Here is a 54934-nt window from a genome sequence, read left to right as displayed (position 1 = left end):
TGGCGGCGAACGAGAAGACAGGGTTATGCCGTCGCGGCCATACGGCCCATGTCGATGACGAAGCGGTAGCGCACGTCCGACCGCTCCATCCGTTCATAAGCTTGGTTGATCTGGTCGGGGGCGATCACTTCAATATCGCACACGATCCCGTGTTCGCCGCAGAAGTCGAGCATCTCCTGCGTCTCGCGAATCCCGCCGATCAGCGAACCGGCGATGCGCCGGCGCCGCCACAGCAAGGGCATGGCGAAGACCGGCAGTCCCTCCGTCGTCAGCCCCAGCATGACCATGGTCCCGTCGCGCGCCAGCAGATTGACGTGGCTGGCGATCTCATGCGTGGCCGAGACGGTGTTGATGATCAGGTCGAACTTTTCGGCGGCCGCCTTCATGGCGTCGGCGTCCGAATTGATCAGGAAATGCTTCGCGCCCATCCGTTCGGCGTCGGCCTTCTTGCGGTCCGAGGTCGACAGAACCGTCACCTCGGCGCCCAGGGCGGCGGCCAGTTTGACCGCCATATGGCCCAGCCCGCCCAGGCCGATCACCGCCACCTTCGACCCCGGCCCCACGCCCCAGGTCTTCAGCGGCGACCAGGTGGTCACGCCCGCGCACAGCAGGGGCGCCGCCGCGTCCAGCGGCAGACTATCGGGTATCTTCAGCACGAAGGCCTGATCCACCGTGATGCGGTCGGAATAGCCGCCCTGGGTGATGGTCTGGCCTACGCCTGCGCCCTTCGGATCGCGCGAGCCGTAGGTCTGGGTCATGCCCGGCTCGCAATACTGCTCCAGCCCCTCGCGGCAGGCTGAACAGGTCCGGCAGCTGTCGACCATGCAGCCGACGCCGACGCGGTCGCCTTGCTTGAAGCGCGTGACGTTCGCGCCGACCGCCGTCACCACCCCGGCGATCTCATGGCCCGGCACGATGGGATAGCGCGTCCCGCCCAGGTCGTTCTTCGCCACATGCAGGTCCGAGTGGCAGACGCCGCAGTATTTGATCGCGATGGCGACGTCGTCCGGCCCCGGATCGCGGCGCTCGAAGCTGTAGGGGCTCAGCGGCTGGTCGGCGGCGGTCGCGGCGAAGGCGCGGGTGGCGATGGGCATGGCGTTCAGTCCTTCAGCTTGGCGATCAGCGCCTGGGCCGCCGCCGGGTTCCGCACCTTGGCTCCCGAGATGAAGTAGGCGAAGACGTCGCCGCGCTCGGCCCAGCCGCGGGTCTGCCGCGCCACGGCGTCCAGCTCGTCCGAGGTCATGCCCGTCGGCTCGTCCTCGCGGCTGGACATCAGCCGCGCATATCTAAAGTCAGATGTTTCTTCGTCGATCTGCGGCCAGGTCGGCTCCTCATCGTCTACCGCATAGACGATGGCTGCGCCGTACTTCCGCGCCAGATCATAGAACTGTTCGGTGGCGAAGGTCGGATTGCGCACCTCCAGCGCATGCCGCAGCCGCACGCCGTCCTTCTCCTTCGGCAACAGCTTGAGGAAGCCCTCGAAGTCCTCGGGATCGAACTTCTTCGTCCCCATGAACTGCCAGTTGATCGGTCCCAGCTTGTCGCCCAGCACCGTCAGCCCCTGCGACAGGAACCGTTCGAAGCTCTCGGCGCCGTCGGATAGAATCTTTCTATTGGTGCAGTAGCGGCTGGCTTTGACCGAAAAGACGAAGCCGTCGGGCGTCTCGTCGCGCCACTTCATCCAGCTGTCGGGCTTGAAGGTCGAATAATAGGTGCCGTTGATCTCGATGGAGGTCAGCGCCCGGCTGGCGAACTCCAGCTCCCGCTTCTGGACCAGTCCCTCGGGATAGAAGACCCCCCGCCACGGCTCGAAGGTCCAGCCGCCGACGCCGATATGGATGGACCCTGTCATGGCGAAGTCTCCGTAAACGCGCGCTTCTTCATGCACCCGGAGTGGACAGGCGAGCAACCACGCTTGGCGTCAGGACACGCCGGCCGCGGCGGCGGCCATCCGGGCGGGGTTCACTATGCTGAGGCCGGCCAGAAACAGATAGAGTGCGATGTGCAGGCCGACGGTTAGCGCGAACAGCCAGGCCCGGCGGGTCAGGGCCGCGGGGATGACAAGGACCAGGTAGATGACCAGGTTGAAGCTGTAGCTGACGGCTACCTCCAGGCCGCCGCCCCTCGCCATGCTCATCCACACCGCTCCGATCAACATCATCAGGTTGGCCAGAACCAGCAGCAGCATGATCGCTCGCTTGTTGGCCCAGAAGTGGACGTCCAGATTCTGCACCGTGTCATCGGGCTCGGGGAAGATCAGGCTGGTGGCGACGAAATAGACCGTGGCTACGACCAGGCCTGCGATCAGCAGGCCATAGCTGTAGGGGGCGGTGCTGAAATTGGTCCAGGCCGCGTCCCAGAAGGTGGCGATGTCCAGGGCGACAAAGGCGGCCAGCATGGGCGTCTTCCAGCCGACGGGCACGGTCTTGCGGTGCTTGAAGGCGCGCGCGACGCCAGTAGCGATCACCGCCACCGACAGGCCTAGCACCAGGCCATAGAAGCTGAAGAAGAATTCGAATGCGCTCATGCTGTCCCCCGCCGCCTCGCTTAGGGCGTGGGCGCTTTCTCGTCCACAATGCTGGATCCCGAGGCGGTGCGGCCGTCGTGGTCCGCCTGTTTGCCGCCGCCGGACTTGATGACGCCGAAGCCGAGCGCCAGACCCAGCAGAATACCGATCGCCATGTTGTCGATCAGAGCGCCGAAAATGACGCCGATGGCGATCCCCATGGGAAATCCTATGACCACCGTCTTCTTCATCGAACATCACCTTTCGGATCGGCAAGGCCGAATAGGATTCCATGAACGCGAGGCGGCGGCTCGCGTCAAGCGGACCTGAGCTGTGGTGAAAGACGGTGGCGGGGTCTATAGCGCCAGCCTGACCGGAGTGCTGCGCGCGTGTTTGAATTGACGCCTGAGATCATCGTCCTGTTGGGCGTCGCGTCGGTGATCGCCGGCTTCATCGACGCCATCGCCGGGGGCGGGGGGCTGATCTCGCTGCCGGCCCTGCTGTCGGTGGGGCTGAACCCGGTCGCCGCCATCGCCACCAACAAGGTTCAGGGCAGCGTCGGCACGGCCAGCGCCCTGTGGAATTTCTGGCGAAAAGGTCGCGTGGATTTTCGCCTGATCCGCTGGCCGATGGCCCTGGTGGCGGTCGGGGCGGGGCTGGGGGCCTTCGCCGTCACCCTGGTCGACACGCGCTGGCTGATGATCCTGCTGCCGGTGCTGCTGGTCGGCATCGCCCTCTATTTCCTGTTCGGCCCCAAGGCGGCGGACGAGGACGCCCACGCCCGGCTGACGCCCTTGGCCTACGCCTTCGTGGCGGGCGGGATCGGCTTCTATGACGGCTTCTTCGGGCCGGGGACGGGGTCGTTCTTCGCGCTGAGCCTCGTCATGCTGCTGGGCATGGGGCTGACGCGGGCGACGGCCCACACCAAGGCGCTGAACCTGATGAGCAACGTCGTCGGCATCGTCGTCCTGGCCGTGGGCGGCCATGTGGTCTGGGCGCTGGCAGGGATCATGGCGGTGGGCCAGTTCATCGGCGGCCGCCTGGGGTCGCACGCGGCCATGCGTTTCGGGCCGCGGCTGATCCGCCCCCTGCTGGTGGTCATCTCCCTGGCCATGACCGCGCGGCTGCTGTCCGACCCCGCCAACCCGCTGCGGGCCATGATCGCCGGCTGGCTGAGCTAGACCGCGCGGCGGCCCAGCGCCCGGCGGACGGCGCCGGTCAGGGCCTCGGCCGTGACGGGCTTGGCCAGATGCAGGTCGGCGCCCGCCTGGGCGGCCTGTTCCTGATGCTCGGCCATGGCGTTGGCGCTCAGCATGATGACCGGCGCGCGCGGACGCATCGGATCGGCGTCCTCGACATCGCGCAGGGCGCGCGTGGCGCTCAGCCCGTCCATCACCGGCATCTGCATGTCCATCAGCACCAGGTCGAACCGCTCGGCGGTGAAGGCGGCCACGGCCTGCTCGCCGTTCTCGACCAGGGTCAGCTCGACGCTGTCGCCCAGGATCAGCTGCACGACCCGCTGATTGATCGGATGATCCTCGGCCAGCAGGATGCGGGGACGGACGCCGCAAGACGGTGCGTCTGACGTCGCTTCCTCGTCATAGGCCGCATCGAACTCGGCCAGGGAGGCGATGCGCGCCAGCGGCAGTTCGACCCGGAAGCGGCTGCCTTCGCCCAGGACCGACTCGGCCTCGATGCGCCCGCCCATCATCTCGGCCAGGGCATGGCAGATGGACAGGCCCAGCCCGGCCCCGCCGAAGCGCCGGGTGATGGAGGCGTCGGCCTGGCTGAACCGCTGGAACAACTGCGCCGCATGGTCAGCGCCGAAGCCGATGCCGCTGTCGCGCACCTCCAGCGTCAGCAGGGCGTCGCCGTCGCCCCTGTCCAGCAGGTCGATATGGGCTGAGACCTGGCCTTGCGCGGTGAATTTGACGGCGTTGGACAGCAGATTGCTCAGGATCTGGCGGATCCGCACCACGTCGCCGTTGAAGACGCCGCACGCGGTCTCGGCGCGCTCGAGGCGGAAGGTCAGCCCCTTCGCTTCGGCCAGGCCGCGCAGGGGAGCGATGGCCGGGATCAAGGCGTCGTCCAGATCGAAGGGACGGACTTCCAGCGTCATGCGCCCGGATTCGATGCGCGACACGTCCAGTATGTCCGTGACCAGCCGCTCCAGGGTCACGCCCGAACTGCGGACCAGCTCGACCATTTCGGCCTGCTGGGGCGACAGCGGCGTACGCGCCAGGGCGTCGATGACGCCGATGACCCCGTTCAGCGGCGTGCGGATCTCATGGCTCATATTGGCCAGGAAGTCGGACTTGGCGCGGCTGGCGGCCTCGGCCGCAGCCTTGGCCTCGACCAGGGCGCGCTCCGCAGCCACCTTGGCCGTCACGTCGCGGGCCACGGCGTAGATGCGGTCGCCGAACTTCTGCGCCCGCCATTCCAGGGTGACGTAGCGGCCGTCCTTGTGGCGATAGCGGTTGACGTGGCCCAGCACGGGATCGCCGGGGCGGCGAGTCTCGACTTCGGTCACGCTGCCCAGGGTGCCGGGCAGATCGTCGGGGTGGACCAGGGTCAGTATGGCCAGGCCGACCAGCTCCTCGGGCTGATAGCCCAGGGTCGAGGCCCAGGAGGCGCTGACCCGCACGATCCGCCCCTCCAGGTCGCGGATCACCAACAGGTCCAGGGACACGTCGAAGAAGGTCGCCAGATCGACCCCGGCGTCAGGCGGCGGCTGCGGCTGTCCCGTCGAGGAAGGGGCGGCGGCCGGAGTGAAGGGCATGGGCGGTCCTGAGGCGCGGTCCTGAAGGCAGGCTGGACCTCATCCTAGCGCCTGCCGGTTAAGGGCGCCTTGCGGCTCGCGTTTCAGGAGAGCTTCAATAGGCCATGTCGCGATAGACGCGGCTGAGATCGCCGCCCCATTCGCCGTTGTAGAGCTCCAGCAGCCGATCGGCCGAGGTCACGCCGCTGTCGGCGATGTCTTCCAGCTCGGTGATGTAGCCGCGCTCGTCCACCATGCCGCCGCTGAAGCGGGCGCGGTTCTTGAGGCCCTGTTTGGCGATGGTCACCATGTCGACGGCGATGTCGCGCACGCTGCGGCCGTTGACCTCAGCCTTGAGGCCCAGCCGCGTCACGTCGCGGCGCAGGCGTTCATGGTCCTCGATGTCCCAGTCCTTGCACAGGTCCCAGGCCGCCGCCAGCGACGGCGCGTCATACAGGATTCCGGCCCACAGGGCGGGCAGGGCGCAGATGCGGCTCCACGGCCCGCCGTCGGCGCCGCGCATCTCCAGATACTGTTTCAGCCGCACCTCGGGGAACAGGGTGGTCAGGTGGTCGGCCCAGTCCTTCGCCGTGGCGCGATCGCCCGGCAGGGCGTCCAGCTTGCCCTCCATGAAGGCGCGGAACGACTGGCCCGATAGGTCGACATAGGTCTCGCCGCGCTTGGCGAAATACATCGGGGTGTCGAGGGCGTAGTCGGCGTAGCGTTCGTAGCCGAACCCGTCCTGGAAGACGAAGTCCAGCATGCCCGTGCGGTCCGGGTCGGTGTCGGTCCAGACGTTGGCGCGCGCCGACAGGAAGCCGTTCGGCTTGCCCTCGGTGAAGGGGCTGTTGGCGAACAGGGCCGTGGCGATGGGTTGCAGCGCCAGCGAAGTCCGGAATTTCAGCACCATGTCGGCTTCGCTGTCGAAGTCGAGGTTCGCCTGGATGGTGCAGGTGCGCAGCATCATGTCTAGGCCCAGCGTGCCCTTCTTGGGCATGTAGGCGCGCATGATGTCATAGCGGCCCTTGGGCATGACGGGGATGTCCTCACGCCGCCACATCGGGTCGAAGCCCAGCCCCAGGAAGCCCAGATTCAGCTGATCCGCGACCTGCTTGACCTCCATCAGGTGCTGGCCGGTCTCGTTGCAGATGTCGTGGATGTCCTTTAGCGGCGCGCCCGACAGTTCGAACTGTCCGCCCGGCTCCAGACTGATCGAGGCGCTGAAGCCCTCGGCGTTCCTGCGCTCCAGGGCGATGACATGGCCGGCTTCTTCGACCGGCGCCCAGCCGAAGCGTTGCAGGCCCGTCAGCATCGCCAGGATGCCGTTCTCGCCCTCATAGGCGGGGCGGCGCAGGGTCGATTTGTCGAAGCCGAACTTCTCGTGCTCGGCGCCGATGCGCCACTGGTCGCGGGGCTTCTCGCCCTTCGACATGGCGTGGATCAGCTGGTCTCTGGAAAGGGGCGCCGTGTCGGACATCTGTAACCTCTGCTGTCGCGGCTAGATGGGCCAGCCGACGGCCATGCTCAAGGGGTGCGGCGGAAACTTCTAGCGATCCCAGTCGCCGACGGCCGCCTGCCACAGGGTCATGGCGGCGATGGCGGCGGTGTCGGCCCGCAGGATGCGCGGCCCCAGCGAGACGGCGGTGGTGAAGGGCAGGGACCGCAACCGCTCGCCTTCCTCGGGCGAAAACCCGCCCTCCGGCCCGATCAGTATGGCCCATTGGCCCTCGCCCGGGCCGGTCAGAGCGGACACCGCCGGCGCGCCGCCCGTCTCATCACAGAACATCAGCCGCCGCCCGTCCTCCCAGCCGTCCAGCAGGGCGTCCAGCTTCACCGGATCATCCACCACCGGCACGTCCAGGCGCCCGGTCTGCTCGGCGGCCTCCTCGGCGATGGCGTCCAGCCGGTCCAGCCGCAGGCGGTCGGCGTTGGTGCGCTGGGTCAGCACCAGCCGCACCCGCTTGGCGCCCAGTTCGGCGGCCTTCTCGACGATGGTCTCGACGCGGGCCTTCTTCACCACGGCGACGATCAGCTCCAGATCGGGGCCATAGACCTGCGGCCGGGTCTGCTCCTCGGCGCGCAGGATGACGCCCTTCTTCAGCACCTCGGCGACGCTGACGCGCCACTCGCCGTCGCGGCCGTTGAAGACCAGCAGTTCGTCGCCCGCCTTCAACCGCATCACCTGCGTCAGATAGCGCGACTGGTCGAGCGTGGGCGCCAGGGCGGCGCCGGGGGCGAGGTCGCCCTGAACGTAAAGACGGATCATGGCGTCTGCATATCGCGCTTTCATGAAGACGACCAACTTCAGCCTGACGGGAACGCGGCGAGCTTACCCCGCGTTGGCCTCTCATGTTCACAACCTTGGCCGTAGCGGCGCGCGATCGAAAACGTCTGGCCGAGATTTCCGGCGTCGCGGCCCGCTTCGGGCTTGAGGCCGTGCTGCTGCGTCTCGGCCTCGGCGGCGGCGAGGCCCATGCCGATGGGCCGGAGCCGCTGCCGCGTCGCACACGTCAGGCGCTCGAGGCGCTGGGCCCTACCTTCGTCAAGCTGGGCCAGATCCTGTCCACCCGCTCGGACCTGCTGCCCGCCGACTGGATCGTCGAGTTCGAACAGCTTCAGAGCGCCGGCCCCACCCTCGATTTCGAGGGGCTGCGGCCCGAGGTCGAGGCCGCCCTGGGCGGGCCGCCGGAACAGGTCTTCGCCCGTTTCGACACGGCGCCGCTGGCCGCCGCCTCCATCGCCCAGGTGCACCGCGCCGCCCTGCATGACGGGACCGAGGTGGTGGTCAAGATCCGCCGCCCCGGCGTGCGCCCGCGCGTCGAGGCCGACCTGCGCCTGATCGCCGAACTGGCCCGCCGCGCCGAACAGTCCAGCGCCGAGATCGCCCGCTATCGCCCGCGCGCCCTCATCGCCCAGCTGACCGAGGCCATGCTGGACGAGCTGGACTTCACCACCGAGGGCCGCAACGTCGACCGCTTCGCCGCCGACTTCGCCCGTAACCGCGATGTCGTCATCCCTGTCGTTTACTGGCAGCACACGACCGACAGCGTGCTGGTGCAGGACTATCTCGACGGCGTTCCGCCCATAGACGCCGCGCGGCTGAGGGCGGCCGGCGTCGACCCGCGCCGGCTGGCCCGCGTCGGCGCCGAGGCCGTGCTGGACATGGTGCTGGTCAACGGCCGCTTTCACGCCGATCCGCACCCCGGCAACCTGCGCGGCCTGCCCGGCGACCGGGTGGGGCTGCTGGACTTCGGCATGGTCGGGACCGTCACCCCGCGCCGCCGCGCTGAGCTGATCAGCTTCGTCCAGTCGCTGGCCGCCGGCGACGGCGCCCGCATGGCCGAGGTGCTGGCCGACTGGACCGAGGGGGCGGACGTCTCGCGCACCAGCCTGACCGCCGGGGCCGAACGGCTGATCGCCCGCCACGGTCAGGGCGCGGTCGACCTGCCCGCCATCGTCGCCGACCTGATGGGGCTGATGCGTCAGGAGCGGGTGGCGGCCCCGCCCGATCTGGTGCTGATCCTCAAGGCGCTGGTGACGATCGAGGGCGTGCTGTCGCGCGTCGATCCCGACTTCGATCTGGTCCAGACGATGAAGGGCGCCTGGAGCCGCGCCCTCTTCTCCAGCCGCAGCCCGGAGGCCCTGCGCAACCGCCTGATCGCCGCCCTGCTGGACCTGTCGGCGGCCAGCGACGACCTGCCCCGCCTGATCCGCGCCGCCTCCCGCCGCCTGACGGCCGAGCCGGTCGCCAGCCCGGCGCCGGACAAGGAAACCGCCCGGTCGATCATCTCGGCCGGGCGGTGGATCGCCGCATCGATTGTCATCTCAGGCGCCTTGATCGCGGGCGCCCTGCTGCTGCGCTGATTACAGCGTCCGCGCGATCAACAGCTTCATGATCTCGTTCGTGCCGCCGTAGATGCGCTGGACGCGGGCGTCCTTGTACAGCTGGGCGATCGGATATTCGGTCATATAGCCGTAGCCGCCGAAGAGCTGCAGCATCTCATCGATGGTCTCGCCCTGAATGTCCGTCACCCAGTATTTGGCCATGGAGGCCGTGGCGGCGTCCAGCTGGCCCTTCAGGTGCAGAGCAATGCAATGGTCGACGAAGACCTTGGCCACGGTCAGCTTGGTCTTGATCTCGGCCAGCTTGAACTGGGTGTTCTGGAAGTCGATGACGCGCTTGCCGAAGGCCTTGCGCTCCTTGACGTAGGCCAGCGTCGCCTGAAGCCCGCGCTCGGCGGCGGCGACGCCCTGAACGGCGATGTTCAGCCGCTCCTGCGGCAGCTGCTGCATCAGCTGGACGAAGCCCTGTCCCTCGGTGTCGCCAATGACGTTCTCCAGCGGCACCTTCACGTCATTGAAGAACAGCTCGGAGGTGTCGTTCGCCTCCATGCCGATCTTGTGCAGGTTGCGGCCGCGCTCAAAGCCTTCGGCCCCGTCGGTTTCGAGGCAGATCAGGCTGGTGCCCTTGGCGCCTTCGGCCGGGTCGGTCTTGGCGACGACGATGATGAAGTTGGCCAGCTGGCCGTTGGTGATGAAGGTCTTGGAGCCGTTCAGGATATAGTGGTCGCCCTGTTTGACGGCGGTGGTCTTCACCCCCTGCAGGTCGGAGCCCGCGCCCGGCTCGGTCATGGCGATAGCGCCGACCAGTTCGCCCGACTGCAGGCGCGGCAGCCAGCGCGCCTTCTGCTCGGCCGTGCCGTAGTGCCAGATGTAGGGCATGACGATGGCGTTGTGCAGGCTGATGCCGAAGTGGTCCGCGCCCTTCCAGCCCAACTGGCGCATCAGCACCACTTCGTGGCGATAGTCGCCGCCGAAACCGCCGTCCTCTTCCGGCAGCGACAGGCCCAGCAGGCCGGCCTCGCCCGCCGCGTTCCACAGGCCGCGCGGCACCGAGGACTCGGCGATCCACTGCTGGAACTTCTCTTGCGGAGCGTGCTCGTCGATCCATTTGGCGACGGAGTCGGAGAAGAGAACGATCTCCTCTTCCTTCATGAAGTCGGGTTCGGGGCTGCCTAGCACGTTCATGGATTTCCTCTCCTCCCCATCCCTGATGGGGAGGGGGACCGCGAAGCGGTGGAGGGGCTACGGCCACCGCAAGGGTTTACTGTCGAGCAACGGAAAGAGCCCCTCCGTCTCGTCGGCTTCGCCGACGATCCACCTCCCCATCAGGGATGGGGAGGAGATCGCGAGTCTTATGCTCAGAACGCCTCGGCGGGCATCTGCATCAGCACCTCGGCGCCGGACTTCAGCTTCTTCAGGTGCGCCCCGGCGTCGGGCAGGATGCGCTCGACGAAGTAGCGGCCGGTCATCAGCTTGTTGGCGTAGTAGGGATCGGCGTCCCCGGCGGCGATCTTGGCCTGCGCCGCCTTGGCCATCTGGGCCCACAGGAAGGCGTAGGCCGTCAGGCCGAAGATGTGCAGATAGTCGGTCGAGGCCGCCGCCGCATTGTCCGGGTTCGCCATGCCGTTCTGCATCAGCCACATGGTGGCCTCCTGCAGCTTCTTCTTGGCGTCGGCCAGGCCCTCGACGAAGGGCTTGATCGCCTCGTCCTCGCCGTTCTCGCCGACGAAGGCGTCGATGTCGGCGAACCAGCTCATGATGGCGCGGCCGCCGTTGGCGGGCAGCTTGCGGCCGACCAGATCCAGCGCCTGGATGCCATTGGTGCCTTCATAGATCATGGTGATCCGCGCATCGCGCAGATACTGCGAGGCGGGGAAGTGTTCGGTGTAGCCCGAACCGCCGTGGACCTGCATCGCCAGCGAGGCGACGTGGAAGCCCTTGTCGGTCAGATAGGCCTTCAGCACCGGCGTGATCAGGCCCATGTAGTCCTTGGCCTTGGTGGCGACGGCTTCGTCGGCGGCCTTCTGCAGGTCGGCCTGCAGGGCGGTCCACAGGATGAAGGCGCGGCCGCCTTCGACGAAGGCCTTGGCTTCCAGCAGCATCCGGCGCACGTCCGGGTGGACCATGATCGGGTCGGCCGGGCCGTCCGGGTTCTTCGGTCCGGTCAGGCTGCGCCCTTGCAGGCGGTCGTTGGCGAACTCGACGGCGGCCTGATAGGCGGCGTCGCCGATGGCCAGCCCTTGCAGGCCGGTGCCCAGACGGGCCTCGTTCATGACCACGAACATGTTGTTCATGCCGCGGCCTTCTTCGCCGATCAGCCAGCCCTTGGCGTTCTCATAGGCCATGACGGCGGTGGCGTTGCCGTGGATGCCCATCTTGTGCTCGAGACCGGCGCAGGCCACGCCGTTGCGCTCGCCCAGCGAACCGTCCTCATTCACCAGGAACTTCGGCACCACGAACAGGCTCAGGCCCTTGATGCCCGGAACCGCGCCTTCGACGCGGGCCAGCACCGTGTGGATGATGTTGTCGGCGAAGTCATGCTCGCCCGCCGAGATCCAGATCTTCTGGCCGGTGATCGAGTAGCTGCCGTCGCCGTTCGGCACGGCCTTGGTGCGGACCATGCCCAGGTCGGTGCCGCACTGCGGTTCCGTCAGGTTCATGGTGCCGGTCCATTCGCCCGACGCCATCTTGGGCAGATACTTCTGCTTGATCTCGTCCGAGGCGCTGGCCTCGATGCCGTGGAAGGCGCCGCTGGTCAGGCCCGGATACATGGAGAAGGCGGCGCTGGCGGCGGCGGTGAACTGACCCACCGCGCTCGACACGACCGAGGGCATCCCCTGACCGCCGAACTCGGTGCTGAAGCCCAGCGAGGGCCAGCCGGCCTCGACCATCTGGTGATAGGCTTCTTTCCAGCCCTTGGGCGTCGTCACCACGTCGCCCGTGATGTGGCAGCCTTCCTGGTCGCCGATGCGGTTGATCGGGGCGATGACCTCTTCGGCGAACTTGCCGCCTTCCTCGACGATCTGGTCGATCAGGTCGCGCGACAGGTCGGCGTCGGGAAGCTGGTTGCCGTAGTTCTCGACCTGCAGAACGTCATGCAGGACGAAGGACAGGTCGCGGACGGGCGCCTTGTAGCTCATGGGATCAGGCTCTCGCTTTGAAGGTCAGGAAGTGGTCGTCGGGATCGTTGAGGCGTTCGCTCAGCAGGCTGGCGTAGGCCTCTGCGCCCGGCAGAAGATCGGGACGGTGTTCCGTCAGCTTGGACTCCATCCAGGCGCAGGCGGCCTCGGCCGTCTCGATGGCGCCTTCGATGTCCTCGAGCTGTTGCCGCAGCGCCGCGATGCGGGCGCGATGGCGCGGCAGGGCGATGGCCATCTGATGGACATTGTGGTCCTTCTGATCATACAGATCCAGCATCTCCTGGATCTCGATCAGGGTGAAGCCGATGCGCCGGCCGCGCATGATCAGCTTCAGTCGGGCGCGGTCGCGCGGGCCATAGACGCGGGTCTGGCCCTTGCGCGACGGCGTCAGCAGGCCCTTGTCTTCATAGAAACGCAGCGCGCGCGCGGTCGCGCCGAACTCGCGGCACAGCTGCCGGATGGAGTAGGTGCGATGTTCGTCAGCAATCGGCATGACGGCTTCATAACTTGACGCGGACGTAAAGGGAAGCTTTTCGCGCGTCGGGCTACGAAGTTGTGAACGGGCGGGTTAGGGCGTCTGACGGACAATAGAAAAGGCCGCGACCGGGGACGGGTCGCGGCCTTTATATTTGCGGGCCCTCAGGGGGGAGGGGGAGAAGCGGACCCGCAAAATCTCTGGAAGGCGCGTCGGCTCAGCGGCGGCGCAACCACAGCACCGGCGCCGTGACGGCCAGCAGGAAGACGTTGGTCAGGCTCAGGCCCAGGTCCAGGCCGAAGGCGTGGACGCCCAGGGCGATCGCTTCCAGGACCAGCAGGCCCGCCGCCGCCGTCAGCAGCAGGGGGCGGCCGAACCGCCACGAGACCAGCGGCGCCAGAACCATGACGGCCAGCACGATCTCGGCGAGGCCCAAGCCGCGCACGAAGGCTTCGCTGGCCATGGCCGGCCACTGCATCAGGACGATCAGGTTCTCCATCGGCTCGGACAGCTTGGCGTAGCCGGCGGCGATGAAGAACATCGCGATCCAGCCCTGGAAGGTCCACAGCGTGATGTTCAGATAGTCAGCGCGGGCGCGCGCCTGGTGGGAGTTCAAGGTGGTCGTCGTCATGGCCGTAACCGTTATTTTGCAACAGACACAAGATCAGTTGCTAGGGTCCGATTTGCAAGCGGGCGAAACAATCTGTGATCACGGTCGGAAAACGACGTGGCGACAGCAGGGCTGAAACCACAATTCCTCGTAACCCATTGTCTGAAACCAGCCGGGATCATCCGCCTCTAAGCCTGGGCGGGCCTCGAGTCAACGCTTGATGACATCAATTGATGACTTAGAGGCTCCAGGCGGCTTTCGCCGCCTCCAGCCGGGCCAGTTTGGCCTGCAGAGGCGCCCAGTCGTCGGCCGTGTCGATGGCGCTCCACAGGGCCTCGACCTCGTCGATCAGCATCTCTTCGGGTTCGGGGGCGGCGAACATGGGATGCTCCAGCCGCTCGGGCCGATCCGGCTCATGCTCCATCAAGGCGAAGCGGAAGGCGTCGAAGGCCTCGCCCTGATAGGTCTTGCCGCGCACCCCGCCCAGCGCCCGCGCCGCCGAGCTGAAGCCGCCGAACCAGTCGAAGAAGATCGGCTCCCAGCGCAGGGCCTCCTTCTTTTCGCGCGCCAGCGCCAGGGTGGCGTCCAGCAGTCGTTGATCCGCCGCTTCGCCCAGACTCTGCACGCCCAGCCGGTTCAGGAAGGCGGCCCGCAGGTGGCGGATATAGGCCGGGCCGAAACCGTTCAGCGCCTCGGTCAGGATCGCGACCTGCGGCTCGGCGTCGGCGATCAGCTTCAGGCAGCCCGCCAACTGAGTCAGATTCCAGAACACCGCCTCGGGCTGACGGGCGAAGGCGTAGAGGCCGTTCTGGTCGAAATAGGCGGCGGTGAAGCCCGGCTCATAGTGCGGCAGGAAGCGCCACGGGCCGTAGTCGAAGCTCTCGCCCGTGACGTTCAGATTGTCGGTGTTCAGCACCCCGTGGACGAAGCCCGCCGCGATCCATTTCGCCGTCAGCGCCGCCGAGGCCTCGACCACGGCGGTGAGAAAGCCTGCCGCATCGCCCGGCGCGACCGCCGGATGGTACAGGCTGCGGGCGTGCTCCATCAGCGTTTCGATCTGGTCCTTGCGTCCATGATAGGCGGCGCGCTGGAACGTCCCGAACCGGATGTGGCTGTGCGACAGCCGCACCATGACGGCGGCGCGCGTCGGCGACGGCTCGTCGTGCCGCTCCAGGTTCTCGCCAGTCTCGATCAGCGACAGGATCCGGCAGGTCGGCACGCCCAGGCTGTCCAGCATGGCCGCCGCCAGCGCCTCGCGCATCCCGCCCTTCAGCGTCAGCCGCCCGTCCGCATGACGCGACCACGGCGTCTGGCCTGAGCCTTTTGTGCCCAGGTCGAGAAGGCGGGGGTTTTGAGTGTCCCTATCGCCTTGCTCGCGGAGCAAGGCGGCTTGAGGGGTTTCCCGCATCTGCGCGGCCAGAAACCCGCGCCCGTCGCCGATGTCGGGGTTGTAAACGCGGAACTGGTGGCCGTGATAGCGCATGGCCGTGGGGCCGGGCTGGCCGGGCAGGGGCTCGAACCGGCTGAAATGGGCCAGCCACTCGGCGTCGCTCAATGTCTCCAGCCCGACCTCGGCCGCCGCCCGGTCGTTGCGCAGGCGCAGGATCGTCTGCGGAAACTCGGCCGCCTTCACGGCGTCGCCGTAGTCGGCGCCCAGGTCGAAGAAGCGGGGTTCGGGGCGATAGGCGGGGGAGACGGGCATGGGCGGCAGATGCGCCTTCGCTGCGCATTTCGCAACCGCGAGGCCGATCGGGCCGATCAGGCTTGAACCTTCGCCGCCGATCCGTATTTTCAGCCGCAGACATCAGGTCTCGCGTGATCCCATCCTGAGGCCAGGCCGGCGCCGCCCTGCGCGCGAATCCGGTCCGGCGTCCGTCGATAACCTGACGCCACGACAGACCATCTCATTGTTTCGGAGACCTTCGTGGCCAGAAAATTCACGCTCGCCTTCCTCAAGACCGAGGCCGGTTCCGGGGCCGTCCTCGGCCTCGCCGCCGTCGCCGCCCTGATCGTCGCCAACTCGCCGTGGTCGGCCGACTATTTCGCCTGGCTCAAGAGCGTCCACGCCGTCCAGATCGGCCCGCTGCGGCTGGAGGAGACGGTGTCCGACTGGATCAAGGAAGGCCTGATGGCCGTCTTCTTCCTCGTCGTCGGCCTGGAGATCAAATACGAGATCCTCAAGGGCGAGTTGAGCAATCCCAAGAAGCTGGCCCTGCCCATCCTGGCGGCGCTCGGCGGCATGGCGATTCCGGGCCTGGTCTATCTGGGCGTGGTCGGGGCGCTGGGCGGGCCGACGCAGGGCTGGCCCATTCCCCTGGCCACCGACATCGCCTTCGCCCTGGCCGTCTTCGCCGTGGTCGGGCGCAGCCTGCCGTCCTCCCTGCGCGTCTTCCTGCTGACTTTGGCCATCGTCGACGACCTGGGCGCCATCGCCCTGATCGCCGTCCTGTTCAGTCAGGGCGTCCAGTGGGTTCCGCTGCTGGCGGCTCTGGGCGTCATCGCCCTGTTCGCCGTCCTGGGCCGTCGCCGCATGGCCGCCGCCTTCTGGGTGCTGGGCTTCGGCGCCGTCTGGTATCTGACGGTGCAGTCGGGCCTGTCCACCTCCCTGACCGCTGTGGCCTTCGCCCTGATCGTGCCGGTCGAGCCGCGCCGCGAGACCTCGCAGAGCCCGCTCAAGGACGCCATGCATGACCTGCACCCTTATGTGGCCTATCTGGTCCTGCCCCTGTTCGCCTTCGCCAAGGCGGGCGTGTCCTTCGCCGGCCTGTCGCTGGAGCAGGCCTTCGCGCCCCTGGTCATCGCCATCGCGCTCGGCCTCTTCGTCGGCAAGCAGATCGGCGTCTTCGGCGTCGCCTGGCTGGCGGTGAAGCTGGGCCTGGGCGACAAGCCGTCGGGCGCGGGCTGGATGCAGCTCTACGGCGTCAGCCTGCTGTGCGGCATCGGCTTCACCATGAGCCTGTTCATCGGCGTCCTGGCCTTCCCCGGCGCGGTGGACTCGCCCGAACAGATCGAAGTCAAGCTGGGCGTCATCGGCGGATCGGTGCTGTCGGCTGTCATGGCGGCGACGATTCTGGCGCTCGCCGAGGCCGGTCGAAAGAAAAGACGCGATGCGAAATCAGTCGCTTCGGCTACCTGATCGACGATAACATTGACCTAACGTCAGTATATTTGTCGCTTTATCGCCACAGGTGAGGCGGGCTTGGGTGAAATTATCGTTCCCTAAGTGGCCTCTCCTTGTCGGTGACTCGACCATAGACTACCCCTTTTGAATGAGAATTCGCGTCGATCAATGAACGCGGGTCATCAGGGACAGGAATCGCGCACGGCCGCGAATGCGGTCGGGCCCATAGAGTCGGGGAGCCGCCTTATGCGTTTGAACCACATCCTCCGCTGCACCGCTTCGGTCGCCGTTGTCGGCGTCGCAGCTTTCGGTCTTGTCGGCGCCGCCGCCGCTCAGGATGGACCGACGACGGTCGACGACATCATCGTCACCGCCCAGAAGCGGGAACAGAGCCTGCAGGACGTGCCGATCGTGGTGACGACCCTGTCGCAAGAGGCGCTGGACGGCGCCGGAGTCCGCGACATCAAGGATCTTCAGATCCTGACGCCGGGCATGACCGTCACCTCGACCCAGTCGGAAACCGCCACCACCGCCCGCATCCGCGGCGTCGGCACCGTTGGCGACAACCCCGGCCTGGAAAGCTCGGTCGGCGTGGTCATCGACGGCGTCTACCGTTCGCGCAACGGCGTCGGCTTCGGCGACCTGGGCGAACTCAGCCGCATCGAGGTGCTGAAGGGGCCGCAGGGCACCCTGTTCGGCAAGAACACCTCGGCGGGCGTCATCAACATCATCACCGAGGCGCCGTCCTTCACGCCGGGCTTCAGCGCCGAGGCCACCTACGGCAACTTCAACGCCTGGGGCCTGGCCGGGTCGATCACCGGCCCGATCACCGATCAGATCGCCGGCCGCCTCTACATGGCCAAGCGCGAGCGCGACGGCTTCTATGACGTCGTCACCGGCCCTGGCCCGCGTCAGGAGACGGACGACCAGAACCAGGATTTCTGGACCGCCCGCGGCCAACTGCTGATCCTGCCGTCGGACGATGTGTCGATCCGCCTGATCGCCGACTACTCCAAGCGTGACGAATACTGCTGCGTCTCGACCCAGGTCCGCACCGGCCCGACCTACGGCATCATCACGGCCATCGGCGGCCAGCAGGCGGCGCCCGCGCCGGGCTTCGGCGCTCTGCCCTTCTCGCGCAAGGCCTACGCCAACCGCGGCACCGGGCAGGAAATGGAGGACATGGGCTTCTCGGCCGAGGCCAATATCGACATCCCGTCGTGGAACGCCACCTTCACCTCGCTCAGCTCCTGGCGGAACTGGTCGGGCGTCAACGGCATGGACCTCGACTACACCACGGCCGATCTGCTGTACCGCCAGGATGACGGCGGCTACGGCTTCGAGCTTGAGAACCTGACTCAGGAGTTCCGCCTGGCGGGCGCCACCGACCGCCTGGACTGGCTGGTCGGCGCCTTCCTGACGCGCGAAAGCATCGCCCGTGAGGACAGCTATTGGTATGGCGCGGGCTACACCCCCTATATGTCGCTGCTGCTGGGGTCGCGACTGAACCTGACCAATCCGGCGGCTGTGAACTGCGTCACCGGGGCAGGCGCGACGCCGATGGGCATCGTCGGATGCCTGACCGGGGCGACCGCTCCGACGGGGCCGGGCTTCGGCGTCGGCCAGGGCGTGAAGGACCACTACAGCCAGCGGACGGAATCCATCGCCTTCTTCACCAACAACACGGTGAAGCTGACCGACAAGTTCGATGTCACCCTGGGTCTGCGTTACTCGAATGACCACAAGCGCCTGATCGGCGTTCAGGACAATGTGGGCACGAACGGCGCGGCCTGCGGCGGCGCCCTGGGCAACGCCGGCGCTATCGGCGGCGCCATCGGCATCGCTAACCCCACGCTGACGCCCGCCCAGATCCAGGCCCTGGCCTCGACCCTGGTCGGCACCATCTGCCTGCCCTGGGCCAACCCCCAGTTCGACAATCGCCGCATCTCGGAATCGAACAACGGCGGCGAATTCTCGGGCACGATCAAGGGCAGCTATCGTTTCAACGACAGCATCATGGGCTACGCCTCCTACGCCCACGGCTACAAGTCGTTCGGCTACAACATGGACCGGGTGCAGGCGGGGGTGACGCCGACGTCGTCGCTCTACTTCCCGTCCGAGACGGTCAACAGCTATGAAATCGGGCTGAAGAACACCCTGTTCAACCGCTCGGTGCTGCTGAACCTCACCTACTTCAATCAGAAGTTCGAGGATTTCCAGCTTAACACCTTCCTGGGCACGGCCTTCGTGGTCGAGTCCATCCCCGAGGTCACGACCGAGGGCGTCGACGCCGACTTCGTCTGGTTCACCCCGGTCGAGGGCCTGTCCTTCTCGGGCGGCGTAACCTACGCCGACACCAAGTACGGGAACTTCGTCGCTTCGGACCTGACCAACCCGGCCAACTTCCCGCAGCTGTCCCTGCTGCCGGGCGCCCGCGCCTCGTTCGCGCCGGAATGGTCGGCCACGGCCTCCATGGCCTTCGATCGTTCGATCGGCGCCGGGCTGAAGCTGGGCCTGAACCTGTCGGCCAAATACTCGACCGAGTTCAACACCGGCTCCGACCTGCTGCCCTATAAGATGCAGGACGCCATGACCCTGTTGAACGGCCGCATCACCCTGGGCGCGGAAGACGAGAACTGGGCGCTGGACATCTGGGGCCAGAACCTGACGGACGAGGAGTATATGCAGGTGGCCATCAACGCCCCGCTGCAGGGCGCGGCCTTCCAGACCACGGTCCAGCCGAACGGCACCTTCTACAATCCGGCGCTGGACACCCAGACCTACAACGCCTTCATGGGCCAGCCGCGCACCTACGGCGTGACCCTGCGCGTCCGCTACTGATCCAGCGGGGCGTCTGAAAATGAAAGAGGCGGGCCGGAGCGATCCGGCCCGCCTTTTGCGTTTGGGGCTGAGTTTCCCTCTCCCGGTGGGAGAGGGCTTGAGCGCACGAGAGCGCAGCGATCGTTCTTGCGCGAAAGGGTGAGGGGTTAAGATGTCAGTCGGCGTCAGCCGTGGCGCGATGGCTTTGTCTCAACCGGCGATCGCGAATCCTCACCCTTTCGCCTTAGCCAATCGCTTCGCTCTTGGAGGCTCAAGCCCTCTCCCATCGGGAGAGGGCACGCACATGGAAAAAGCCCCCGGCCATGCGGCCGGGGGCTTCATCTTTCAGCGCGACCGCCGTCTCATTCCGCCGGGGTGCGGCTCTCTCCAGCAAGCTTCCGCTGTCCGGCGAACATCCGGTTCAGCAGGCGCCGCCCGAACCCGGCGATGTCGTCGATGATGGTGAACACCGCCGGGATGTAGAGCAGCGACAGGAAGGTCGAGGAGATCAGCCCCCCGACCACGGCCACGGCCATGGGCGAGCGGAACTCCACGTCGGCGCCCCAGCCGATGGCGATGGGCACCATGCCCGCACCCATGGCGAAGGTGGTCATCAGGATCGGCCGCGCCCGCTTGTGGGCGGCGTCCATGATGGCGTCGAAACGGCTCAGCCCGCTCTTCTCGGCCATGATGATGTAGTCGACCAGCAGGATGGAGTTCTTGGCCGCGATCCCCATCAGCATCAGCACCCCGATCAGGGCCGACATGGAGAAGCTCTTGCCCGCGATCACCAGGGCGATGAAGGCGCCGCCGATGGCCAGGGGCAGGGCCGCCATGATGGTGATCGGATAGGCGAAGCTTTTGAACAGCAGGGTCAGCACGGCGTACATCAGCAGAATGCCCGACAGGAAGGCGATGCCGAAGCCCACCAGCATCTCCTGGATGAACTCGGCGTCCCCGGCGGGCACCTGGCGCACGCCCGTCGGCAGTTCCTTCACCGAGGGCAGGCGGTTGACCGCCTGGCCCGCTGCGCCGGTGGTGATGCCGTCCAGCTCGGCCGAGATGGAGGCGATGCGCGAGCGGTCCTGACGGCTGACCGTGGCCGGGCCGGCGCCGAACTCGATGTCGGCCACAGCGCTCAGCGGCACGGCGGCCCCCGAGGCGGTCGGCACGCGCAGGGTCTCCAGCACGTTCAGATCCTCGCGCGCGGCCTCGGTCAGTTGCAGGCGAATGGGGATCTGGCGATCGCCCAGATTATACTTCGGCAGATTCTGGTCGATGTCGCCGATGGTGGCGACGCGCACGGCCTGGGAGATGGCCCCCGCCGAGACGCCCAGCAGCGCGGCTTCATCCGGGCGCGGCGTGACCAGGATTTCCGGCCGGGCGATGGCGGCGGTGTTGACGATGTTGGCCAGGCCCGGCACCGCGCGCATCTCCTCCTCGACCTTGCGGGCTGCGGCTTCCAGCACGACGGGATCGTCGCCCAGGATGGAGAAGGTGTAGCTGGTGCCGTCGCCCGGTCCGCCGCCCTGCTGGGCGATGCCGGCGCGGATGCGGGCGCCGGGGATCTGCTTCAGCTCATCGACCATGACGCGAGCGAAGGCCTGCTGGCTCAGCTCGCGCTTACCCTTGGGCACCATGTCGGCGTAGATGTTGGCCTGGTTCACCGACTGTCCGCCGATGGCGGCGTAGACCGAAGTGACCTCCGGCCGGGCGTTCAGCGTCTGTGTGACCTGCTGCACCACGACGTCGGTCTGATGCAGGGTGGAGCCGGGCGGCAGTTCGATCTGGAAGGCCGCGCGGCCTTCGTCGGCGGGCGACATGAACTCGAACGACATCTTGGCCGCAACCGACAGGAAGATCGAGCCGAACAGGAAGGCGCCGCCCATCACGAAGACGATCCAGCGATGGCGCAAGCACCACTTCAGCGAGCGCAGATAGCCCGCCATCCAGAAGGGATCCTTGTCCTCATGGTGGGTGTGCTTGAGCATATAGGCCGCCATCAGCGGCGTCAGCAGACGCGCCACCACCAGCGAGAAGAAGACGCTGATGCAGGCGGCCAGGGCGAAGGCCTTGAAGAACTGGCCGATGATGCCGGGCATGAAGCCGACGGGCGCGAACACGGCGATGATGGTGCCGGTCGTCGCCACCACCGCCAGGCCGATCTCGTCGGCGGCCTCGAAGGCGGCGTCATAGGGCGGCTTGCCGTCGCGCATGTGGCGGACGATGTTCTCGATCTCCACGATGGCGTCGTCGACCAGGATGCCGATCGTCAGTGACAGGGCCAGCAGCGTCACCACATTCAGCGACTGGTCCATCGGCCCCAGGATGGCGAAGGTCGGGATCAGCGACATCGGCATGGCCGTCGCCGCGATCAGGGTCGCCCGCCAGTCGCGCAGGAAGATCCACACCACGATGACCGCCAGGACCGCGCCCAGGATCAGCGCCTCCAGCGAGGCGAGGTAGGATTCCTCGATGTATTTCACGCTCGAGGTGACCTGTTCGATGGTCAGTTCGGGGTGGGCCTCGTCGATCTTCTCGACCTCGGCGCGAACCTTTTCCGAGACCTTGACCTCGCTGGCCTCGCGCGAGCGCAGGAAGTTGAAGGTCACGGCCTCCTGGCCGTTGTAGCGGGCCAGGCGACGCGGCTCGCTCCACTTGTCGACCACCGCGCCCAGATCGCCCAGGCGCACGTTCTTGCCGTCGCCGACGGGCACCAGGGTCTCGCGCAACTGTTCGACCGAACCGGCGGCGCCCAGGGTGCGCACGGCGCGCTCGGACCCGGCGATGGTGACGCGCCCGCCCGGCAGGTTGTTGTTGACGTTGGTCAGGGCCTGGCTGACCTGGGCCGCCGTCACGCCGTAGGCGCTGAGCCGCTGCGGGTCCAGTTCGACGCGGATTTCGCGATCCACCCCGCCCGAACGGTTGACCTCGCCGACGCCGCCCAGCGCCAGCAGGGCGCGGCTCATCTCATTGTCGATGAACCAGCTGATCTGTTCGGGCGTCATCGTCTCCGAGCGCACGACATAGGTGATCAGGGCGTCGCCGGTGATGTCGATGCGCTGGACCGTCGGCTCCTGCATGTCCTGGGGCAGGCTGGCGCGCACCCCGCTCATGGCGTTACGGACGTCGTTGGTGGCGCGTTCGGTGTCGGTGCCCAGCTCGAACTCGATGGTGGTCGAGGACACCCCGTCCGAGACGTTGGAATAGATGTGGCGCACGCCCGACAGGCCGGCGATCGAATCCTCGATCACCCGCGTGACCTGCACCTCCATCTCGGTCGGGGCGGCGCCGGGGCGCGCGGCCGTGACCGCGACCAGGGGGAAGTCGATGTCGGGGTTGTTGTTGATCCGCATCCCGGCGAAGCCGGTCACGCCGCCCAGCGTCAGCAGCAGGAACAGCAGGATGATGGGGATGGGGTTCTTGATCGCCCAGGCGGAAATCTGATTCATGGCCGGGCCTTATTTCTTGGCGGGCGCTGAAGCGGGGGCGGCGGCCGGAGCCGCAGCCGGCGCGGCGGCGCGCGGCGCGGCCACCGTCACCTTGTCGCCGTCGTTCAGGAAGCCGGCGCCGGCCACCACGACGCGGGCGCCCGCGTTCAGCCCTTCGACTGAGGTCTGGTCGTCGCGCCGCGACAGCACCGTCACCGCAACGAACCGCACGGAGGAGTCGGCGTTCAGCACGAACACGCCCGACTTGTTGCTGCGATAGAGGACGGCGTCGGTCGGCACCACCGTGGCCGGGCGCGTGCCCGCCTCAATGGCGGCGCGGGCGAACATGCCGGGTTTCAGCGCGCTGCCGGGGGCCAGGCTGATGCGCGCCAGGCCCAGACGGGTCTGGGCGTTGACCTCGGGCGTGACGATGCGGACCGTGCCGGTGGTCGATCCGGCCTGGCTGGAGGTGACGGCCGCGCTCTGTCCGGCCTGGATCAGGGGCAGTTCGGTTTCCGGCACCTGGGCGTCCAGCTCCAGACGGCCGTCGCGCACCATGCGGAACAGTTCGGCCTCGGCGCTGATGATCTGGCCCTTGGTCACGCTGCGGCTGATGATCAGGCCGCTGACGGGCGCGCGGATGGTGGCCTGCGACAGGCGGGTCTGGGTCTCGGCCAGGGCGGCCTGGGCCGAGGCCAGATTGGCCGCCGAGGCGCGCTGGTTGGCCAGGGCCGTGTCCAGCGACGCCTGGCTCAGGAAGCCGCGCGTCTTCAGCTCCTGCGCGCGGGCCAAGGCGGCGTCGTCGCGGGCGACGTTGGCCTCGGCCGTCTGTACGGCCGCCTGCTGCTGGCGCACTTGGGCGCGCAACAGGACGTCGTTCATCTGCACCAGCGGCTGGCCCTGGCGGACATAGGAGCCTTCGTCGACATAGAGGGTCGTCGCCGTCAGCCCGCCGGTCTCGGCGCCGACCGGCACTTCTTCCCAGGCCGAGACGGTGCCCGAGGCGACCACGGTGCGGGGCAGGGCGACCGAGATCGCGGTCGCTGCGCTGACGGTCTGGCGCGAGGCGCCTTCCTTCTTGTCCTTTTCATCTCCGTGTCCGCCACAGGCGGCCAGGGTCAGGCTGGCGGCCAAGGCCACAGCCATGGCGGAGGTCAGTCGGGCCGGAAAGCGTCGAGAGGTCGCCACGTGCGGATATCCTGGGAGGTTGAGCGTACAGTCAGGCGCGCGCCAACCTTCTGTCCGGCGTCGCGGGCATAGCCACGCTACTTACCCGTTCGGCGATCCGCGCTCAAACGACTCATTCGCAATTACAGAGAAGTAATCTGCAACCGCAGCGAGCGTGGATCAGTCGCGGCCACGGCGATCTTGCGAGGGCAGCGCGGCGATCTCGGCCTCAGTCAATTTTTTGACAACCTCAACCCGGCAAAGACTGCGAATTCCCTGTCCAGACATCTCTATAATTGATGTGTCGCCGGTGCATATGTAGCTATTCATAGCGTGTGAGTTAAATTTAACAGGAAGATTGAAATCAGTTTCTGGGCATTGTTCTGTGGTTTTAAGTTCGAATATATCTCTATTCTGACTTCTTAAGTAAAAAGTCTTATTTGTTCCTCGAAAATTGCTGGTTTTGCTGGGTTGAAAACAATGATCATTGGGTGTGAGGTTTTCAGATTTGCCTGTTCCTGTCGTGGGGGCGCAGGAGGATAAAGAGAGCACCCCGACGGCGGCGATTAGAAGCGAGGATGTGCGTGGCATGAAGTCTCCGGTAAGTTTGCCCCTTCTTGATGAAGTTCGATGACTCTACGTTCTGTAACGATGATCGTCGAGCTTTGATTTTTGAGTGAGGGCGCGTGGTGGCGCGCCGCGCTTTAACGAGTCGTTCCCAAATACTAAAAGTATGAGCTGCAAGCGCGATGAGCGTGGTTCGAACGCGCTCAGGAGCGTTCCGGCTCAGGGGCGCTCCCGTTCCGGTAGGGCCGCCAGCTCGGCCTCGGTCAGGGCGCCGGTCATCCGCACGCTGCACGGGATGGCCGAGGGCGCGCCGCCGACGACCAAGCGGGTGTAGTCGCCGGTGCACAGGCTGCTCGCCCCGCCCATCGGCGCGAAACCGATGGCCATGGCGTCGCGCAATTCCGGGCAGGAGCCGGCGACCTCAAGCCGATAGACCGTCTTGTCCAGTTCGCGCACATAGACCTTCCGTCCGTCGGCCGAGACGCGGAAGCTGCGGACATCGCCCTGGAAGAAGCATTTGCGCGCGTTGGCGGCGGTGGCCGTGGTTCCGTCGGCGGGCGCTGCGACCGGGGCGCAGGCCGCCAGGGCGCTGACGGCGGACAGGGCGATGGCGGGGGCGAGGCGGGCGAACATGGCGTACTCCATGAAATCTCGAGCCCAGGCGGCGGCTCGTCCCAGTTCAGATAGCGCCTGACGATGAACCTTTGCTGTCAACGTCCGACGGCGCCGTCGGTTGCGGTTCATGGCGGCGCGGGCTCAGTCGTCGGGCCGCCTGGGCGGGCAGGGGCGAGGGGCGCTCCATGATGATCGCCGCCAGATGCTCGCCCAGCAGGGGGGCGACGCAGAAACCGCGCGAACCCAGACCGGTCAGGACATGAAGCCCGCTCTTCCATTTTCCGCACAGGGGCAGGCGGTCGGGCGTCGTGGCTCGCACGGCGACGCGGCGGCCGCGCGCCTCGGCGGATGTTTGACGTACGATCTCGGCAAGGCCGGGCAGGGCGTCGCCCAGGGTCGCCTGATTGCGGGCGCTGGCTGCGTCGGACGTCTCGGGCGCTGCCTCGCCCCGCTCATGGGTGGCGCCGTAGAGCACGCCTTCGCTGGTCGGCGCGACATATCCGCCCCAGGCGACGGGCAGAGGCGGCGGCGTCCCCTGGGCCCAGTCCGCCTGTCCCGCCACCGGCGACAGCGGCAGATCGGGCGCCAGTCGCGCCGATCCCCAGCCCGCCGTCAGCACCACGGCGTCCGCCTCGATCAGGACGGCGCCGTCCGCGCCCCTCACGCACCAGCTGCCCGTGGTCGCCTCCAGCTTGGCCGCGCATCCTGTGATCCGTTCGGCCCCGGCCAGCCACGGCTCCAGTATGGCGCTGGAGCGCACCGCCAGCGCCTGGCCCATCATCAGCCCGCCGCGCGTCGTGGGTTCGCCCAGGCGCTCGGCGCAGGCGGCGGGGGCCAGCCTCTGCATGGCGCCTTCGGGCCACAGGGGCTGGGCCGCGATCTTGTCGAAGCGGGCTGCGTCGCGCGGCGCCTGCTCCAGTTGCAGCACCCCCTCGGCCACGACGGCGCCGGGCAGGGCGCGATACAGGCTTCCCGCCCGCTCCAGCGCCTGGGCGTGGAACCCGGCGATGAAGGCGTCGCCCGCATCCAGCCTGGGCGTGACCAGCGAAGCCGGGAAGCCTGAAGCGCCCGCGCCCGCTTGCTCGGCTTCGATGACGGTGACGCGCGCGCCCTCGGCGATCAGGGCGCGCGCGACGGCGGCTCCGGCGATCCCGGCGCCGATCACGGCGACATGGCGGGGATGGTCTATCGGCGGCTCGCCCGCCATGCGAGCCTCCAGCCGCTCGCGCTTGCGGCCGTGGCCGGGCTTCTTCTCGACGGTGAAGCCATGCTCGGCCAGGCCGCGCCGCACGGAGCCAGCGACGGTGAAGGTGGCCAGCCGCGCGCCGGGCGCGGAGCGCGCCGCGACCAGGGCCAGGATTTCGGGCGACCACATGCCGGGGTTCAACGCGGGTGAAAACCCGTCCAGGAACCAGGCGTCGGCCGGTCCCGACCATTGCTCCAGCGCCCATTGGGCATCGCCGACGGCCAGGTCGATCGTCGCGCCCCACTGCGGCAGGTCCAGACGGTGAAAGCCCGGCGTCCCGGCGGGCCAGACGTCCAGCACCCCGGCGGCCGTCTCGGCCAGTTCGGGCCAGGCGGTCAGGGCGCGCGCGGCCTCGTCTCGCGTCAGGGGGAAGCCTTCGATGGAGAAGACCCGCAACCGCGCCCCATCCGCGCGCGTGCGCCGCCACAGATCCAGCAGCGCCACGATGTTCAGTCCGGTGCCGAAGCCCAGCTCGCCGACGGTGAAGGCGGGTCGCCCGCTCCAGGCGTCGGGCAGGCCGCAGCCTTGCAGGAAGACCGCGCGGGTCTCGGCCAGACCGTCATCCTTGGAAAAATAGACGTCGCCGAATTGACCCGAGCGGGGCGAGCCGTCTTCGGCCCACAGCAGTTGGGGCGAGACGTCGGGGGGCGGTGCGGCGGTCATGGCGGGGGTCTATCGGGCCGCGTCGCCGGGCGAAAGCCGCCCTGTCTGGAAAGCGGACATGAAAAAGGGGCCGTCCGTGAGGACGACCCCTTTCCGCATCGCGATCCGAAGACCGCGATCCAAGACGTAAGTCTTAGTGAGCGGCAGCCGGAGCAGCCGGAGCAGCGGCCGGAGCGGCAGCGGCGTCGGCAGCCGGGGCAGCGGCGTCGGCAGCCTTGACGGCTTCGCCAGCAGCTTCGCCAGCAGCGGCGGCAGCGTCGGTGGCGGCGGCGTCGGCCGTAGCAGCGGCGTCGGCAGCGGTGTCGGCGGCGGCGGTGGCGTCGGCAGCGGCGTCTTCAGCCTTGTCGGTGGCGGCGGGTTGGCAAGCGGCCAGGGCCAGAGCAGCGGCCGAAGCGGCGATCAGAGCGGTGATGCGCATAGGTTTCTTCCTTCAGAAGGTAAAAGCGAGACCATGAACCTCGCTGAGGAAGTGATAACGGCTTCGTGAGGATGAGCGCAAGCGATTTCTCACGCGTTCGTGAAGACAACTTGAGGGCGGCCGGATTCAGTCCCGAAATTCAAGGCCTGTCCGGGGGAACCGGCCGCGCCGCCGTGGGGTCCATGGGATCGGGCGGCGTCGGCTCGTTCGGGTCCGGCGGCAGGGTCGGGGGCGTGGGGGCCGGGACGGAGTCGCCTGGCGGCGGCGCCGCCGATCCGGTCGAATCGGGCGCAGGGATGGGGCTGACCGGCGGCGCCGCCGCTGCGGGGGTTGCGTCGGCGAGGGGCGCGGGCTGTTCGGGCGCCCGTTCGTTGCAGGCGGCGGCCAGCGTCAGGATCGACAGGCCGCCGAGCGCGGCCGCGAAACGGGCGGGACGGCAGGTGGGACGCACAGGCATGGGACGGCTCCAGGCGTAAGGCCGCGCACGCGGCCGTGATCCTGAGAGAACCGTCGTGAACGCTCCGTGTTCCGAAGGTCGCCGAAGGGCCCTAGGCCTCCATCGGCGCGGCGGCCAGGGCCTCTTCCATTTCGGTGAAGGACGGCTGGGCGGTCGAGGGAATGTCGCCGCGGCCGATCTCGACCGAAATCTGGGCCGCATTGCCGTGCAGGTGGGCCACCAGCACCGACTGGATGATCTTGTAGTAGGCGCCTTCCTCCTCGACGATGGCGTTCAGGCGCGAGGCGAACGGCCCGACCAGGCCATAGGCCAGGAAAACGCCCAGGAAGGTGCCGACCAGGGCGCCGCCGATCATGCCGCCCAGGACTTCCGGCGGTTCGGTGATCGAGCCCATGGTCTTGATGATGCCCAGCACGGCGGCGACGATGCCCAGGGCCGGCAGGCCGTCGGCCAGGGTCTGCAGCGCATGGGCGGGGGCCAGGGCCTCGTGGTGGTGCTTCTCCAGCTGCTTCTCCATGGCGTCCTCGATCTGGTGCGGATCCTCGAGGTTCATGGTCATCATCCGCAGGGTGTCGCAGATGAAGTCGGTGGCGAAGTGGTCCTTCAGCACCTTGGGATACTTCTGGAAGATGGCGCTCTCGGCCGGTTTTTCGATGTGGCTTTCCAGGGCGATCACGCCCTTGGACTTCATCGTCTTGGTCAGTTGGAACAGCAGGCTGAGCAGGTCCTTGTAGTCCTGCTTCTTCCACTTCGGCCCGGCGAAGCATTTGCCCAGGCCGCCCAGGGTGGCCTTGATCACCGGTAGGCTGTTGGAGATCAGGAAGGCCGCGATGCCCGCCCCGAAGATGGCCATCAGCTCATAGGGCAGCGAATAGAGGATCGTCGCCATCTTGCCGCCGTGCAGCAGGAAGCTGCCGAACACCATGGCGAACAGCATGATGATGCCGATGATCTGGAACATGAGGCGAGCAGACGTCCTGGAGCCGAAAGGGTCAGGACGCCGTTATCGGCGTTAATGCTTAAGGCCGCGTTTCGCGAATCCCGGTTCGGGACGAAAATGAACACAACCCTCTCCCTCCCCGGGACGGGGAGGGAGAGACGGCTGGCGTTTTTCTAAAGCCGCGTCGCGCCGCTCAGGATCGCTTCGCGGGCCTTGGCGGTCAGCTTCTGGTAGCCGGCCTTGCCGCCGCGCACCCAGACGGGGCCGTCGACTTTGTCGGGATCGAAGCCGTCGGCGACCAGATCGACCTTGCGATACTTGAAGGTGCCCGTGGTGTCGGCCGATTTCAGCATCCGCACGAACACCGGCCGGGCGTAGGTCGGCAGTTGCGCGTCGGCCCAGGCGGCGAAGCTGGCCGCGTCGAACTTCTCGTCCAGCACCAGGCCGACCATGCCCGCCTTGCCTTCCTGACCGGGCACCTCGACGCCATAGGCGATGACTTCCTGCACGCCCGGCGCCTCGGACAGGCGCTGCTCGACCTCGGCGGTTGAGACGTTCTCGCCCTTCCAGCGGAAGGTGTCGCCCAGACGGTCCATGAAATAGAGATAGCCCTGGCGGTCCTGACGCATCAGGTCGCCGGTGCGGAACCAGCGGTCGCCCTTCTTGAGCACGTCAGTCAGGATCTTCTTCTCTGACGCCTTCTTGTCGGCATAGCCCGAGAAGTCGTGGCGGATGTCGCTGCCGATCTGGCCGATGGCCTCGCCCGTCTCGCCGCTCATCACCAGGCGGCACAGGCCGTCGGCGCCGCGCACCGGCTCGCCCGTCTCCGGGTCCAGGGCGATCAGGCGGATGTTGATCTGCGACTTCAGGAAGCCCGGCACCCGGCCGATGGCGCCGGCCTTGCCGTCGAAGTTGAACAGGGAGACGTTGCCTTCGGTCGAGCCGTAAAACTCAAGGATGTCCTTGATGCCGAAGCGGCTCTGGAACTCGGGCCACACGTCGGGGCGCAGGCCGTTGCCGAAGGCCAGCCGCAGCTTGTGGCCCTTCTCGTCCGGGTGTTCGGGGCTGTTGACCAGATAGCGGCACAGCTCGCCGATGTAGACGAACATGGTCGCGCCTGTCGCTTTCACGTCCGGCCAGAAATGGGTGGCCGAGAAGCGTCGCCGCGTCACCATCCGCCCGCCGTTCAGCAGCACGGAGCCGACGCCGACCAGGCCCCCGGTCGAGTGATACAGCGGCAGGACGTTGAACAGGGCGTCCTTGGGCGTCGAGGCGGTGGCTCCGGCGAAGGCGCGCATATAGGTCCGCACCCGCGAATGCGGCATCCGCGCCGCCTTGGGCAGGCCGGTCGTGCCTGAGGTGAAGATGTACAGGGCCGTGTCGCGATTGGTCATGCCCTGGCGCAGCGAACGGTCGGGCCGCACCGAGGAGGCGCTGCGCACGGCGTTGTCCAGGTCGCGGCGCGCGTTGGTCTCGTTCTCTTCGCCCAGGCCATGGACCCAGATCATCAGGTTGCGATCGACCAGGCCGCGCGCGTCCTCGACCGCCTGCCAGCAGTCCTCGTCCGTCACCACGTTGAAGGCGGTCGAGATGGTCAGGCAGTGGGCCAGGGCCGCGCCGGTCAGATTGTTGTTGATCAGGGCGGTGGCCACCCCGACCTTGGAGAAGCCGAACCAGGCCGCCACGTATTCCACGCGGTTGTGCATCACCAGGGCGATGACGTCGCTGCGCTTCAGGTTCCGGCTCTTGGCCCAGTTGGCGTAGCGGTTCGCCAGGGCCTCGAACTCGCGATAGGTCAGTTTGCGGGTTTCGTCCTCGACGGCGACGTTGGGGCCGAACTTGTCGACCGCCTCCTCGATGTCGTCGCAGGCCAGGACATCGCTGTCGAGCGTGATGGGCTTGATGCGCTTCAGAAGCCTGAACAGCCCGCCAGCGAACTTGATGTCACGCCGGATGTTTGCCGCCAGTCCCATGGGTGCGCCGCCTCTTCCCGATTGCCTTTGTCATGGTTGATGAACGGCGCGGGGCGGCGGGTCAACCGGCGGCGGAGACGCAGGCGGGGCCATTCGACAAAAAGGCAAGCTTTCGCGACCTTTTCAATGACGTAAGGTCAAGTCGAAAGCCGACGCAGGGTCAACCTGATCCGGGATTGATCGGCGGGTTCACGCCTGGTCGTCTACAGATGAAATCAGGCTCGCGCCCTCATGACTGATCAGGCCGCCGTCGCATCTTATCGCGCGGCGGGCGTCACGCGCCAGACCGCGTCGCCGACGTCGTCCGCCACCAGCAGGGCGCCGCGTCCATCGACCGCCACGCCGACCGGCCGCCCCATGGCCTCGCCCTTGGTGTTGCGGAAGCCGGTCAGCACGTCCTGCGGCGGCCTGTCCGGGCGCCCGTCACGGAAGGGGACGAAGATGACCTTGTATCCAGACGGCGGGTTGCGGTTCCATGAGCCGTGCTGGCCGATGATCGCCCCGTTGCGCCACTGCGGCAGCAGCGTCCCGGCGTAGAAGGTCAGGCCCAGCGACGCCGTGTGCGATCCCAGAGCGTAGACGGGCTTGATCGCCCTGGCGACCATGTCGGGCCGGGCGGGCTGCACCCGTTCGTCGACGTTCTGGCCGTAATAGCTCCACGGCCAGCCGTAGAAGTCGCCCCGTGTGACCGAGGTCATGTAGTCGGGGACCAGATCGTCGCCCAGGGCGTCGCGCTCATTGACTGAGGTCCACAGCCGCCCGTCCTGCGGATTCCAGGCCAGGCCGACCGGGTTCCGCAGTCCCGAGGCGAAGACGCGCCGCGCCCCCGTCGCCGCGTCGATCTCCAGAATGGCGGCGCGGTCGACTTCTTCGTCCAGGCCGTTCTCGCCGATGTTGGAGTTGGAGCCGACCCCGACGTAGAGCTTCGTCCCGTCGGCCGAGGCGACCAGGCTCTTGGTCCAGTGGTGATTGCGCCCGGCGGGCAGGTCCGCGACCTTGACCGGCGCCGCGTCGATGCGCGTCTGTCCCGTCTGATAGGGGACGGCGACCACGGCGTCGGCGTTGGCGATGTACAGCCGCTCTGCGATCAGGGCCATGCCGAAGGGCGAGGTCAGCCCGCTCAGGAAGACGGTCTTCGTCTCCGCCGTTCCGTCGCCGTCGCCGTCGCGCAACAGGCTGATGCGGTCGGCGCTGGGCGTGTCGCCTGATCCGGCGCGCGACATCACTAGCCCCTCGATCCAGCCGCGCAGGCCGCCCGTCTTCTCCTTCGGCTTCGCCGGCGCCTGGGACTCGGCGACCAGCACGTCGCCGTTGGGCAGGACATAGAGCCAGCGCGGATGGTCCAGCCCTGTCGCAAAGGCGCCGACCGCCAGGCCTGCGGCCGGAACCGGCGTCTGCCCCTGCGGCCAACCGACGGCGCGGGCGATCTTGACCGTGGGAACGGTCTGGGGCCGGGGCGCGGGCAGGGCGGGGGCGGCGCCGAAGCCCGCGTCGTCAGGCAGGGCGCTGCGTGTGGCGCATGCCTCCAGGGCCAAGGCCAGGCTGAGGCTTACGCTCAGAACGGGCAGGACGGAAAGACGGGACATGGCGTCGCCCTTTCATGGCGTCAGAGGGGAAACCCGCGGGAGGGTGGTCGAGTTTCTTGTGATATTGCGAACCAATCGCAATTTGTTATGGTGGCCGCCTGTTCGTGTGAGGATCGCCATGACCGCCGCTACCGTCCCCGCTGCTTTTGATGTCGCCGCCGATCAGACGGGTCCGGTGGCGACCGTCGAAGTCCTGACCGCCCACGCCAGCCGCTATATGCAGCAACTGGGCAAGCATTGGGCGCACAAGTTCGAGACCGTCGTCACGCCCGATAACGCCCGCATCGTCCTGCCTATGGGGGTGTGCAAGATGCAGGCCCTGGCCGACCGGCTGCTGGTCAGGCTGGAAGGCGATGTCGGCGACGACATGGACCGCTTCAAGGTCGTGTTCGCAGACCACCTGTCGCGCTTCGGCCACCGCGAGACCCTGGTGTTCGGCTGGCGCTCCGACGTCTGATTTTTGTCAATCTTGTCCAAACGGCGCCCTTGAGCGGGCGGGGGCGCCTTCTTATCTGCCTCGCCCAAGCCGGGAGGGGCCTCCATGCCAGCCGTCATCACCATCCAGGGTCTGACCAAGACCTATAAGACGGGGCATCAGGCCCTGAAGCAGGTCGACCTGGAGATCGAGAAGGGCGAGATCTTCGCCCTGCTGGGGCCCAACGGGGCGGGCAAGACGACGATGATCTCCATCGTCTGCGGCATCGTCACGCCCTCGACCGGGACCATCACCGCCGACGGTCACGATATTCAGAGCGACTATCGCGCCGCCCGCACCAAGATCGGCCTGGTGCCGCAGGAGCTGACGACCGACGCCTTCGAGACCGTCTGGGCCACCGTCACCTTCAGCCGGGGCCTGTTCGGCAAGGCGCCGAACCCGGCCTATGTCGAACAGATCCTTCGCGACCTTTCCTTGTGGGACAAGAAGGACGCCAAGATCATGACCCTGTCCGGCGGGATGAAGCGCCGCGTCATGATCGCCAAGGCGCTGAGCCATGAGCCGGAAATCCTCTTCCTCGACGAGCCCACGGCGGGCGTCGATGTCGAGCTGCGCCGGGACATGTGGTCGCTGGTGCGTCGCCTGCGCGAGCGCGGCGTGACCATCATCCTGACCACCCACTACATCGAGGAAGCCGAGGAGATGGCCGACCGCGTCGGCGTCATCCTCAAGGGCGAACTCATCCTGGTCGAGAAGACCGCCGACCTGATGCAGAAGCTGGGCAAGAAAACCCTGACCCTTCAGCTTCAGGAGCCGCTGGCGGCCCTGCCGCCCGAACTGGCCGAATGGAACCTGGCGCTGCAATGCGACGGGGCCGAGCTGGAATACGTCTTCGATTCCAACGCCGAAAAGACCGGCGTGCCGTCCCTGATGCGCCGCCTGTCGGACCTGGGGATAGGCTTCAAGGATCTCAGCACCCGCCAGAGCTCGCTCGAGGACATCTTCGTCGGCCTGGTCCATCAGGATCGGGAGGCCGCGTGATGGCGTTCAACGGATATGGCGTCTGGGCCATCTATCGCTTCGAGATGGCCCGCGCCCTGCGCACCCTGTGGCAGTCGCTGGTGACGCCGGTCATCACCACGTCGCTCTATTTCGTCGTCTTCGGCGGCGCCATCGGCAGCCGCATGACCGAGGTGGACGGCGTCCCCTACGGCGCCTTCATCGTGCCGGGGCTGATCATGCTCAGCCTGTTCACCCAGTCGATCTTCAACGCCAGCTTCGGCATCTACTTCCCGAAGTTCACAGGCACGATCTACGAGCTCCTGTCCGCGCCCGTCTCGCCGCTGGAGATCGTGCTGGCCTATGTCGGGGCGGCGGCGACCAAGTCGGCGATCCTGGGCCTGATCATCCTGGCCACGGCGGCCCTCTTCGTGCCGCTCGAAATCCTGCACCCCTTCTGGATGCTGGCCTTCCTGATCCTGATCTCGACCACCTTCGCCCTGTTCGGCTTCATCATCGGGGTCTGGGCGCAGAATTTCGAGCAGCTTCAGTTCGTGCCCATGCTGATCGTCACGCCCCTGACCTTCCTGGGCGGCGCCTTCTATTCGATCGACATGCTGCCCGAGGGCTGGCGCACCGTCGCCCTGTTCAACCCGGTGGTCTATCTGATCTCGGGCTTCCGCTGGGCCTTCTATGGGGTGGGGGACGTCAGCGTTCAGATCAGCCTTGCGGCCACGCTGGCTTTCTTCTTCGGCTGCCTGGCGGTGGTGGGCTGGATCTTCAAGACCGGCTATCGTCTGAAGAACTGACGGTCACGAAAGCGCCGAACTCGGCGCTCACCGTCCTGGCCCTCTAACGCCTTTTCGACCTGATGCGCGCCCGGCCGGGCGCCGGAGACCGAATGTCCGACGCCGACGACAAGCCCCATACGCCTGATAATCCGGCGCCGGTAAAGCAGCCCGAACCCTTCCGCCGGGGCCAGATCACCTGGGGCCGCCCGCCTCAGGCCGCCTTCCATGTCGGTCCCCTGCCGCGCGACGAGGGCCTGGCGCGCCTGGCCGCCATGCCGCCGCACCCCAAGCCGACGCAGGCCAAGCCCGCCCAACCGCGCCCGCAGGCGGCCCAGCCCGCCGCCGCGCGTCTCGCCGCGCCCGCCGCCCGCCCGGCCGACGTCTTCGGCGGCTCCATGGTGCCCCGCCGCCGCCCTGCGGCGACTCCACAACCGGCCACGCCGCAACCCGCGCCGGCTCCGACGCCCGCCGCCGCGCTGACGCCGCGCCCCCAGCCGCAAGCCGCGCCCAGCGCGGCGCCCGCCGCGACGGCTCCGGCCGCCTCCACCATTCCGACTGCGGCTCCCGCGCCTGCCGTCCCGCCCGTAGCGCCGACGGTCGTCGAGACGATCGCTGCGCCCCTGACGCCTGCCGCGCCCAAGCCCCGCTCGCGTTGGCCGCTCTATGCGGGCGTGGCGGCCGCCGCCGTCCTAGTTCCTGTGGCGGTGTGGTTGCTGGCGCGCTCGGGTGCGGAAGAGAAGGCGTCACCGCCCCCTGCCGTCGTCACGGAACCGGCGGTCGAGGCTCCCGTCGTCCCGCCGGAGACGCCCGCGCCGACGCCGCAGCCCGCTTCGGCCGCCGCCGAAACGCCGCCCGCCGCCGTTCCGGCCGCCCGCGCTCCGTCGCCTTCGACGCGAAGCGCTGCGCCTGCGCGTCCGGCGCCCGCGCCGACCCGGCCGGTCTCGACGCCTGCGGCTCAGGCTCCCGTGACCCAGCCTCCGGCGGCGGCGACGCCTCCGCCTGTCGTTGTGGTGACGCCGCCGGCCGCGCCCCAGCCGGACGCCCCGGCCCCGGCCGACGGTCCGCCGCCGACCCAGGCGCGTCCCGCCCAGAACGACCCCGACGCCCCCATCGTCACCCGGCCTCAGAAGCTGGACTGATCTCGGGGTTGAACTGACGCCCGGCGTCTATTTCAGCGGCAGATAGCCCCGCTCCACCATCCGGCGCAGGGCGTCATAGGCCTCGGCCAACTCGTCATAGGCGGTGCGGGCGGCGGTCAGGCGAGCCACCTGGTCGGGCGTGGCCGGGGCGCCGGATTCGGCCAGGCGCACGGCCTCGGCGCCCCAGCGGACCCGCGCCTGGGCCGTCAGCACGGCCAGCTTCTGAAAAGCGCCGACGTCGACCTGGGCGAGAGCGTGGCCGATCAGTTCGCGGTTGGCGACATAGGCGGCGTAGTCGATCTGCTCCAGCAGGCCGCGCAGGCGGCGCTGCTCCTGCGGCTCCATGTCCTCGGGCTGGAAATGGTCGCTGGAACGGCGGCGGGACTGGGTCAGCATGGTCGACATGACGGCCTCGGACGAAACAGCGATCCGCAGCCTGACCCTGTTCTGGTTAACCGGTCGTTTGCGCGCCGGGCTGAACGCCCTTGGGCGCCAGTCTCAGCCGCTCGCGATCGGGCGCGCCCAGGCCGCGCGGACAGCGCATCGGCCGATAGTCCTTGGAGTAGCAGAGCCGCGCCTCGCGGAACCAGCCGTCGGTGGTGGCGATGAACACCCCGTCGCGGGGGAAGCCGGGATTGGCGGCGACGAAGGCGTCGCGGATGGCGCCGGCGGTCAGGCGCTGGGCCGGAATGGCCTCCAGGTCCGGCTTGTTCAGCCCGTCCCACATCCTCGCCGCCTGGGCGAAATAGGCCTCGGGGCTGTCCCAGCCGCAGGTGCCGTGGGCCGCCCATTCGTGCTGCTGCAGGCTGGGCGAGGGGATCATGCAGAAATGTTCGCGCACGGTCTCGACCGGGATGGCCGGGCCGGGCGCGGCGCAATAGCGCGGGTGTTTATTGTCGGCGCCGTTGGGCCATAGCCCGTGCAGGGTCAGGCCGAACTGATTGTTGGCGCACTGATAGCGCTCATCCGGATAGTCCTTGCCGCTGCGGCACGCCTGGGGCGACCAACTGACCGCCAGCATGTTGAAGGCGACCGGCACGTCGGCGGCCACCTCGTCCTGCGGAACGCGATAGGGGCGGGCGGGGCGCACATCGTCCGGCACGTCGCAGACGGCGCCCGCGACCGCGGCCTGCTCCGGCGCGCCTTCCGTCGAAACGGTGCAGGCGGCCAGCAGGAGCATCAGGGCGGCGGAGGCGAAAAGGGAGCGCATGGCGGTCTCGTAAACCCTGCGTGATCGGCGGCCAAGGCGGAACCGGCGCGCGGCCCCGCTCATTGAAAAGCGTAAGCATAAGAGGATGAGGCCCATGCCCGATCAAGACGCCTTTGAAGCCGCCCTGGAGGAAGCCATCGCCCTGTTCGAACAGGGTGAGAACATGAACCAGGCCCGTTTCGACGAGCTGATCGCCGAACTGGAGGCCCGCCGTCCTGACCTGGCCGCCGTGCCGGAAGGCGATCCGCGCTGCGACCGCGCCCGCGAGCTCCAGGCCCGCGCCGACGAACTGGAGCACCGCGCCGCCCAGGGCCACGGCCAGATGGACGAGGTCAACAGCCTGCTGTCGCCCCTGATGGGCAAGAAGGCGGAGAACTGATCCCGCCCTCCTGCCGTCACTCTCGGGACAAGCTCGAGGGTGACGGGTGGCGTGGGCTCAATACGCCCCGTCGAAGCCGAAGATCGGTTTGCGCTCGCGCCACGTCCCGCGCGTGAAGTCGGGGAAGTCCACCGTGCGGGCGCCCTCGGCGATCGACTGTTCCGACAGGGGCGTGATCGCGCTCCAGCTCACGGCGTCATAGATGTCGAGCGGCATCGCCGCCTTGGCCTTCAGCGCCTCGACGAAGGCATGAATGACGAAGAAGTCCATGCCGCCGTGGCCCGACCCGGCCGCCGTGTCCGCGTGGGTCTTCCACAGCGGGTGGTCGTATTGCTCGAACCAGGCCTCCTGCGCCTCCCATTGGTGCTCGGGACTGCGGCCTTCGATGTGGACCGACTTGTTCAGGTCCATCCAGAGCCCCTTCACCCCCTGCACCCGGAAGCCCAGCGAATAGGGACGCGGCAGATTGGTGTCGTGCTGCAACAGCAGGGTCTCGCCGTTGGCGCAGCCGATCGAGGTCGTCACCACGTCGCCCAGGTTGAACTGCACCTGGGCGTTCGGATGGTCGGCCCCGCCGTTGTCGACGACATAGGCGTGCAACCCCCGCGCCTTGGAGGCGTAGGCCGTCAGCGTCGTCATCCGGTTGCCCCGGTTCAGGTCGATCCAGTTGGCGATCGGCCCGATGCCGTGCGACGGATAAAGCTCCCCGTTGCGGTTGACCGAATGCCAGGTGCGCCAGCGCGCCTCGGACCAGCCCTTCGGCCCGAACTCGACCCCGCCGCCATAGGGCTTCTGCGGATCGCCGCTGTTGAACTTCACCGCGCGCAGGTCGTGCTGATAGCCGCCCTGCAGGTGCACCAGCTCGCCGAACAGTCCGGCGCGCACCATGTTCAGCACCGCCAGCACGTCGCGCCGATAACAGACGTTCTCCAGCACCATATAGGGGGTGCCGGTTCGCTCGTGCGCCTCCAGCACGTCCCAGTGGTCCTGAAGGGTGACGCCCGCCACGACCTCGCAGCCGACCGGGATTTTCGCCTCCATCGCCGCGATGGCCATGGGGGCGTGCCATTCCCACGGGGTGGCGATGATGACGGCGTCCAGCCCCGGATGGGCCAGCAGGTCGCGATAGGCCTGATCGGGCGCTCCTTCATAGGCGCGCGGCGCAGGTTTCCCGGCGGCGGCGATCATCCCCTTGGCCCGCGCGATCATCAGCGGTTCGATGTCGCACAGGGCGACGATGTCCACATCGGCCCGCTTCAGCAGGATGGACATCAGGCTCTGCGCCCTCAGCCCCGTGCCGATGATCCCGATCTGCAGCCGATCATTCCGCGCCAGGGTCGGTCCAGCCAGACCGGATGCCGCAAGCGCGGCGGACGAAGCGGCGATGAAGGCGCGGCGATCCATGACGAAGGCTCCTGCTGAACGGCGTCGCCTTCCCGCTTAGGCCAAGCTGAGCGCCTCGCCTAGCGCCTCACCGGCATGCCGCCACGCAGGCCTGCGCCAGCACCTCGGCCGAGTCGATCAGCGGGGCCACGACGTCGCCCTGATCCAGCAGCAGCGGCACCTCGGTGCAGCCGCCGATCACCGCCTCGGCGCCCGCCGCGATCAGGGCCTTCGCCAGATCGCGCATGGCCGCGCGCTGGTCAGACCCGACGTCGCCGGCCTTGACCCCGAACACCACCTGCATGAACCGCTCGCGCTCGGCGGGGGAAGGGGCGACCATCTCCAGCCCCTCGACGGCCAGCGCCTCGGCGTAGAGCAGGGCGGCGCCCGGCGTGGCCAGCACCCCGACCCGCCGCGCGCCGGTCGCGCCTGCGGCTTTCGCCGTCTCGGCGATCATGTCGATGAAGGGCAGGCCCGCCGCGCGGATGGCGTCGGCATGGGCGTGGGCCGTGTTGCACGGCATGGCCAGCACCTGCGCGCCCGCCGTCTTCAGCGCCCGCGCCATCTCGCCCAGCGTCAGGCCCGCCGCTTCAGGCTGCGTATGGCGGTTCGGCACCTGAGGATTGATGTCGGCGATGACGCGGATGTGGTCTTCGTCGCCCCTGGCCGGAGTCAGGGCCTGCACCCGCGCCAGGAAGGCCACGGTCGCCGCCGGCCCCATGCCGCCCAGAACGCCCAGAACGCGCGCCATTTTTACGATCCTGCTGAACCGCAGCGTTTCAAGTAATCCGAGCGCCGCGAGAAAAACGATTATTGTTCGATAAAGAGCGTTAACACGCGAAAATCGGCGGAACCAACATCGCGGCCGGGGATTGAGCAATCGGACACGTCGGACGCCCCCCCAACCCCGACGAAGTCTGCGGCGGCCCGGCCTTAACGCCCCCCCGACTGAGAAGCCGGGCCGCCCCCTCTCCCTCAATCCAGCTTCAACACCATGTCCCAGCGATCGATGCCGGGCGCATAGCCGTCGGGCGTGACCTTCATCGTCTCGAAGCCGAAGCGGGCGTAGAAGCCCTGCGTGTGCTGGCTGGTGTTCAGGATGACGCGCGTGATCCCCGGCGTGGCGCGCGCCGCCGCGATCCGCGCCTCGGTCAGCGCCCGGCCCACGCCCTGACGGTGCAGGCCGTTGTCGACCATACCCCAGCACAGGGCCACGCTGATCTTGTCCGGCTCGACCGCATGGCCGCCGCAGGCCACGACGCGCCCGTCGCGCTCGATCACCTGATAGGCGTGCCCGAAGGCGGTTTCCTCCAGATAGTCGGCGAATCCTTCGCGCTCGCTGGCGTCGAAAAAGCGCGGCGTATTGCCGTCGAACAGGGCCAGGCAGGCCTCTCGGTCTTCGGCGCGATAGGGGCGAGCGATCAACATGTCTTCCCCTCTAGCACGCCGCCCCGCTTGACCCGCAGGGGAAAGCGGCTAGGGTCGCGCCGTTCTCCGGGGGGTCGCAATCGAGCGGCTGAGATTGAGGTTTCTCCTCTGACCCGTCGAACCTGATCCGGGTCATGCCGGCGAAGGGACGAGTTCACCGCTTTCGACGCCCGAAGTCCGGCGTAGGGGGCGCTCCTACCGCGCCGGCGGTCCCTCTTCTCGCAGGAGGCCGCCAAATGAATATCCACGTTTCCAACGAACAGCCGCACGAGCCGCAGGTCGACGTCGCCCTGGCCGACGCCCGCAAGCAGGTCGCCGCCGAGCACGGCACCATCCCCACCGGCCCCCGCACCGGCAGCGAGAAGGTCTATGTGGCGGGCGAGCTCTTCCCCGACATCCGCGTCCCCTTCCGCGAGGTCGCCGTCCACCCGAGCGCCAATGAGCCGCCGGTGACGATGTACGACTCCTCCGGTCCCTACACCGACCCGTCCGTCATCATCGACATCAAGAAGGGCCTGCCGCGCGTCAAATCCAGCTGGCAGCTGGACCGCGGCGACATCGCCCCCGTCCTGAACCCGCGCGAGGTCAAGCCCGAGGACAACGGCCACGCGTCGGGCAAGCACCTGGCCCCCCGCTTCGACGTCTCCAACCACCGCGTGTTCAAGGGCGTCGAGGGCCGCCCCGTCACCCAGTACGAATACGCTAAGGCCGGCATCATCACGCCTGAGATGGAATACGTCGCCATCCGCGAGAACCTGCGCCGCGAACAGACCGCGCCCTGCATCCGCGACGGCGAGGACTTCGGCGCCGCGATCCCCGACTTCGTGACCCCTGAGTTCGTCCGTCAGGAGATCGCCCGCGGCCGCGCCATCATCCCGCACAACATCAACCACCCCGAAGTCGAGCCGATGATCATCGGCCGCAACTTCCTGGTGAAGATCAACGCCAACATCGGCAACTCGGCCGTCCTCTCATCCGTCGACGACGAGGTCGACAAGCTGGTCTGGGCCACCCGCTGGGGCGCCGACAACGTCATGGACCTGTCGACCGGCCGCAACATCCACAACATCCGCGACTGGATCATCCGCAACTCGTCCGTGCCCATCGGCACCGTGCCCATCTATCAGGCGCTGGAGAAGGTGAACGGCATCGCCGAGGATCTGACCTGGGAAGTCTTCCGCGACACCCTGATCGAACAGGCGGAACAGGGCGTGGACTACTTCACCATCCACGCGGGCGTGCGCCTGCCCTTCGTGCCGATGACGGCCAGGCGCGTCACGGGCATCGTCTCGCGCGGCGGCTCCATCATGGCCAAGTGGTGCCTGTCCCACCACAAGGAGAGCTTCCTCTACGAGCATTTCGAGGACATCTGCGACATCATGCGCGCCTATGATGTCTCATTCAGCCTCGGAGACGGCCTGCGCCCCGGCTCCATCGCTGACGCCAACGACGAGGCCCAGTTCGCCGAGCTGCGCACCCTCGGCGAACTGACCAAGATCGCCTGGGCCAAGGGCTGCCAGGTCATGATCGAAGGCCCCGGCCACGTGCCGATGCACAAGATCAAGGCCAACATGGATGAGCAGCTCAAGCACTGCCACGAGGCGCCCTTCTATACGCTTGGCCCGCTGACCACCGACATCGCCCCCGGCTATGACCACATCACCAGCGCCATCGGCGCGGCCATGATCGGCTGGTTCGGCACGGCCATGCTCTGCTACGTCACGCCCAAGGAGCATCTGGGTCTGCCCGACCGTCAGGACGTCAAGGACGGCGTGATCACCTATAAGATCGCCGCCCACGCCGCCGACCTGGCCAAGGGCCACCCCGGCGCCCGCGCCCACGACGACGCCCTCAGCCGCGCGCGCTTCGAGTTCCGCTGGGAGGACCAGTTCAACCTCTCCCTGGACCCCGAGACCGCCCGCAAATTCCACGACGAGACCCTGCCGAAGGAGGCCCACAAGACCGCCCACTTCTGCTCCATGTGCGGTCCCAAGTTCTGCAGCATGAAGATCAGCCAGGACATCCGCGACGCCGCCAAGGCCCAGAACGACGCCGGCGCCAGCCTGACGGACGCCGAGGCGGGCATGGCCGAGATGAGCGCGAAGTTCAGGGCCGGGGGCGGGGAGATTGAGGTGAAGGTCTAACCGCCCGGCCCACGCCGGGATCAGGACTATGGACGCGAGGCGGCTTCGGTTAGCCTCGCGTCCGCAGAGCCGATGTAGTTGCGAGAAAATCGAACTCGACTTCGATCTTGCACAAGAATGGCTATCAGGCGTTGGAAGCAGGGGGGGGCAAATTCAATTCTGTTAGGAGTTCCACTGCCTTATCCAAGCGGCCATTTTGAACTTTGGCCCCCTTACGCTTGGTAATTTCGGCTCTCCAATTAGGAACCCCTTCCATCTTCCACAGCCAATCAACGGTAGCGGCTAGCTCCAAAATGGTGACATTCGTCCCGGCAAAGCGTTGAACGAGTTCAATTGTGGCTTCAGCCCCCAAATCGCCGAATGCATCAGCCGGTACCTCATCAACTTTAGCTTTGAAGATGCTAAAGCGAGCGCCGTCACTAGAGCGGAACCCATAATCCTCCTCGATCTTGTCAAACGCCTTGGCATCCGCCACCGCTAGGTCAAGATCGCGCGAGTAAGGGCCGTAGTGATAATACTCGTACTGGAACTCGCTTTCGAAGCCTAAGCGATCCAACAAATAGAGCGTTTTCTGGAGCCGCACGCGTCCGGTGAGTGCCCCACCGGCGGCATTAACTACGGCAGCAACGATGTCCTCCCGCTCGGTCATGCGGTTTCCTTCTTTCTACGCTTCGCTTGATCGCGCTCTGATTCGCTTTCGAAATAGTAACGCGTAAATTGCGCCTTCGAAGCGAGCGCACCGACAACTTTTGATACCCTGCTAATTTCAGTGGGCCCTGTGGCTTCATCAAGGATGTGAAGCTTTTTGTGCGCTCTTTCGTCGTCGCCGCCAATCTGCGTGTAAATGCCTATCGCTGCGCCTTCGTCCTTGAACACCCTACCCGAACCAACCTGCGCTTTAAATTCGGCGTCAATTTTCCGCGCCGCGCGCTGCTGGCGACCTTCATCGAAGCCGAAAGACCGAAGGTCTAGCGTCTTGTATAGATCGCGCTGCCTCAGGCGCAGAGCAAGTGACGCGATCTCCTTGCTGTCCGCCGCTTGCATGCGTTCTAGTGCTGACAGTACCAGGACATCGTCAAGCTCCAGATAGTTCCCCACGACCTCACCATCTTTTGCAAAGAAACGGAGCAAAGGATGGTTTTTCTCTAAGCCTGTGGCCTTCGCTGCACCCGGCTTGGTAGCAGCATCAGCTACCAAGCCCAAAATTTTTGCGACTAAGTGTTCAATGCACCTAGTCGTTTTGTGAAAATAGACCTGCTCATGAAGAGTATATCGCGCCAATAGAAATTGCTCCGCCGCAGGTAACGCCTTTGCGTCTAAGCAAAACGTAGCGACATGAACCTGTTCTTCGGGATCGTCATCCGACTCTGGGGCCTCCAAATCGACTGCCCTAACCCGCAAATGCTCCATCAATAGATCAAAATCTATCGCTCCAGCCCCTGTTCCGGTCATGAGGCGATCGCGACGAAGATAGTCTAGACGATCAGCATCGAAAGAGCTCGAAACAACGGCGTGGTAGATGTCCTCAGGATCTTCTACTTCCAGCAGGTGAGCTACCGCCTCACAAAAAGATTCATCCTGCCAAAAACTATCCAAAAGAGGCTGAATCTCGCCTGCTGTATTCCGGATAATATCTGCAGTCCATTTCTCGTGGCGCTTCTTTGCACCGCGCGCCTTCTGAACACCTTCGAAAGTATGACTGAACGGGCCATGCCCTAGATCGTGCAACAAGGCCGCGATTAGAGCCGTTTCAGCTCTTCTTGGGTTAAATTCTTCCCCGACCGCTTCGATTTCTTTTTTGATGATGCCGATAAGCTTTCTGGCGGTGTGGAATACGCCAATACAATGAGCAAACCGAGTATGCGTGGCACCAGGGTAGACGAAATCTGAAACGCCTAGCTGCTTGATCCTGCGTAGGCGCTGAAACTCCCTCGTATCAATCAAAGCCCATGCGAGCTGATCGACCGGCTCATTTTTGTCAAAAGAGATCAGCCCGTGCACCGGGTCCCTCACGCGCTGCGTTCTCGCTTCAATCTTCATAGAACATACCATGAACAAAATCAATTTTACACGAAGCGTAGCCTTATACTCGCCCCTTGCAACACTTTGTTCTTCGAGCGCACCCCCCGACCGATCCTGACGCACCTGTCCGCCAACCTCCTCCCCGCAGGCAGGAGGAGGCGAGATGGACGACGAGGCATACTGGCACGAGGGCGAGCCGCGCATTATCGCCTCCGGGCGGTGGGAGCAGGACGAGTACGGCGACACCACCTACATCCCCGACCATGTGCGGCCCTCGACCGCCGAGCGGGCCGAGGCACCCCCAAACCATGATGACGCCCCGCGCGGCCAATATTACGAAGACCCGGCGCCGCGGGACGGCTATCGCGTCCGCTCCGAGACGACCTGGGCGGCGGCGCGGCGCGACTATCTGGCCGGGGATACGGCCGAGGCCGTCTGCGACCGCTATGGGCTGAAGCTGGGGACGCTGCGGTCCCGCGCCGCGCGCGAGGGCTGGCGCCGCTGCGACGCGGGCGACCCCGATCCGTGGCGCGACGACGATGATGCGGTCGAGGATGCGGCGGCGGACGCCCCCGATCTGGCCGCGATGGCGGCTCAGGCCCTGATGCGGCTGAACCGGGCGGTGCGGCGCGGCCGGGCGGCCGAGGCGGCGTCGTGGCTGCGCACCTGGCGCGCGCTGACGGATCCGACCCTGCTGGCCGCCGCCGAGCCTGAAAGCCCGCCGCCTGCGCCTGAACCTGACCCGCTCGATACGCTGGAGGCCGACATGAAGGCGGTCGCCGCCGTCGCCCGCGACGCCGCCCGTCTGGCTCCCGACGACCACGCTGGCCGCCGCGCCGTCGAGGCCCGCATCAACGCCCTCAGCGCCCGCCTCGCGCCGGAGGGAGAGGGGGCGATTTCAGACGATTCAGACGAATTGGACTCTGTTTTTCCCAACCCTTCTCCCCTTGAGGGAGAAGGTGGCTTGCGGAGCAAGACGGATGAGGGGTGCGCGGAAACCGGCTGACCGTCTGAAAACAAGGGGCGTCGCGCCGACACCCCTCATCCGGTCCTGACGGACCACCTTCTCCCACAAGGGGAGAAGGAAACTACGCCTTGCCCGCGATCTCGCGCAGGGCGTTGACGAACACCTGCGTCGGCTGGCCGCCGGAGATCAGATATTTGTCCTCCACCACCACGGCGGGGACGGAGGTGATGCCCCGCGCGCGCCACAGGGCCTGCGCCGTGCGGACCTCCTGCATATAGCGGCCGGACGCCAGCACCTCGGCCGCCTCGGCGCGGTCCAGCCCGGCGGCCTCGGCCGCCTCGGTCAGGACGCCCGCGTCCGAGACGTTGCGTCCTTTCGTGAAGTGGGCGCCGAACAGGGCGTGCTTCAGCGCCGCCTGCTTGTCCGGCGCCGTCAGACCGGCCCAGTGCAGCAGGCGGTGGGCGTCGAAGGTGTTCCACATGCGGCTGTCGTCGCGGAAGTTCATCTCGACCCCGACCTCGGCGGCGCGGGCGGTGATGGCGGCGCGGTTGGCGGCCGACTGTTCGGGGGTGGAGCCGTATTTGCGGGCCAGATGCTCGCCCATGTTCTCGCCCTCGGGGGCGATGTCGGGGTTCAGCTCGAACGGCTGGAACGCGATGTCGGCGGCGATCCCTTCGCCCTGGAGCCGCTCCAGCGCCTGCTCCAGCCCGCCCAGCCCTACAGCGCACCAGGGGCACATGACGTCGGAGACGAAGTCGATCTTCAGCGGCTTGAGCGGGGCGGCGTCGGTCATGGCGGCAGGGCTTTCTGGAACAGCGTGTGTGACGAAGCATATGGGCGCGAGGCGGAGGGAGGCAAGGCGCGCCGGGCATTGATTCCGCGCCGGGCAGACGGCACACCGGATCGGTGAAACAGAGCCTGATCATTGATTGCGACCCCGGCGTGGATGACGCCACGGGGCTGCTGACCGCCTTCGCCTCTGCTGACCTCGACCTGCTGGCCGTGACCACGGTCGGGGGCAACGTCAGCGCCCAAAAGACTGCGCGCAACGCCCGCATCCTGCGCCAGATCGCCGGGCGCGATGACGTGCCGGTGTTCGCGGGCGCCGAACGCCCCCTGCGCCGCGACCCGGCCGGGGCGGGCGAGTTCCACGGGCCTGAGGGGCTGGGCGACCTGACCCCGTTTGAGCCTGCCGCGCCTGTGGCCGAAGGAACGGCGGCTGAGGCGCTCGTGCGGCTGGTGATGGCGCGGCCTGCGGGTTCCGTGGCGCTGGCCGTCATGGGGCCGATGACCAATCTGGCGTTGGCCATGCGGGCCGAGCCGGCGCTGGCGGCGCATCTGGGGCCGGTCGTGGCCATGGGCGGGGCGCGCTCGGAGGGCGGCAACATCACCGCCTCGGCCGAGTTCAACATCTGGGCCGACCCGGACGCGGCGGCCGAGGTCTTCGTTTCGGGGTGCCGCATGATCGTCATGGGGCTGGACGCCACCCATCAGGTGCGGGCGACCGAGGACCGGATCGCGGCGATCGAGGCCCTGCCCACGGCCTCGGCCCGCGCGGCGGCGGCCATGCTGCGCTTTTCCCAGCGGGTGGAGCGGCGCATCGTCGGCTGGGATGCGGGACCGCTGCACGACCCCTGCACCGTGGCCTGGCTGCTGAAGCCGGAGTTGTTCACGCTGACGCCTTGCCGCATCGCGGTGGAGACGGACAGCGACCTGACCCGCGGCCACACGGCGGTCGAGTTCCGCGTCGAGGCGGTCGGGGCGAACCATTTCTGGGCGACCAAGGCCGACGCGGCCGGGGTCTTCGCCCTGATCACACAGAGGCTGGGAGAAGGCGCATGAGGATCACCGTCGTCGGCTCGATCAATCTGGATATGGTGGCGGCGGCGCCGTCCCTGCCTGCGCCGGGCGAGACGGTGACCGGGGCCGCCCTGTCGCGCCACCCCGGCGGCAAGGGCGCCAATCAGGCGCTGGCCGCGCGCAGGCTGGGCGCCGAGGTGTCGCTGATCGGCCGGGTCGGCGATGACGAGATGTCAGGCGCGGCGGTGGCCCTGATGTTGGCGCACGGCGTCGACCTGTCAGGGGTGGAGACGGACATCGCCGCTCCGACCGGCGTGGCCCTGATCACTGTCGACCCGACCGGCGAGAACCAGATCACAGTGGCCGCCGGGGCGAACCACTTCGTCACGCCGGAACAACTGCCCGCCCGGATCGAGACGCCCTTGATCGCCCAGCTGGAGCTGCCGATCGAGACGGTGGAGGCGGCGGTGGGCCGGGCGACGGACTTCGTCTGCGTGAACCTGGCGCCAGCCGCGCCGGTGTCGGAGGCCCTGCTGCGCCGCGCCGACCTGCTGGTGGTCAATGAGACGGAGGCCGCCTTCTACGGCGACGCCCTGCACGTTGGCGGCGGACTGGTGGTCGTGACCAAGGGCGCGCGTGGCGCGGTCATGTATCGGCGCGGGGTGGCGATGGCCTGGGCCACGCCGCCGCGCATCACGGCCGTGGACGCGGTCGGGGCGGGCGACGCCTTCGTCGGCGCGATCACCGTGGCTCTGCTGGAGGGCATGGAGCCGGACGCCGCGCTTCACTTCGCATGCGCCGCGGGGGCGCTGGCGGCGACCCGGCCGGGCGCGCAGCCGTCGCTGGGCGACCGCGCCGAGGTCGAGGCCCTGATGAAACAGGCGCGGCGTGAGGATCAGTCGCGGTCGTAGAGGCGCAGCACGGCCAGGGCGCCGATGGTGGTCAGCACGCCCAGCGCAAAGGCGCCGACCAGCGAGCTTGTGGCCGCCGCTGTCGACACCGTAACGGGCCGCTTGGCGTACCACTGAACGATCTCGCCGGCGTGGGCGTGATCGATGCCCTCGTCATAGGCTTCGTCCAGATAGGTGTCGTCGGCGGCGGCCATCGGCGTCTCCAATTCATGCCTGCGCATAATCCCCGGCGCGTTCGGGCGGTTCCCCTCTCGTGACAGAGGAAGCGGCATCCAGTAAAGGGCGCCCCTCAGCATATTCGACATCTGGCGAGCGACTCCATGGCCGGCCATTCCAAATTCAAGAACATCATGCACCGCAAGGGCCGCGCAGACGCGGTCCGTTCAAAGCTCTTTTCACGCCTGTCACGGGAAATCACCGTGGCGGCCAAGTCGGGGATGCCTGACCCGGCGATGAACCCCCGGCTGCGTCTGGCGGTGAACAACGCCAAGGCCGAATCGATGCCGAAGGACAACATCGAGCGCGCCATCAAGAAGGCCTCAGGCGGCGAAGTCGATGCGATGGAGGAGATCCGCTACGAGGGCCGCGGCCCCGGCGGCGTACAAATCATCGTCGAAGTCCTGACCGACAACCGCAACCGCGCCGCCTCAGGCGTGCGTTCGGCCTTCGCCAAGAACGGCGGCGCCCTGGGCGAATCGGGCTCGGTCACCTTCATGTGGGACCGGGTCGGCAAGATCCACTATCCCGCCGAGGCGGGCTCTGAAGACGCCGTGATGGAGGCCGCCATCGAAGCCGGCGCCGCCGACGTCGAGAGCGACCTGGTCAAGCCCGACATCTATGAGGACGCGCCGGGTCACACCATCTGGACCGCCTTTGAGGACCTGAACGAGGTGGCCGAGGCCATGTCCAAGGTGCTGGGCGATCCGAAGTCGACCGCCATTGTCTGGAAGCCGCAGTCGGAGATCGACCTGACGGGCGATTCCGTCGGCGTCCTGTTCAAACTGCTGGACGCCCTGGACGGCGAAGACGACGTGCAGCAGGTCTATTCGAACGAAAACATCTCGGACGAAGACGCGGCCAAGTTCGCGGGCTGATCCGTACACGATGATCTTGACCTCGGCGCCGACCCCATGCGGGAGCGGCGTCGGGGATCAGGAACCGGACTTGAGTCCGGAGGCTTCTTAAGGCGCAAGCCTTGCCGAGAGGAGCCCGCCCCATGGACATCACCCAGCTGATTCTGGACGACCACGCCGAGCAGCGCAGGCTGTTTTCCCTGATCGAGCAGATCGGCGCGGACGACATCGAGGCGCTGGAGGCGGTGTGGGGGCGGCTGTCGGCCTTTCTGGACGCCCACGCCGAGGCCGAGGAACAGCACTTCTATCCCGAGCTGTTGAAGCTAGGCGAGGGCGCTAACGACGCCGACGACGGCACGGTCCAGGGCGAGACCGAGGACGCCATCGAGGATCACAACAAGCTGCGCGACGCGGTCAAGGCCGTGGCCGGCCACAGGGTCGGCAGCCCCGCCTGGTTCGACGCGATCGGCGAGGCCAACGTCGTCAACTCCAAGCACATGGGCGAAGAAGAGCGGCAGGGACTGACGGACTTCCGCCGGAACGCCGACCTGCAGACGCGGCACGATCTGGGCGTGCGTTTCGCCGCCTTCCAGGCCCGTCACATCACCGGGGTGAAGCCGGTCAACAAAGACCCCGAAGCCTACGTCGAGAAACATGGCTGACGCCGCCTGGCTGGAAACCGTCGTCCTGCCCATCGCCGGCGCGCTGGTCGCGGGCGGTCTGATCGGGTTCGAACGCGAATGGCGCGGTCGGGCGGCGGGGTTCCGCACCCACATCCTGGTCAGCCTGGCGTCCTGCCTGCTGATGCTGGCGGCCATGACCCAGGCCGACTGGGCCTTTCGCGCCCTGCCGAACGAGAACATCGTCACCGACCCGACCCGCATGGCCCATGGGGTGCTGACGGGGATCGGCTTCCTGTGCGCCGGGGTGATCTTCCGCACCGGCTTCTCCATCCACGGCCTGACGACGGCGGCCTCGCTGTGGATCACCTCGGCCATCGGCCTGCTGTTCGGTGCGGGGCTGTTCGCCCTCGGCGCGGCGGGGACGGTGATCACCGGCCTGATCCTGGTCGCGCTGAGACTGGTCAGCGCCCGCCTGCCGGACCGCACCCTGACCGACGTGGAGGTGCGCTGGCGCCGCGACGCCCCCTCGCCCGAGGCCGAGGTCGAGGCCGCCTTGCGCGCGGCTGATCCCAAGCCGGCGCCTGACCGGTTCGAACTGATCGACGACGGCGCTGTCGTGCGCCGCAGCTGGCGCATCCAGTCCGAGAACGAGGCGGCGCTGAAGGCCCTGGCGGGGCGGTTGTCGGCCTTGCCCGCCGTCTGCGGCTATGTGCTGGACCCGCGCGACGACTGACGGCTTGCCGGGCGCCTTTGCGCGGTCCAACCTGAGCGGTCGTTGGGAGCGTTTGGATCATGGCGATCGACTGGGGCGTGACGCATTGGGGCGTCGAGGAGCTGAGCCTGCTGGCGCCGGTGGCCTCGGCCATGGTCGCGGGCGGGCTGATCGGCATCGAGCGGACCTATCATGGCCATCCCGCCGGGTTCCGCACGCACATCCTGGTCTGCATGACCTCCTGCGTCCTGATGCTGGCGGCCATGCATCAGGCCAGCTGGGGCTTCGTCGCCCTGCCCGAGCAGCGGCTGGTAATCGATCCGACGCGGATGGCGCACGGCATACTGACCGGCATCGGCTTTCTGTGCGCCGGGGTGATCTTCCGCGAGCGGTTTTCGGTCCACGGCCTGACCACGGCGGCGTCGCTATGGACCACCTCCGCCATCGGGGTGATGTTCGGCGTCGGCCTGTGGAAGCTGGGCCTGATCGCGGCGGGGGCGACCCTGCTGGTGCTGGCCATCCTGCGCTTTCTGGATGCGCGCCTGCCCCATGTCGGGGTGCTGGACGTCACCCTGCGCTGGACGCGCGGCGCCGCGCCGGAAGAAAAGGCGTTACGCGCCCTGCTGGCCGAGAACGGGCTCAGCCCCACGCGCATCGGCCACGTCGTCAGTCCCGACGGCCAGATCCACGAACAGCACGTCAAGGCGCGCGGCCCCATGCCGCTGAAGGTCGACGCCCTGTCCCGCGTCCTGTCCGAACAGGCGGGTCTGGCGGGTTTTTCGGTGATGCCGAGAGACGACTGAGGCGCTGACCGGGCCTTGAGGCGGCGCGCGGTCATTGTTCGCTAACCCTCTTTGGGGCAATAGGAACGGATGGCGAACGAAACGACTCGGATCCTGGGGCTGGACCCCGGCCTGCGCCGCACCGGCTGGGGCGTCATCGAAAGCGAAGGCAGCCGCCTGCGCTGGATCGCGCACGGCGTCGTTGCGCCGAATGAGAAGGCGCCTTTCTCTGAACGGCTGCTGCATCTGCTGGAGCAGGTGGGCGAGGTCTGTGCCGCCTATGACTGCGACGAGGCGGCGATCGAGGAGGTCTTCGTCAACGTCAATCCGGCCTCGACGCTGAAGCTGGGCCATGCGCGGGCGGCGGTCATGCTGGCCCCGGCGCGGGCGGGTCTTTCCGTCGCCGAATACGCCCCGACCCTGATCAAGAAGGCGGTAGTGGGCGCAGGGCAGGCGGACAAGAGCCAGATCGCCTTCATGGTGAAGCGCCTACTGCCCGCCTCAGGCGACGTGAAGGCCGACGCCGCCGATGCGCTGGCCGTGGCCGTCACCCACGCCCATCATCGCCGGTTCAAAACGGTAGCGGTACGAGGCGCGGCATGATCGGTCGTCTGCGGGGTGTTCTGGCCGAAGTCGGCGAGGCGGAATGCCTGATCGACTGCGGCGGGGTCGGCTATGTCGCCACCTGCGGAGCGCGGACGCTGGGCCGTCTACCGGCGCCGGGCGACGAGACCCTACTGTTCATCCAGAGCCAGTGGAGCCAGGATCAGGGGCCGCGCCTCTATGGCTTCCTGAGCCGGGACGAGCGCAAGGTCTTCAACCTGATGCTGACGATCCAGGGTGTGGGGCCGAAGGCGGCGCTGGGCGTGCTGGACGTGCTGCCGCCCGCCGAACTGGCCGCCGCCGTCGCGCGCGAGGACAAGGCCGCCGTCGGCCGCGCCAACGGCGTGGGGCCGAAGCTGGCCCTGCGCATCGTCACCGAACTGAAGGGCAAGAGCCTGTCTGAGGGCGTGTTCGCCCCGACTGCGCCGGGCGTCCACGCCGAAACCGCCATCGCCCCTCCGCCGCCCAGCGTGACGGGCGAGGCGGTCGCCGCCCTGCTGGGTCTGGGCATCGCCGAGGTCAACGCCCGCCGCGCGGTGGATCACGCCCTGACGAAGCTGGGCGAAGACGCCGAACTGCCGCTGGTCATCCGCACGGCTCTGCAGGAGCTCGGACGATGAGGCCCGCCCCCGTCATTCCTTCTCCCTTGAGGGGAGAAGGTGGCTCGCGAAGCGAGACGGATGAGGGTGAGGCTGGGTGCGGGCGAACCTCTTTCCGGATGAGCGCGCGGAAACAGCACCCTCATCCGAGCGCCTCCGGCGCCCACCTTCTCCCCTCAAGGGAGAAGGGAGGATGCAGCGCATGACCGACGACCGCATCATCTCGCCTGCTCCCGCGCCCGGCGAGCAGCACGACCGCGCCCTGCGGCCCCAAACCCTGTCCGAGTTCGTCGGCCAGTCGGCGGCCAAGAGCAATCTGAAGGTCTTCATCGACGCCGCGCGCGCGCGGTCGGAGGCGCTGGACCACGTCCTGTTGTTCGGCCCTCCGGGGCTGGGCAAGACGACGCTGGCGCAGATCGTGGCGCGTGAACTGGGCGTGGGTTTCCGCGCCACCTCCGGCCCCATCCTGGCCAAGGCGGGCGACCTGGCGGCCATCCTGACCAATCTCGAACCGCGCGACGTCCTGTTCATCGACGAGATCCACCGCATGTCCCCGCTGGTGGAGGAAATCCTCTATCCGGCGATGGAGGATCATGTGCTGGACCTGATCATCGGCGAGGGCCCCTCGGCGCGCAGCGTGCGCATCGACCTGGCGCCCTTCACCCTGGTCGGGGCGACGACGCGGGCGGGGTTGCTGGCGACGCCGCTGCGCGATCGCTTCGGCATTCCGCTGCGGCTGGAGTTCTATACGCCCGAGGAACTGACATCGGTGATCCGCGGCGCGGCGCGCAAGATGGGCGCAGCCATCACCGAGGACGGGGCGATGGAGATCGCCCGCCGGGCGCGCGGCACGCCGCGCATCGCCGGGCGGCTTTTGCGGCGGGTGCGGGACTTTGCGGACGCTGAAGGCGGCGCCATCGACCGGCTGGCCGCCGCGCGGGCGCTGGCGCGGCTGGAGGTGGACGAGGCCGGGCTGGACAGTCTGGACCGCCGCTTCCTCAAGGCCCTGATCGAGAACTACGGCGGCGGGCCGGTCGGCATGGACACCCTGGCCGCCGCCATCGCCGAGGCGCGCGACGCGGTCGAGGACGTGATCGAGCCCTATCTGCTGCAACAGGGCTTCATCCAGCGCACCCCGCGCGGCCGCATGGCCTGCGCCCGCGCCTATGAGCATCTGGGGCTGGAGACGCCCCAGACGCCGCCCGTCGCCGCGCCGGACCTGTTCGGGAAGTAGGAATAAGCGCGAATCTTTCGCAAAAAGACTTCACCTCGGCGGTAAAGCCGGTCATCCTCCTCTTCCCAGAAGGAGGCGGCCGTTGGCGCATCCCCGCAGGATGAACCGGATGATCGTCGTGCTCGGCGCGGCGGTCTTGGTGCTGGGCGGTTTCAGCGTCTACGCCCTGATGCAGGGCGCGACCTTCGGGCCGAGGCAGACGACTCCGGCCGAACGCGCTCTCGATCAGGTGCGCGAGCAGATGGGGCCGCGGGCCGAGGTGCGCCATGTCGAGTCGGGGCGCGGTCGCGCCGCCTGCGGCTATGCGGGATTAAAGGGCAGCCGGGAGGCTGTGGCCTTCGTTTCGCGGCCCAACCGCATCCTGATGAGCAATGATCCGCTGACCGGCGAGTTCGCGGCGCTGAAATCGCGCTACTGTCCGGGCTTCGACGCCCCGGCGCCCGCCGCCGCTTCCGGCAAGAGCTGAGACCATGACCGACCAACCCAGCGCCGGCCGCTTCGACGGCCGCGATCACCTGTTGCCCGTGCGGGTCTATTACGAGGACACCGACTTCACCGGCCTCGTCTATCACGCCAACTACGTCCGCTATTTCGAGCGGGGCCGGTCGGATTTCCTGAGGCTGGCCGGCGTGGGGCATGTCGACCTGCTGGAGCAGGAGGAGCCGCTGGCCTTCGTGGTGTCGGACCTGGCGATCAAATATCTCAAGCCGGCGCGGATCGACGACGCCCTGGTGGTCCGCACCCAATACGAGGCGATCAAGGGGCCGCGCCTGATTATCCGCCAGACGGTCGAGCGCGACGGCGAGGTGCTGTGCCGGGCCGATGTGACGGCCGTCTGCATCCATCTGGACGGGCGTCCGCGCCGTCCGACGAAGCGGCTGGTCGAGTTGGTGACGCCCTGGCTCTCCGGTGAAGCCTCGCAATAACGAGGTTGTCAGCCGACGCCCCCGTGACGCCGGGCGCGACGCCCGTTAGACCCGCCGCCATGAAACCGCCACGTCCGCCCGGTGCAAAAGGCGGATGAACGGACTTTCCGCCAAGGACCAAGCATGACTCCGCCCGCCGACGCCTCCCTGCTGAATCCCATCGAGCTGTTCATGACCGCCGACTGGGTGGTCAAGACGGTGATGATCGGCCTGGCCGCGGCCTCGGTCTGGTCCTGGACCATCATCATCGACAAGGCGGTGCGTTTCTCGCGCATGAACGCCCGCGCGACCGAGTTCGAAAAACAAGTCGAGAGCGGCCGCTCGCTGGAGGAGGTCGCCGCCCAGGCAGGGGCGCAGCCCGTCGATCCCCTGCCGCGCATGCTGGTGCTGACGTTGCAGGACTGGCGTGAGGCGCGCACGCGCGGCGCCATGACGGA

Annotated in this window: 54 protein-coding genes and 1 riboswitch (1 of these 55 running past the window's edge); of the genes, 23 read left to right on the top strand and 31 right to left on the bottom strand. The window is 67.5% G+C overall.

What is annotated here, in order from left to right; genetic code table 11:
- Window positions 1-23: 23 nt before the first annotated feature.
- The 4 genes from AC3IPP_RS14185 to AC3IPP_RS14170 form a co-directional block, all read right to left on the bottom strand.
- Window positions 24-1094: an NAD(P)-dependent alcohol dehydrogenase gene (locus AC3IPP_RS14185; RefSeq protein ID WP_489149438.1), complete on the bottom strand. Its 1071-nt coding sequence runs from the start codon at window positions 1092-1094 to the stop codon at window positions 24-26.
- A gap of 5 nt (window positions 1095-1099) precedes the next feature.
- The gene (locus tag AC3IPP_RS14180) at window positions 1100-1852 is read right to left on the bottom strand and encodes a DUF72 domain-containing protein (RefSeq protein ID WP_489149437.1); all 753 of its coding nucleotides are present in this window, start codon (window positions 1850-1852) and stop codon (window positions 1100-1102) included.
- A gap of 69 nt (window positions 1853-1921) precedes the next feature.
- A complete protein-coding gene (locus AC3IPP_RS14175) occupies window positions 1922-2527 on the bottom strand; it encodes a hypothetical protein (RefSeq protein ID WP_489149436.1) in 606 nt (201 codons plus the stop codon).
- Between the two features lie 20 nt (window positions 2528-2547).
- Complete coding sequence (locus AC3IPP_RS14170; RefSeq protein ID WP_489149435.1) at window positions 2548-2757, bottom strand: hypothetical protein; 210 nt, start codon at window positions 2755-2757, stop codon at window positions 2548-2550.
- Between the two features lie 138 nt (window positions 2758-2895).
- On the opposite strand from AC3IPP_RS14170, the gene AC3IPP_RS14165 reads away from it, so the two are divergent.
- Entirely contained in the window at window positions 2896-3687 is a 792-nt protein-coding gene (locus tag AC3IPP_RS14165; protein WP_489149434.1) for a TSUP family transporter, read from the top strand.
- Here AC3IPP_RS14165 and AC3IPP_RS14160 read toward each other — a convergent pair.
- From AC3IPP_RS14160 to AC3IPP_RS14150, 3 genes are all read right to left on the bottom strand, one after another.
- Complete coding sequence (locus AC3IPP_RS14160; protein WP_489149433.1) at window positions 3684-5285, bottom strand: ATP-binding protein; 1602 nt, start codon at window positions 5283-5285, stop codon at window positions 3684-3686. The two genes, AC3IPP_RS14165 and AC3IPP_RS14160, sit on opposite strands and share 4 nt — an antisense overlap.
- Window positions 5286-5379: 94 nt before the next feature.
- Window positions 5380-6741 (bottom strand): glutamate--cysteine ligase, encoded by a 1362-nt coding sequence (locus tag AC3IPP_RS14155; protein WP_489149432.1) that lies wholly within the window; start codon window positions 6739-6741, stop codon window positions 5380-5382.
- A 69-nt stretch (window positions 6742-6810) separates the two neighbouring features.
- Window positions 6811-7530: a 16S rRNA (uracil(1498)-N(3))-methyltransferase gene (locus AC3IPP_RS14150; RefSeq protein ID WP_489149431.1), complete on the bottom strand. Its 720-nt coding sequence runs from the start codon at window positions 7528-7530 to the stop codon at window positions 6811-6813.
- Between the two features lie 83 nt (window positions 7531-7613).
- On the opposite strand from AC3IPP_RS14150, the gene AC3IPP_RS14145 reads away from it, so the two are divergent.
- Window positions 7614-9128 (top strand): ABC1 kinase family protein, encoded by a 1515-nt coding sequence (locus AC3IPP_RS14145; RefSeq protein ID WP_489149430.1) that lies wholly within the window; start codon window positions 7614-7616, stop codon window positions 9126-9128.
- On the opposite strand, the gene AC3IPP_RS14140 is transcribed toward AC3IPP_RS14145, so the two are convergent.
- The 5 genes from AC3IPP_RS14140 to AC3IPP_RS14120 all read right to left on the bottom strand — a co-directional run bounded on the left by AC3IPP_RS14140 (window position 9129) and on the right by AC3IPP_RS14120 (window position 15034).
- Window positions 9129-10292, bottom strand: a complete 1164-nt coding sequence (locus tag AC3IPP_RS14140) for an acyl-CoA dehydrogenase family protein (protein WP_489149429.1) — start codon at window positions 10290-10292, stop codon at window positions 9129-9131. It abuts the gene before it with no gap.
- A gap of 173 nt (window positions 10293-10465) precedes the next feature.
- The gene (locus AC3IPP_RS14135) at window positions 10466-12247 is read right to left on the bottom strand and encodes an acyl-CoA dehydrogenase C-terminal domain-containing protein (RefSeq protein ID WP_489149428.1); all 1782 of its coding nucleotides are present in this window, start codon (window positions 12245-12247) and stop codon (window positions 10466-10468) included.
- Between the two features lie 4 nt (window positions 12248-12251).
- Window positions 12252-12740, bottom strand: coding sequence for a MerR family transcriptional regulator (locus AC3IPP_RS14130; RefSeq protein WP_087140361.1), 489 nt, complete (start codon window positions 12738-12740; stop codon window positions 12252-12254).
- A 199-nt stretch (window positions 12741-12939) separates the two neighbouring features.
- Window positions 12940-13353 (bottom strand): DoxX family protein, encoded by a 414-nt coding sequence (locus tag AC3IPP_RS14125; RefSeq protein WP_087140360.1) that lies wholly within the window; start codon window positions 13351-13353, stop codon window positions 12940-12942.
- Window positions 13354-13570: 217 nt separating this feature from the next.
- Window positions 13571-15034, bottom strand: a complete 1464-nt coding sequence (locus AC3IPP_RS14120; protein ID WP_489149427.1) for a protein adenylyltransferase SelO family protein — start codon at window positions 15032-15034, stop codon at window positions 13571-13573.
- Between the two features lie 222 nt (window positions 15035-15256).
- Between AC3IPP_RS14120 and nhaA the strand changes: the two genes are divergently transcribed.
- Window positions 15257-16468, top strand: coding sequence for a Na+/H+ antiporter NhaA (nhaA, locus tag AC3IPP_RS14115; protein WP_087140358.1), 1212 nt, complete (start codon window positions 15257-15259; stop codon window positions 16466-16468).
- Between the two features lie 231 nt (window positions 16469-16699).
- Entirely contained in the window at window positions 16700-19294 is a 2595-nt protein-coding gene (locus tag AC3IPP_RS14110) for a TonB-dependent receptor (RefSeq protein ID WP_489149426.1), read from the top strand.
- A gap of 341 nt (window positions 19295-19635) precedes the next feature.
- Here the strand turns inward: AC3IPP_RS14110 and AC3IPP_RS14105 are convergent, their stop codons facing one another.
- From AC3IPP_RS14105 to AC3IPP_RS14060, 10 genes are all read right to left on the bottom strand, one after another.
- Window positions 19636-22725 carry an efflux RND transporter permease subunit gene (locus AC3IPP_RS14105; RefSeq protein ID WP_489149425.1) on the bottom strand — a complete coding sequence of 1030 codons (3090 nt, stop codon included), beginning with the start codon at window positions 22723-22725 and terminating at the stop codon, window positions 19636-19638.
- A 9-nt stretch (window positions 22726-22734) separates the two neighbouring features.
- Window positions 22735-23892 (bottom strand): efflux RND transporter periplasmic adaptor subunit, encoded by a 1158-nt coding sequence (locus AC3IPP_RS14100; RefSeq protein WP_256968142.1) that lies wholly within the window; start codon window positions 23890-23892, stop codon window positions 22735-22737.
- 159 nt (window positions 23893-24051) lie between these two features.
- Window positions 24052-24462, bottom strand: a complete 411-nt coding sequence (locus tag AC3IPP_RS14095; protein WP_489149424.1) for a hypothetical protein — start codon at window positions 24460-24462, stop codon at window positions 24052-24054.
- A gap of 195 nt (window positions 24463-24657) precedes the next feature.
- Entirely contained in the window at window positions 24658-25071 is a 414-nt protein-coding gene (locus AC3IPP_RS14090; protein ID WP_489149423.1) for a DUF6491 family protein, read from the bottom strand.
- 46 nt (window positions 25072-25117) lie between these two features.
- On the bottom strand, window positions 25118-26962 hold the full coding sequence (gene mnmC2 / locus AC3IPP_RS14085; RefSeq protein WP_489177415.1) for a tRNA (5-methylaminomethyl-2-thiouridine)(34)-methyltransferase MnmC2: 1845 nt from the start codon (window positions 26960-26962) through the stop codon (window positions 25118-25120).
- 133 nt (window positions 26963-27095) lie between these two features.
- Window positions 27096-27380, bottom strand: a complete 285-nt coding sequence (locus AC3IPP_RS14080) for a hypothetical protein (protein WP_087140353.1) — start codon at window positions 27378-27380, stop codon at window positions 27096-27098.
- Window positions 27381-27519: 139 nt separating this feature from the next.
- Window positions 27520-27837: a hypothetical protein gene (locus AC3IPP_RS14075; RefSeq protein ID WP_489149421.1), complete on the bottom strand. Its 318-nt coding sequence runs from the start codon at window positions 27835-27837 to the stop codon at window positions 27520-27522.
- Between the two features lie 91 nt (window positions 27838-27928).
- Window positions 27929-28798, bottom strand: coding sequence for a flagellar motor stator protein MotA (motA, locus tag AC3IPP_RS14070; RefSeq protein WP_087140351.1), 870 nt, complete (start codon window positions 28796-28798; stop codon window positions 27929-27931).
- A 152-nt stretch (window positions 28799-28950) separates the two neighbouring features.
- Window positions 28951-30750 (bottom strand): long-chain-acyl-CoA synthetase, encoded by a 1800-nt coding sequence (locus tag AC3IPP_RS14065; protein WP_489149420.1) that lies wholly within the window; start codon window positions 30748-30750, stop codon window positions 28951-28953.
- Window positions 30751-31007: 257 nt separating this feature from the next.
- Complete coding sequence (locus AC3IPP_RS14060) at window positions 31008-32336, bottom strand: PQQ-dependent sugar dehydrogenase (RefSeq protein WP_489149419.1); 1329 nt, start codon at window positions 32334-32336, stop codon at window positions 31008-31010.
- Between the two features lie 118 nt (window positions 32337-32454).
- Here AC3IPP_RS14060 and AC3IPP_RS14055 point away from each other — a divergent pair, with 118 nt between their 5' ends.
- The 4 genes from AC3IPP_RS14055 (at window position 32455) to AC3IPP_RS14040 (ending at window position 35701) form a co-directional block, all read left to right on the top strand.
- Window positions 32455-32793, top strand: a complete 339-nt coding sequence (locus AC3IPP_RS14055; RefSeq protein WP_087140348.1) for a DUF2218 domain-containing protein — start codon at window positions 32455-32457, stop codon at window positions 32791-32793.
- A gap of 84 nt (window positions 32794-32877) precedes the next feature.
- The gene (locus tag AC3IPP_RS14050; protein ID WP_489149418.1) at window positions 32878-33813 is read left to right on the top strand and encodes an ABC transporter ATP-binding protein; all 936 of its coding nucleotides are present in this window, start codon (window positions 32878-32880) and stop codon (window positions 33811-33813) included.
- On the top strand, window positions 33813-34580 hold the full coding sequence (locus tag AC3IPP_RS14045) for an ABC transporter permease (protein ID WP_489149417.1): 768 nt from the start codon (window positions 33813-33815) through the stop codon (window positions 34578-34580). The genes AC3IPP_RS14050 and AC3IPP_RS14045 overlap by 1 nt, the downstream gene beginning before the upstream one ends.
- 92 nt (window positions 34581-34672) lie before the next feature.
- A complete protein-coding gene (locus AC3IPP_RS14040) occupies window positions 34673-35701 on the top strand; it encodes a hypothetical protein (RefSeq protein ID WP_489149416.1) in 1029 nt (342 codons plus the stop codon).
- Between the two features lie 27 nt (window positions 35702-35728).
- On the opposite strand, the gene AC3IPP_RS14035 is transcribed toward AC3IPP_RS14040, so the two are convergent.
- Both AC3IPP_RS14035 and AC3IPP_RS14030 read right to left on the bottom strand, forming a co-directional pair.
- Entirely contained in the window at window positions 35729-36106 is a 378-nt protein-coding gene (locus tag AC3IPP_RS14035) for a hypothetical protein (RefSeq protein WP_489149415.1), read from the bottom strand.
- Window positions 36107-36152: 46 nt separating this feature from the next.
- Window positions 36153-36911: a ribonuclease T2 family protein gene (locus tag AC3IPP_RS14030; RefSeq protein WP_489149414.1), complete on the bottom strand. Its 759-nt coding sequence runs from the start codon at window positions 36909-36911 to the stop codon at window positions 36153-36155.
- 94 nt (window positions 36912-37005) lie between these two features.
- Between AC3IPP_RS14030 and AC3IPP_RS14025 the strand changes: the two genes are divergently transcribed.
- On the top strand, window positions 37006-37290 hold the full coding sequence (locus AC3IPP_RS14025; protein WP_256968140.1) for a hypothetical protein: 285 nt from the start codon (window positions 37006-37008) through the stop codon (window positions 37288-37290).
- A gap of 57 nt (window positions 37291-37347) precedes the next feature.
- On the opposite strand, the gene AC3IPP_RS14020 is transcribed toward AC3IPP_RS14025, so the two are convergent.
- The 3 genes from AC3IPP_RS14020 to AC3IPP_RS14010 all read right to left on the bottom strand — a co-directional run bounded on the left by AC3IPP_RS14020 (window position 37348) and on the right by AC3IPP_RS14010 (window position 40101).
- Window positions 37348-38694: a Gfo/Idh/MocA family protein gene (locus tag AC3IPP_RS14020; RefSeq protein WP_489149413.1), complete on the bottom strand. Its 1347-nt coding sequence runs from the start codon at window positions 38692-38694 to the stop codon at window positions 37348-37350.
- Window positions 38695-38761: 67 nt separating this feature from the next.
- The gene (gene cuyB / locus AC3IPP_RS14015) at window positions 38762-39424 is read right to left on the bottom strand and encodes a cysteate racemase (protein WP_489149412.1); all 663 of its coding nucleotides are present in this window, start codon (window positions 39422-39424) and stop codon (window positions 38762-38764) included.
- A 224-nt stretch (window positions 39425-39648) separates the two neighbouring features.
- A complete protein-coding gene (locus AC3IPP_RS14010; RefSeq protein WP_489149411.1) occupies window positions 39649-40101 on the bottom strand; it encodes a GNAT family N-acetyltransferase in 453 nt (150 codons plus the stop codon).
- 57 nt (window positions 40102-40158) lie between these two features.
- A riboswitch (TPP riboswitch) is annotated at window positions 40159-40268 on the top strand.
- Between the two features lie 69 nt (window positions 40269-40337).
- Between AC3IPP_RS14010 and thiC the strand changes: the two genes are divergently transcribed.
- A complete protein-coding gene (thiC, locus tag AC3IPP_RS14005; protein WP_489149410.1) occupies window positions 40338-42245 on the top strand; it encodes a phosphomethylpyrimidine synthase ThiC in 1908 nt (635 codons plus the stop codon).
- Between the two features lie 124 nt (window positions 42246-42369).
- On the opposite strand, the gene AC3IPP_RS14000 is transcribed toward thiC, so the two are convergent.
- Together AC3IPP_RS14000 and AC3IPP_RS13995 are read right to left on the bottom strand one after the other, a co-directional pair.
- Window positions 42370-42894: a hypothetical protein gene (locus AC3IPP_RS14000; protein ID WP_489149409.1), complete on the bottom strand. Its 525-nt coding sequence runs from the start codon at window positions 42892-42894 to the stop codon at window positions 42370-42372.
- Window positions 42891-44285, bottom strand: coding sequence for an HD domain-containing protein (locus AC3IPP_RS13995; protein ID WP_489149408.1), 1395 nt, complete (start codon window positions 44283-44285; stop codon window positions 42891-42893). Before AC3IPP_RS13995 ends, AC3IPP_RS14000 begins: the two co-directional genes overlap by 4 nt.
- A gap of 145 nt (window positions 44286-44430) precedes the next feature.
- Here AC3IPP_RS13995 and AC3IPP_RS13990 point away from each other — a divergent pair, with 145 nt between their 5' ends.
- Complete coding sequence (locus AC3IPP_RS13990) at window positions 44431-45273, top strand: hypothetical protein (RefSeq protein ID WP_489149407.1); 843 nt, start codon at window positions 44431-44433, stop codon at window positions 45271-45273.
- 82 nt (window positions 45274-45355) lie between these two features.
- Here the strand turns inward: AC3IPP_RS13990 and AC3IPP_RS13985 are convergent, their stop codons facing one another.
- The gene (locus AC3IPP_RS13985) at window positions 45356-46027 is read right to left on the bottom strand and encodes a DsbA family oxidoreductase (RefSeq protein ID WP_138141932.1); all 672 of its coding nucleotides are present in this window, start codon (window positions 46025-46027) and stop codon (window positions 45356-45358) included.
- A gap of 113 nt (window positions 46028-46140) precedes the next feature.
- Between AC3IPP_RS13985 and AC3IPP_RS13980 the strand changes: the two genes are divergently transcribed.
- Together AC3IPP_RS13980 and AC3IPP_RS13975 are read left to right on the top strand one after the other, a co-directional pair.
- Entirely contained in the window at window positions 46141-47076 is a 936-nt protein-coding gene (locus AC3IPP_RS13980) for a nucleoside hydrolase (RefSeq protein ID WP_489149406.1), read from the top strand.
- Window positions 47073-47945 carry a ribokinase gene (locus tag AC3IPP_RS13975; protein ID WP_489149405.1) on the top strand — a complete coding sequence of 291 codons (873 nt, stop codon included), beginning with the start codon at window positions 47073-47075 and terminating at the stop codon, window positions 47943-47945. Before AC3IPP_RS13980 ends, AC3IPP_RS13975 begins: the two co-directional genes overlap by 4 nt.
- Here the strand turns inward: AC3IPP_RS13975 and AC3IPP_RS13970 are convergent.
- Window positions 47930-48139: a hypothetical protein gene (locus AC3IPP_RS13970; RefSeq protein ID WP_087140890.1), complete on the bottom strand. Its 210-nt coding sequence runs from the start codon at window positions 48137-48139 to the stop codon at window positions 47930-47932. The genes AC3IPP_RS13975 and AC3IPP_RS13970 overlap by 16 nt on opposite strands.
- 126 nt (window positions 48140-48265) lie before the next feature.
- Here AC3IPP_RS13970 and AC3IPP_RS13965 point away from each other — a divergent pair, with 126 nt between their 5' ends.
- The 10 genes from AC3IPP_RS13965 to tolQ form a co-directional block, all read left to right on the top strand.
- A complete protein-coding gene (locus AC3IPP_RS13965; protein WP_087141197.1) occupies window positions 48266-49039 on the top strand; it encodes a YebC/PmpR family DNA-binding transcriptional regulator in 774 nt (257 codons plus the stop codon).
- Window positions 49040-49161: 122 nt separating this feature from the next.
- Window positions 49162-49680 carry a hemerythrin domain-containing protein gene (locus AC3IPP_RS13960; protein ID WP_087141198.1) on the top strand — a complete coding sequence of 173 codons (519 nt, stop codon included), beginning with the start codon at window positions 49162-49164 and terminating at the stop codon, window positions 49678-49680.
- The gene (locus AC3IPP_RS13955; RefSeq protein ID WP_489149404.1) at window positions 49673-50374 is read left to right on the top strand and encodes an MgtC/SapB family protein; all 702 of its coding nucleotides are present in this window, start codon (window positions 49673-49675) and stop codon (window positions 50372-50374) included. Before AC3IPP_RS13960 ends, AC3IPP_RS13955 begins: the two co-directional genes overlap by 8 nt.
- A 59-nt stretch (window positions 50375-50433) precedes the next feature.
- On the top strand, window positions 50434-51156 hold the full coding sequence (locus tag AC3IPP_RS13950; protein ID WP_489149403.1) for an MgtC/SapB family protein: 723 nt from the start codon (window positions 50434-50436) through the stop codon (window positions 51154-51156).
- A gap of 69 nt (window positions 51157-51225) precedes the next feature.
- The gene (gene ruvC, locus AC3IPP_RS13945; RefSeq protein ID WP_489149402.1) at window positions 51226-51738 is read left to right on the top strand and encodes a crossover junction endodeoxyribonuclease RuvC; all 513 of its coding nucleotides are present in this window, start codon (window positions 51226-51228) and stop codon (window positions 51736-51738) included.
- Complete coding sequence (gene ruvA / locus AC3IPP_RS13940) at window positions 51735-52358, top strand: Holliday junction branch migration protein RuvA (RefSeq protein WP_087141203.1); 624 nt, start codon at window positions 51735-51737, stop codon at window positions 52356-52358. The genes ruvC and ruvA overlap by 4 nt, the downstream gene beginning before the upstream one ends.
- Window positions 52359-52539: 181 nt before the next feature.
- On the top strand, window positions 52540-53571 hold the full coding sequence (ruvB, locus tag AC3IPP_RS13935) for a Holliday junction branch migration DNA helicase RuvB (RefSeq protein WP_489149401.1): 1032 nt from the start codon (window positions 52540-52542) through the stop codon (window positions 53569-53571).
- 82 nt (window positions 53572-53653) lie between these two features.
- Window positions 53654-54037 (top strand): hypothetical protein, encoded by a 384-nt coding sequence (locus AC3IPP_RS13930; RefSeq protein ID WP_489149400.1) that lies wholly within the window; start codon window positions 53654-53656, stop codon window positions 54035-54037.
- 4 nt (window positions 54038-54041) lie between these two features.
- Window positions 54042-54497: a tol-pal system-associated acyl-CoA thioesterase gene (gene ybgC / locus AC3IPP_RS13925; protein ID WP_489149399.1), complete on the top strand. Its 456-nt coding sequence runs from the start codon at window positions 54042-54044 to the stop codon at window positions 54495-54497.
- Window positions 54498-54620: 123 nt separating this feature from the next.
- Window positions 54621-54934, top strand: partial view of a protein TolQ gene (gene tolQ / locus AC3IPP_RS13920; RefSeq protein ID WP_489149398.1) — the start only. Its footprint extends 445 nt past the window's final position; only the first 314 of its 759 coding nucleotides appear in the window; it begins with the start codon at window positions 54621-54623; its stop codon lies beyond the right edge, outside the window.

This window comes from Brevundimonas sp. KH_060, from assembly GCF_057838275.1.
Note: the sequence above shows the minus strand (reverse complement) of the source record. Positions and strands in the feature narration are given on the sequence as shown.

Bases quoted from the DNA above. Each gene is read 5' to 3' on its own strand.
- AC3IPP_RS14185 (WP_489149438.1), bottom strand. From the start codon at position 1,094: ATGCCCATCGCCACCCGCGCCTTCGCCGCGACCGCCGCCGACCAGCCG.
- AC3IPP_RS14180 (WP_489149437.1), bottom strand. From the start codon at position 1,852: ATGACAGGGTCCATCCATATCGGCGTCGGCGGCTGGACCTTCGAGCCG.
- AC3IPP_RS14175 (WP_489149436.1), bottom strand. From the start codon at position 2,527: ATGAGCGCATTCGAATTCTTCTTCAGCTTCTATGGCCTGGTGCTAGGC.
- AC3IPP_RS14170 (WP_489149435.1), bottom strand. From the start codon at position 2,757: ATGAAGAAGACGGTGGTCATAGGATTTCCCATGGGGATCGCCATCGGC.
- AC3IPP_RS14160 (WP_489149433.1), bottom strand. From the start codon at position 5,285: ATGCCCTTCACTCCGGCCGCCGCCCCTTCCTCGACGGGACAGCCGCAG.
- AC3IPP_RS14155 (WP_489149432.1), bottom strand. From the start codon at position 6,741: ATGTCCGACACGGCGCCCCTTTCCAGAGACCAGCTGATCCACGCCATG.
- AC3IPP_RS14150 (WP_489149431.1), bottom strand. From the start codon at position 7,530: ATGATCCGTCTTTACGTTCAGGGCGACCTCGCCCCCGGCGCCGCCCTG.
- AC3IPP_RS14145 (WP_489149430.1), top strand. From the start codon at position 7,614: ATGTTCACAACCTTGGCCGTAGCGGCGCGCGATCGAAAACGTCTGGCC.
- AC3IPP_RS14140 (WP_489149429.1), bottom strand. From the start codon at position 10,292: ATGAACGTGCTAGGCAGCCCCGAACCCGACTTCATGAAGGAAGAGGAG.
- AC3IPP_RS14135 (WP_489149428.1), bottom strand. From the start codon at position 12,247: ATGAGCTACAAGGCGCCCGTCCGCGACCTGTCCTTCGTCCTGCATGAC.
- AC3IPP_RS14130 (WP_087140361.1), bottom strand. From the start codon at position 12,740: ATGCCGATTGCTGACGAACATCGCACCTACTCCATCCGGCAGCTGTGC.
- AC3IPP_RS14125 (WP_087140360.1), bottom strand. From the start codon at position 13,353: ATGACGACGACCACCTTGAACTCCCACCAGGCGCGCGCCCGCGCTGAC.
- AC3IPP_RS14120 (WP_489149427.1), bottom strand. From the start codon at position 15,034: ATGCCCGTCTCCCCCGCCTATCGCCCCGAACCCCGCTTCTTCGACCTG.
- AC3IPP_RS14110 (WP_489149426.1), top strand. From the start codon at position 16,700: ATGCGTTTGAACCACATCCTCCGCTGCACCGCTTCGGTCGCCGTTGTC.
- AC3IPP_RS14105 (WP_489149425.1), bottom strand. From the start codon at position 22,725: ATGAATCAGATTTCCGCCTGGGCGATCAAGAACCCCATCCCCATCATC.
- AC3IPP_RS14095 (WP_489149424.1), bottom strand. From the start codon at position 24,462: ATGCCACGCACATCCTCGCTTCTAATCGCCGCCGTCGGGGTGCTCTCT.
- AC3IPP_RS14090 (WP_489149423.1), bottom strand. From the start codon at position 25,071: ATGTTCGCCCGCCTCGCCCCCGCCATCGCCCTGTCCGCCGTCAGCGCC.
- mnmC2 (WP_489177415.1), bottom strand. From the start codon at position 26,962: ATGACCGCCGCACCGCCCCCCGACGTCTCGCCCCAACTGCTGTGGGCC.
- AC3IPP_RS14080 (WP_087140353.1), bottom strand. From the start codon at position 27,380: ATGCGCATCACCGCTCTGATCGCCGCTTCGGCCGCTGCTCTGGCCCTG.
- AC3IPP_RS14075 (WP_489149421.1), bottom strand. From the start codon at position 27,837: ATGCCTGTGCGTCCCACCTGCCGTCCCGCCCGTTTCGCGGCCGCGCTC.
- motA (WP_087140351.1), bottom strand. From the start codon at position 28,798: ATGTTCCAGATCATCGGCATCATCATGCTGTTCGCCATGGTGTTCGGC.
- AC3IPP_RS14065 (WP_489149420.1), bottom strand. From the start codon at position 30,750: ATGGGACTGGCGGCAAACATCCGGCGTGACATCAAGTTCGCTGGCGGG.
- AC3IPP_RS14060 (WP_489149419.1), bottom strand. From the start codon at position 32,336: ATGTCCCGTCTTTCCGTCCTGCCCGTTCTGAGCGTAAGCCTCAGCCTG.
- AC3IPP_RS14055 (WP_087140348.1), top strand. From the start codon at position 32,455: ATGACCGCCGCTACCGTCCCCGCTGCTTTTGATGTCGCCGCCGATCAG.
- AC3IPP_RS14050 (WP_489149418.1), top strand. From the start codon at position 32,878: ATGCCAGCCGTCATCACCATCCAGGGTCTGACCAAGACCTATAAGACG.
- AC3IPP_RS14045 (WP_489149417.1), top strand. From the start codon at position 33,813: ATGGCGTTCAACGGATATGGCGTCTGGGCCATCTATCGCTTCGAGATG.
- AC3IPP_RS14040 (WP_489149416.1), top strand. From the start codon at position 34,673: ATGTCCGACGCCGACGACAAGCCCCATACGCCTGATAATCCGGCGCCG.
- AC3IPP_RS14035 (WP_489149415.1), bottom strand. From the start codon at position 36,106: ATGTCGACCATGCTGACCCAGTCCCGCCGCCGTTCCAGCGACCATTTC.
- AC3IPP_RS14030 (WP_489149414.1), bottom strand. From the start codon at position 36,911: ATGCGCTCCCTTTTCGCCTCCGCCGCCCTGATGCTCCTGCTGGCCGCC.
- AC3IPP_RS14025 (WP_256968140.1), top strand. From the start codon at position 37,006: ATGCCCGATCAAGACGCCTTTGAAGCCGCCCTGGAGGAAGCCATCGCC.
- AC3IPP_RS14020 (WP_489149413.1), bottom strand. From the start codon at position 38,694: ATGGATCGCCGCGCCTTCATCGCCGCTTCGTCCGCCGCGCTTGCGGCA.
- cuyB (WP_489149412.1), bottom strand. From the start codon at position 39,424: ATGGCGCGCGTTCTGGGCGTTCTGGGCGGCATGGGGCCGGCGGCGACC.
- AC3IPP_RS14010 (WP_489149411.1), bottom strand. From the start codon at position 40,101: ATGTTGATCGCTCGCCCCTATCGCGCCGAAGACCGAGAGGCCTGCCTG.
- thiC (WP_489149410.1), top strand. From the start codon at position 40,338: ATGAATATCCACGTTTCCAACGAACAGCCGCACGAGCCGCAGGTCGAC.
- AC3IPP_RS14000 (WP_489149409.1), bottom strand. From the start codon at position 42,894: ATGACCGAGCGGGAGGACATCGTTGCTGCCGTAGTTAATGCCGCCGGT.
- AC3IPP_RS13995 (WP_489149408.1), bottom strand. From the start codon at position 44,285: ATGAAGATTGAAGCGAGAACGCAGCGCGTGAGGGACCCGGTGCACGGG.
- AC3IPP_RS13990 (WP_489149407.1), top strand. From the start codon at position 44,431: ATGGACGACGAGGCATACTGGCACGAGGGCGAGCCGCGCATTATCGCC.
- AC3IPP_RS13985 (WP_138141932.1), bottom strand. From the start codon at position 46,027: ATGACCGACGCCGCCCCGCTCAAGCCGCTGAAGATCGACTTCGTCTCC.
- AC3IPP_RS13975 (WP_489149405.1), top strand. From the start codon at position 47,073: ATGAGGATCACCGTCGTCGGCTCGATCAATCTGGATATGGTGGCGGCG.
- AC3IPP_RS13970 (WP_087140890.1), bottom strand. From the start codon at position 48,139: ATGGCCGCCGCCGACGACACCTATCTGGACGAAGCCTATGACGAGGGC.
- AC3IPP_RS13965 (WP_087141197.1), top strand. From the start codon at position 48,266: ATGGCCGGCCATTCCAAATTCAAGAACATCATGCACCGCAAGGGCCGC.
- AC3IPP_RS13960 (WP_087141198.1), top strand. From the start codon at position 49,162: ATGGACATCACCCAGCTGATTCTGGACGACCACGCCGAGCAGCGCAGG.
- AC3IPP_RS13955 (WP_489149404.1), top strand. From the start codon at position 49,673: ATGGCTGACGCCGCCTGGCTGGAAACCGTCGTCCTGCCCATCGCCGGC.
- AC3IPP_RS13950 (WP_489149403.1), top strand. From the start codon at position 50,434: ATGGCGATCGACTGGGGCGTGACGCATTGGGGCGTCGAGGAGCTGAGC.
- ruvC (WP_489149402.1), top strand. From the start codon at position 51,226: ATGGCGAACGAAACGACTCGGATCCTGGGGCTGGACCCCGGCCTGCGC.
- ruvA (WP_087141203.1), top strand. From the start codon at position 51,735: ATGATCGGTCGTCTGCGGGGTGTTCTGGCCGAAGTCGGCGAGGCGGAA.
- ruvB (WP_489149401.1), top strand. From the start codon at position 52,540: ATGACCGACGACCGCATCATCTCGCCTGCTCCCGCGCCCGGCGAGCAG.
- ybgC (WP_489149399.1), top strand. From the start codon at position 54,042: ATGACCGACCAACCCAGCGCCGGCCGCTTCGACGGCCGCGATCACCTG.